Origin of the sequence: Achromobacter mucicolens, assembly GCF_902859725.1 — a bacterium.
GTDB lineage: Bacteria > Pseudomonadota > Gammaproteobacteria > Burkholderiales > Burkholderiaceae_B > Achromobacter > Achromobacter mucicolens.
In genome coordinates this window covers 282,999-340,092 of the sequence record NZ_CADIJP010000005.1, presented here as the reverse complement: position 1 = coordinate 340,092, position 57,094 = coordinate 282,999, and the positions used below count along the sequence as shown (strand labels likewise).

The window sequence follows — 57,094 nt, the reverse complement described above, 5'->3', positions numbered from 1 at the left end:
GAACAAGACGGTCGTGGTCTTCTCGCTTCCCGGCGCGTTCACGCCGACCTGCTCGTCCACCCACCTGCCGCGGTACAACGAACTGGCCCCCGCGTTCTTTGCCGCTGGCGTGGACAGCATCGTCTGCGTGTCGGTCAACGACACCTTCGTCATGAACGAATGGGCCAAGGATCAGGAATCGGCCAACATCACGCTGCTGCCCGACGGCAACGGCGCCTTCACCGAAGGCATGGGCATGCTGGTCGACAAGAGCGACCTGGGCTTTGGCAAGCGCAGCTGGCGCTATTCCATGCTGGTCAAGGACGGTGTCGTCGAAAAGATGTTCATCGAGCCGGAAAAGGAAGGCGACCCGTTTGAAGTCTCGGACGCCGACACGATGCTGGCTCACGTCGCGCCGTCGGCCAAGAAGCCGGACCAGGTGGTCGTGTTCTCCAAGCCGGGCTGCCCGTTCTGCGTCGAAGCCAAGGCGCTGCTGGACAGCAAGGGCTACGCCCCGATCGAGATCCCCCTCGAAAACAAGGTCCGCGGCCGTGTGATCGGCGCAGTGTCGGGCAAGGGCACGGCGCCCCAGGTGTTCATCAACGGCGCCCTCATCGGCGGCCTGGAAGACCTGAAGGCGCACTTCGCCTGATCACCTGGCGATGGGGCCGGGCAGGGGGCGTGCCCCCCTCCCGCCGCAAAGCGCGGCGCACGTCGCCGCGCTTTGCTCGATACTGAAAAACTTGCATCACAGGGGGTTCCGAATCATGAAGACGCTGCACACCGACATTGCCGTCATCGGCGCCGGCACCGCAGGCCTGGCTGCCTATCGCGCCGCCAAGGCAGCGGGCAAGCGCGCGCTGCTCATCGAAGGCGGCCCTTACGGCACGACCTGCGCCCGCGTTGGCTGCATGCCGTCCAAGCTCTTGATCGCCGCCGCCGAGGCTGCGCATGCGGCGGCGCACACGGAAGCTTTCGGTGTGCATGTCGGCGGAGAGATCACGGTTCACGGCGCCGAGGTCATGGACCGCGTCAAGCGCGAGCGCGACCGTTTCGTGGGCTTCGTGGTCGATGGCGTCGAGAACATTCCCGCCGAGGACAAGGTTCGCGGCTACGCGAAGTTCGTGTCCGACACGGTGCTGCGTGTGGACGACCATACCGAAATCCAGGCCTCGCGCGTGGTGATCGCCACCGGCTCGCGCCCGTCGGTGCCGCCGCCGTTTCGCGCACTGGGTGACCGGCTCGTCGTCAACGATGACGTGTTTGCGTGGGACGATCTGCCGAACCGCGTCGCGGTCTTCGGGCCCGGCGTGATCGGGCTGGAACTGGGGCAGGCGCTCGCCCGTCTTGGGGTGGAAGTTCGGGTCTTCGGCATGAGCGGCAGCCTGGGCGGCATCAGCGATCCGCAGGTGCGCCAGACCGCGCGCAAGATCTTCCAACGCGAGTTCTACCTGGATACGGACGCCCGCGTCCTGGAAACGACCCGCGTCGGCGACGAGGTCGAAGTGCGTTACGTGGCGCTGGACAACAGCGAGCGCACCGAGCGCTTCGACTACGCGCTGGTCGCCACGGGCCGCCGTCCCAACGTCGACGGCTTGGGACTGGAGAACACGTCGCTGGCGCTGAATGCGCAGGGCGTGCCGCAGTTCGACCGGTTGACGATGCAGGCCGGTAGCTCGCCGATCTTCATCGCGGGCGACGCCAACGCCGACGCGCCGTTGCTGCACGAGGCCGCCGACGAGGGCCGCATCGCCGGCGAAAACGCGGCGCGCTTTCCCGACGTGCGCCAGGGCCTGCGGCGTGCGCCGCTGGGCGTGGTGTTCTCGGATCCGCAGATCGCGCTGGTCGGTGCGGGCCATGCGAAGCTGGTGCCGGGCACGTTCGTCATCGGCGCGGTCGATTTCAGCGACCAGGGCCGTTCGCGCGTGATGCTCAAGAACCGCGGCATGCTGCACGTGTATGCCGACATCGAAACGGGCCGCTTCCTGGGCGCCGAAATGATCGGCCCCAGCGCGGAACACATCGGCCACCTGCTTGCGTGGGCCGTGCAGCAAGAGCTCACGGTGGCGCGCATGCTGGAAATGCCGTTCTACCATCCCGTGATCGAGGAAGGCCTTCGCACCGCGCTGCGCGATGCGGCCTCGAAGCTGGCGCTGGCGCAGGAAGCCTTGCGCGATGCCGACGTCGAAACGGTCTGAGCCGCCGCAAGCCCGCAAGTACAAAGGGCCGCGCCATGAAGGCGCGGCCCTTTTGCCGTCTGCGCGATCGCACCGCCGCAAGCGGACGGCGCGTCAGTCGTCCGATTGCTTCTTGGGAACGGGGAACGGGTTCTCGCGGTATTGCAACGTGAAGCCAGCCCGCTCGTCCTGCGCCAGTTCGCGCGCCAGGTACGGCATGGCCTGTTTCAGCGCGTCGTGCAGCGTCCAGGGCGGATTGATGAGGAACATGCCGCTGCCGTGCAGGCCATAGCCGTCGATGGTCGCCTTCTTGACCGTCAGCGTGGCGTGCAGCCAGCTCTTGACCTTCAGGTTCTCGAAGTGGCGCGCCATTTCGCTGGCCTCGCGCCGTTGCACCAGCGGATACCAGATGGCATACGTGCCCGTGGCAAAGCGCTTGATGCACTCCTTGACCGTGACGAGCGTGCGGCGGTAGTCGTGCTTGTCCTCATACGAGGGATCGATCAGCACCATGCCGCGCCGGGTGGGCGGGGGCAGCAGCGCCTTGACGCCTTCGAAGCCATCGTCGCCATAGATGGTGGTCTGGCGCTGCGCTGCACGGCCCTGATGCTCCAGGTTGCCGACCAGCGTGTCGATTTCGGTGGGGTGCATCTCGAACAGGCGCAGTCGGTCGGACGGACGCAGCGCGTCCAGCGCCAGCCAGGGCGAGCCCGGGTAACGGCGCAGCCGGCCGTTGGTGTTGTAGTCGCGGATGCGCGCGACGTAATCGGCCAGCAGCGGCGGCAGGTCCTGGGCTTCCCACAGGCGGCCGATGCCGTCCGCAAACTCGGACGTCTTGGCGGCCCAGTCGCTGTCCAGGCTGTAAAGGCCGGCGCCGGCGTGGGTGTCGATGACCCAATACGGAGCGTCTTTCTTGTTGAAGTAGTCCAGGGTGTGGACCAGGATGGCGTGCTTGAGCACGTCGGCGTGGTTGCCGGCGTGAAAGGCGTGGCGGTAGCTGAACACGGGGCTGTCTGCCTCAGGCGGCGGGCCGGATGGCGGCCAGCTCGTCGGTGAAAATGCCGTCGATGCCCCAGTCGAGCAGCAGGCGCGCGCGCTCGGGGTCATTGACGGTCCAGGCCGCGATGCGGTAGCCGGCGGCGTGCACGGCGTCGATCAGTTCGCGGGTGGCGTCCTTCTGGTTGATGTTCAGGGCGACGCACTGGTACTTGGCAAGCCGTTCACGCCAGTCGGCCGGCACCTTTTCCACCAGCAGCGCGCGCGGCAGTTCGGGCGCGGCCTCAAGGGCGGCTTGCAAGGCTTCCTCGGCGAACGAGGACAGCAGCGGCGCCGTATCGGCGCCTTGCCACCATTGGCGGGCCGCCAGGGCGACGGCGCGGCCGGTCTCGGCCTCGCGGCCCGGGCAGGGCTTGATCTCGACGTTGCTGGCAATGCCATTGGCCAGCGTGTAGCGCGCGACGGCGGCAAAGGTGGGCAGCGGTTCGCCCGCGTAGGCGGGCGAATGCCAGCTGCCGAAGTCCAGCTGGGCCAGCTCGGCGAACGTCTTGGCGGCCGCGGGGCCGGTGCCGTTGGAGGTGCGGTCGACGTCGTCGTCGTGCATCAGCACCGGGACGTTGTCACTGCTGAGCTTCACGTCGTATTCGAACATGGTGAAGCCGTTTTCGGCGCCCACGCGCATGGCGGCCAGCGTGTTCTCCGGAGCCAGGCGGCCGCCGCCGCGGTGCGCGATGTAACGGGAGTAGGGCCAGGAGGGAAGGGTTGCGGTCATTTCGGTGCTGCTTCGGGGTTCTTTTGGGACAGGTTGCAAGGATACCTTGTCTTGGCCCGCACCTACTTCAGCGGCGCCTTGTCCTCGGATACGTCCATGATCATGCGCGTGGCCAGATACAGGCGCGGCACGATGCTGCCGATCAGGACATATTCGGCGTCATTCGAATGCGCGCCGAAGCCGCTCAGCCCCATCCCCTCGATGACGGGGCCGCGGGCCTTGAGCGCCGCAAAGGCGGCGTCCGTGCCGCCGCCGCTGGCCCGGTCCACCACTTTCAGCGGCAGGTCCAGCTCCTGGTAGATCTTCACACCGTGCTGGGCAAGCGCGCGCGATGCGGCCGTCGCTTCCAGCGGCGGCCGGCGGACTTCGAATTTGACGCTGACCTTGGACTCGGGCAGCAGCTTTTTCTGGATCCGTTCCTCCAGCGTGCGCGCCAGCGCGTCGAAATCCGACACGCGCAGGGCGCGGGCGTCGCCCTGCGCGGTGGCCAGACCGGGAATGACGTTGCGGTTGGTGCCAGCCTGGGCGACCGTCCAGTTCAGTTTCAGTCCCTCGTCCGGCTTGGACAGGTCGTCCAGCTGCAGCAGCTGATGGGATAGCTCATAGAGCGCATTGACGCCGCCTTCTGGCCGCGCGCCCGCATGCGAGGTCTTGCCTTGCACCTTCAGGTACGCCGCCCCGATGCCGCTGGTGGCCAGCGTCAGGCGCGGCTCCATGCCGCCTCCCTCGAACGAAAAGACGGCATCCTGATCGGCGCCCAGACGGGTGATGGTGCTGCGAGCCCCCGGCGAGCTGATCTCCTCGTCCCCGTTGATCAGCACGGTCAGGGTGCCGTAGTCGGAAAATTTCAATGTCTTGAGCAGGGCGATGGTGTGCAGGATGGCCGCCACGCCGTGCTTGTCGTCGGCGATGCCCAGGCCGTAGGCCTTGTCGCCATCGATCCGGAAGGGCTGATCCTTCAGCATTCCGTTGCGGTACACGGTATCCATATGGGCGATCAGCATGATCTTCTTGCTGCCGCTGCCCTTGAACTGGGCGTGGACCATCGGACCGACTTTGTCAGGCGTGTCGTCCAGCCGGAAGACATCCGTCGGCGCGACGATCTCCACGGTGCCGCCCAGCGCCTGGAGCCGGTCACGGATCAGTCCGGCGATGCGTTCGACGCCCTCGACGTCCTTGCTGCCCGACTCGATGTTCACCAGTTCGCGCATCGTGTCGAGCACCGCCTGCTGCTGGCCCTTGGCCGCGTCCAGTATCTCGGCGACCGGAGCGGCCTGCGCGGCCTGGGCGCAGCCCAGGAACGCCAGGGCGACGCAGGATTTCAGAAAAGGCAGGCGGGAAGGCATGAACGGCATCGTGAGTGACCCTTTTAGCGCGCGGGTGGGAGACCGGCCTTGCTCCGGCCTGGCAGATGGGTGCCCGACTGGCGGGACAGCCCCAGCCCACGATACGAGCGCCGGGCGGGGCAGGTAATGGGGGTTTCCCGGGTTGACGGGGGCGAGATGGGCGGGGACGGAACAGCCGCTGGCATGGCCGTCGCGGGGCGGGAGAACCGCGGGCCTCCTTAATGAATGAGAAATGGTAAAATCCGCCCGCTGATCCCGGTAATAACCGGTATGGGAATAGGGGCGAATCCACTTCGCCTTTTTTTATGCGTTTTCGTGCGGCCCCGGGCATCCATCCCGGAGCGCGGCAACAGGGATTCCATGTTCGAATTTATTCGCAGCCATCGGCGCTGGATGCAGTTCATCCTGCTGATCTTGATCGTGCCTTCCTTCTTCCTGGTCGGGATTCAAGGCTATGACAGCTTCATGAACCGGGAGCCCGAGCTCGCGACGGTGGCTGGCCAGCCGATTTCCCGCGCCGAGTTCGACCAGGCGCACCGCAACCAGCTCGACCAGTTCCGCCAGCGTCTGGGCACGCAGTTCGACCCGGCCGTGATCGACACGCCCGCGTTGCGTGAAGGCCTGCTGAACCAGCTCATCAACCAGCGCCTGCTTGCCAATGTGGCCGCCGACAACCGTTTCTCGGTGTCCGACGAGACCCTGCGCAACACGATCGCCGCCATCCCCGAAGTCCAGGACAACGGCCGTTTCTCGCCCGAGCGCTATCGCCAGGTGCTGGCCGCGCAGGGCATGTCGCCGACCTCGTTCGAAGCCGGCCTGCGCCGTGACCTGGCCATCGCCCGGGTGCTCGAGCCCGTGGGCCAATCGGCCCGCGCGCCGGCCGAAGTGGTGGCCGCGCTCGAATCGGCGCTGACGCAGACGCGCACGGTGCAGTTGCGCAATTTCTCGGCAGCCGACTTCCGTTCGCAGGTCACCGTCACCCCGGCCGACATCCAGGCCTGGTACGACGCCAACAAGCAGCAGCTGCAGGTGCCGGAACAGGTGCAGGTCCAATACCTGGTGCTGGACGAAGCGGCCGCCACGCAAGGCGTGCAGGTCAAGGACGAAGACCTGGCTGCTTATTACGAACAGAACAAGAACCGCTTTGGCCAGCCCGAGCGCCGCCGCGCCAGCCACATCTTCATCGAATTGCCGTCCGGCGGCTCCGAAGATGCCCGCAAGGCCGCGCGCGCCAAGGCCGAAGACATCGCCAAGCAAGCTGCCGCCGACCCCAGCAAGTTCGCTGAGCTGGCCGCCAAGAATTCGCAGGATTCGGGCTCGGCCGCCAAGGGCGGCGACCTGGGTTGGATCGCGCCGGGTTCGCAGGCGGGCCCGTTGGACAAGGCCATCTTCGGCCTTGCCGCCAATCAGGTCTCCGGCGTGGTCGAAAGCCCGTTTGGCCTGCACATCCTTAAGGTCACGGAAATCAGCCCGGCTGCCATCAAGCCGCTGGCCGAGGTCAAGGACCAGATCACCGCCGAAGTCCGCAAGCAGATCGCCGCGCAACGCTTCTCGGAAATGGCCAGCCAGTTGAACAAGCAGGTCTACGACCAGCGCGACAGCCTGCAACCGGCTGCCGACGCCGTGGGTCTCAAGCTGCGCACCGCCTCCGGCGTGACCCGCGAAGGCCTGCTGCCCGCCGCGAAGGCCGGCCCGGGTTCCGCCGCCGACAGCCCGGACGCCGCGCTGCTGGACAACCCGCGCGTGCGCCAGGTGCTGTTCTCGCCCGACGTGCTGCGTGAAAAGCAGAACTCCGGCGTGATCGAGCTTGCGCCCGACACGATGCTGGCCGTGCGTGTCGCCGCTGTCGAGCCGGCACACGTGCCGCCGCTGGACAAGGTCAGCGACGTCATCCGCGCCAAGCTGCTGGACGAGCGCTCGGCCGAAGCCGCCAAGAAGGCAGGCGAGGCTGCCCTGGCCGCCAACAAGGCCAATCCTGCCGCGGCGCCGGAAGGCTTTGGTCCCGCCGTCACGGTGTCGCGCCAGAATCCGCAGGATCTGTCGCGCCCGGTGCTGGATGCCGTGATGCGCCTGCCGTCGGCCGCGCTGCCGGCCTTCACGGGCGTGCAGTCCGGCGTGGACTACACGCTGGTGCGTCTGGAAAAGGTGGAAGCGGGCCAGACCGAAGCCGCCGACAAGGAGCGCCTGGCGCAGCAGTTGTCGGGCGCCTGGGGCCAGGCCGAAAACGAAGCCATGATCCGCATGCTGCGCGAGCAGTACAAGGTGAATGTGCTGCCGGCCGCCGCCGACGTCATTCGCGGCGATCAGGCCCAGGCCGCGGGCTGATCGCGGCAGGCAACGCTCAGTTCAACAGGGGCCGCAGCGTCGGCCACACGTTGTCCAGCAATTGAGGCTGGGCATCCTCGTTCGGATGGATGCCGTCAGCCTGGAACATCGCCCGGTTCGTTGCGATACCTTCCATCAGGAAGGGCACGAGCCGGGCGTTTTCGTCTTTGGCGACCTTGCTGAATACCGCGGCAAAGCGTTGCGCGTAATCCCGGCCATAGTTCGGCGGGATCTGCATCCCGACGATCAGCACGTCGGCATCGGCCTTGCGGGCCGCCTGAGCCATCGTTCGCAGGTTCTGCTCGGTCATGTTCAGGGGCAGGCCGCGCAGCGCGTCATTGGCGCCCAGTTCCAGCACGACGACGGCGGGGGCGTGCTGGCGCAGCAGCGCGGGCAGGCGGGCAACGCCGCCGCTGGTCGTGTCGCCACTGATGCTGGCATTGACGACCTTGAACTTCGGGTATTGTTCGGAAACCCTTTCGGACAGCAGGGGCACCCAGCCGGTGCCGCGCTTGATGCCATACTCGGCGGACAGGCTGTCGCCCACCACCAGTACGGTGCGCGGCGAGGAACCCTGGGCCGCGGCGGCGGTCTGAGCGTGGGCGGGCGCCGCCGCGGCGGTCGCAAAGGCAGTCACGAGAAGCAGACGGGAAAATAGGCGCATGGATAGCAATAACTCAATCGTGGTGAAAGGGCTGGGCAAGCGGGTGGCCGATGCCGGCGGGTCGCTTTCTATCCTGGAAGGAATCGATTTTACGGTCGCCGCGGGCAGTGCCGTGGCCATCACCGGCAGTTCCGGTTCGGGCAAGTCGACTCTGCTGGGACTGCTGGCCGGCCTGGATGTTCCCAGTGCGGGCAGCGTACACCTTGCGGGGCAGGACCTGTTTGCCTTGGACGAGGACGGCCGCGCGCGCCTGCGGGCCAATCATGTGGGCTTCGTGTTCCAGTCGTTCCAGCTGCTGCCCAATCTGACCGCCCTGGAAAACGTGATGCTGCCGCTTGAACTGGCGGGCCAATCGGCGCGCGAGGCCGCGCAGGCCATGCTGGAGCGCGTCGGGCTGGGCGCGCGCCTGCACCACTACCCGCGCACGCTGTCGGGCGGCGAGCAGCAACGGGTGTCGCTGGCCCGGGCCTTCGTGGTGCAGCCAGACCTGCTGTTTGCCGACGAACCCACCGGCAGCCTGGATGCCGCCACTGGCGTGACGGTCATCGACCTGATGTTCGACCTGCACCGCGAACAAGGCACGACGCTCGTGCTGGTCACGCATGACCCGCAACTGGCGGCGCGCTGCGGGCGGCAACTGGTGCTGGCGGCCGGCCGCATGGTGCCGGCCGATTAAGGCGCTAGGCTAGTTCGCGGATCGGCACCACCGGATCGACATCCGCGTCGTAGTCCACGCCGTCGATCTCAAAGCCGAACAGCCGCAGGAAGTCGCGCTTGTAGCCGGCAAAATCGGTCAGCGTATAGAGGCTGGCCGTGTCGACCTGATCCCACAGCGCCTGCACTCGCGCCTGCACCTTCGGATCCAGTTCCTTGTAGTCGGCGCGCAACCGGCCCTCGTCGTCCAGGATGGGGGAAGCGCCGCACAGGCTGTCGCGATACAGTCCATACACCTGTTCGATGCAGCCTTCGTGCGTGCCGTCTTCCTTCATGACCTTAAAGAGCAGCGACAGGTACAGCGGCATCATCGGGATCGCCGAACTGGCCTGCGTCACCACGGCCTTGAGCACCGACACGCGGGCATCGCCGCCGCGCGCGGCCAGCTTGGCGCGGATGTCCAGCACGCGCTGGTCCAGGTCTTTCTTGGCCGCGCCGATGGACCCGTTCCAATAGACGTCGTGCGTGATCTTTTCGCCAAGATAGGTAAAGGCGGTGGTGGTGGCGCCTTCGGCCAGCACACCGGCTTGCAGCAGCGCATCGATCCACATCTGCCAGTCTTCCCCGCCCATCACGGCGACGGTGGCGTCGATCTCGTCTTGCGAGGCCGGCTCCAGCACGCCGTCCTTGATGAGTTCCTTGTCGGTGTCCAGGCCGCGCAAGGTCACGGATTTGCCGATGGGCTTGAGCGTGGAGGTGTGGACCTGACCCGTCTTCGGGTGCGTGCGGCGCGGCGCGGCCAGGCTGTAGATGACCTGGTCGACCTGGCCCATGTCCGCCTTGATGGCGTCGATGGTGCGCTGCTTGATCTCATCGGAAAACGCGTCGCCGTTGATGCTCTTGGCGTACAGCCCCTCGGCCTGCGCGAACTTGTGGAACGCGGCGCTGTTGTACCAGCCTGGCGTGCCTGCCTTGCCGGCGTCGCCCGGTCGCTCAAAAAATACGCCCAGCGTCTGCGCACCACAGGCGAAAGCCGCGCTGATGCGCGCGGCCAGGCCGTATCCCGTCGACGCGCCCAGGACCAGCACGCGCTTCGGTCCCCCGGGCACCGGTCCTTGCGCCTTCACGTAGTCGATCTGTTGCTTCACGTTGGCTTCGCAGCCGGCAGGATGGGTGGTGACGCAGATGAAACCGCGCACGCGGGGCTTGATGATCATGGGAGCCTCTTGTTGGGGATACGCCAGGGGCAGATGCCGGATCGGGCATCAGGCGAAGCGCATTGTACGGGAGGCGGCCGGCCGGTGATGGGTGGGCGCCGCTCGCTCAGCGCCGGGCCGTCGTGCCGGCGGCCGCCTGGGCCAGCGCGGCGCCCAGCGCGCGGCTGCGCCGCCATTCGATCATGCCGATGCCCATGCCGCTGGCGCAGATGATCGCAATGCCCAGCCAGGTGAGCGGGTCGGGAAAATGCCCCCACACCAGCCAGCCGACCGACGTGGCGCTGATGATCTGCAGGTAGATGAACGGCGCCAGCGTGGAGGCCGGGGCGCGGCGGTAAGCGGCAATCTGGAAAAGGTGGCCCACGCAGCCGGTGACGCCCGTCGAGATCAGCACCATCCAGTCGAACGCCGACAAGGCCTGGAGCACGGGCAGGGCGGGCGGAAGGATGAAGGGCAGGGCGAGCGTCAGGCAGATCGTGCCCACGGCGCCGCTCCAGATCAGCGAGGTGAACGGATCGTCGCCGGCCACGCGGCGCGTGGCGATGAATTGCGCGGTGAAGCAACAGGCGGTCAGCAGGCCGAAGATCGTGCCGACCGGGTGCAGGCCGCCGCCTGGGCGGATGACGATCAGGACGCCGACGAAGGCGATGCCAGCGGCGACGAAGCGCGACATGCGCGCCGGTTCCTTCAGGATCCAGGGCGCCAGCGACAGCACGAGCAGCGGCGCCAGGAAATTGATCGAGGTGGCTTCGGCCTGGGGGATGTAGCTGAGTGTCGTGAAGAACATCAGCGTGGCCAGGAACATCGAGCCGCCGCGGATGAGCTGTTCGCGCGGTTTGGTGCTGCGCAGCACCCGCACGCCGCGCGCGGGCAGCACCAGCGCCAGGACGAGCACCAGATGGATGGCGTAACGGACCCACGACAGCACCAGCAAGGGCACGCCCGCGTTCATGACCCATTTTCCGCTCGCGTCCAGGCACGACAGGGTCCACATCGACAGCACGAGCAGCAGCACGCCGATCATCGGGCCGCGCGCGGTGGACGCGCCGGAGCGCGGGCGACCGTTATCGGCCGGGGACATGGCGGGTACTCCTTTCAGCGTACACAGGGCATGGCGCCTTTGGGGCGATGAGCGGCTGACATGATACGCTCATCCCGCCGGGGGAAAAGGCCAATGATAGAACTACGCAACGTCGAAACTTTTTTTTGGGTCGCCACACTGGGCAGCTTTCGGGCCGCATCGGACAAGCTCAACACCACGCAGCCCGCCGTCTCGCAGCGCATTGCTTCGCTCGAGGCGGATCTAGGCGTCAAGCTGTTCGAGCGCGACGCGCGCGGGGTCAAACTGACCGCCAAGGGGCACGAACTCCTGTCGCATGCCGAACGCATGCTGCAGGTGCGGCGCGACATGTTCGAGGCTGCGCGCGAGCAGAACGTCATGTCCGGCACGGTGCGCATCGGTGTCGCCGAGACCATTGTGCAGACCTGGCTGCCCGCGCTCATCGAACTGATCCATGCGACCTATCCGGCGCTCGTGCTGGAGATCGAAGTGGACACCACGCACGTGCTGCGTTCGCACCTGATGTCGCGCCAGATCGATCTGGCCTTTTTGATGGGGCCGGTGCTGGAAGCGCGCGTGGAGAACCTGCCGCTCTGCACGTATCCGCTGGCGTGGGTGGCCAGCCCGCTGCTTGATCTGGGGCCGGAGCCCCTGACGCTGGCCACGATCGGCAAGCTGCCGATCATCACGTATCCCTCCAACAGCTCGCCTTACCGCGTGGTACGCGACATGCTGACCCGGGCGGGCGTGACCGCACCGCGCATGTACGGCAGCGCTTCAATGTCCATGGTGGTCCGCATGACGCAGGACGCGATCGGCACCAGCGTCATCGCGCCTGTGTTCCTGGGCAAGGAACTGGCCCGCGGCGAGTTGCGGATTCTGCAGGTGCAGGCCGACCCGCTGCCTGAACTGAGCTTTACCGCCACATGGGTGCAGGGCCCGGACAGCCATGCGGTGCGCGTCATCGCGCAGATGGCGCAAAAGGTCGCCGCGCAGGCCTGAGCGGGCAAAACAGCCGTAGGTGTTTTCCCGAGCCAGCGGCGTTGCGGGCTGCCCCGGGACGTGCCCGCCAGGCACTGTTCCACACCTGCTTGATGGCCGCAAAGCCGCGCCAATACGTCGTTTGCGGCGAATGGCGTTGCCCGGCATCGCGAGACCCAAGAAAAATTTATACCCCCACATCGGAACATACGATTGGACGCTTGCCGCCCCTGGCGATGCAATGGCGCTCATAACGACGTAGGGCCTGGATATCCCCATCCTTGACCACCGATTCCTACCGGCGCGCGACCAGGACAACGGGATCCCGCGCGCGACAGACGATCCCGCCAGCCAGGAGTTTTTCCATGAAGAAGTCTCTTGTTTTTGCCGCCGTCGCCGCCAGCTTGCTGGCCGGCGCCGTCCAGGCCCAGGACCTGCCCAAGACCCATCTGAAGATCGTGGGTGGCCTGTCGAACCTCACCGCCTACAACGACTACGAAAAGCCGTTCTGGACCAAGACCATTCCCGAGCAGTCCAAGGGGCAGGTCACGGCGGAGATCAAGGGCTTCAATGAAATGGGCTTGAAGGGGCCCGAGCTGCTGCGCCTGATGTCGCAGGGCGTGATCGAATTCGGCACCGCCACGCTGTCGTATTTCGCCAGCGACAATCCGATCAACGAGGCCATCGACCTGGCTGGCCTGGCGCCTGACGTCAAGACCGCTCGCGCCGTCACCCAGGCTTTCGAACCCGTCTACGCCAAGCTCTACGGCGAAGGCAACAACGTCAAGCTGCTGGGCATTTCCACCTATCCGGCGCAAGTGCTGTTCTGCAATGCCGAGATCAAGGGCCTGGCGGACATCAAGGGCAAGAAGGTCCGCACCAGCAGCCGCACCACGGCCGAGTTCGTCGAGGCGCTGGGCGGCTCGAGCGTGACGATGGCCTTCGGCGAAGTCGTCCCCGCGCTGCAGAACAAGGTTGTCGATTGCGCCATCACGGGTTCGCTGTCGGGTTACTCGGCCAAGTGGTACGAAGTGTCCACGCACCTGGTTGCGCTGCCGATCAACTGGAACCAGCAGATTCACGCCGTCAACCAGAAGGCCTGGGACAAGCTGGATCCGAAGGTGCGCACGTTCCTGCAAGCCCAGATCACGACGTTGGTCGACAACATCTGGGATGCCGCCGCCCGCCAGACGCAGGAAGGCTATGACTGCAACACCGGTGCGGCCGCATGCCCGTTCCCGGTCAAGGGCAAGATGGTCCTGGTGCAGCCGTCCGAGGCCGATCAGGCGCTGCTCAAGAAGGTGGCGCAAGAGGCCGTCCTGCCCAAGTGGGCCGCCCGCTGCTCGGCGCAGTGCGTGAAGGACTGGAACGCCACCGTCGGCAAGACGCTGAACCTGACCGCAAGCAAGTAAGCGCCAGAAGGCGCCGGCCCCTGGGGCCGGCGCCAATTCCGGCCTGTGCGGCGCGCGGCAACCGTGACCCGGCATTCGGGTCGGCGGTGGCCGCCCGCGACGCCGGGTCGAGCCACCAGAGGTTCCTTTCATGACACAAACCGAACACTTCCGCCTGCTCGGCGGCCTGTTGCGGCGCGCCGAGAGCTTTTCCCGCGCAGCCGTCTGGGCCGGCGGCGCCCTGACGGTGGCTAGCGTGCTGCTGATCTCCTTCGACGTGCTGGCCCGCAAATTCCTGGGCTTCACGACCGGGGGCGCCGACGAATTGTCCAGCTACGCTTTTGCCATCAGCACATCGTGGGCTCTGGCCTTTGCCACGCTGCAACGCGCGAACGTGCGCGTCGACGTGCTTTACCAATTTTTGCCGGTACGCCTGTCGGCGGTGCTGGACTGGATCTCCATGGTGGCGCTGGCCGTCTTCATGGTGTTCCTCACTTATTACGCCTACGACGTGGTGGTGACCTCGTGGACCCAGAAGTCGGCAGCCAACACGCCGCTCGCCACGCCGCTTTGGATACCGCAAGGCCTGTGGTTGCTGGGCCTGGGCTGGATGTGCATCACGGTCGCGCTGATGCTGGCGCGCGCGTCGGCCGCGCTGGTCACGGGCGACATCGAACTGGTCAAGCAGATCTGCGGCGTGCGTTCCGCCCAGGAAGAGGCTGACGAAGAAGCCGCCGCTGGCGAGCGCATGGTGAAGGGAGAAGCCGCATGATTGCCACCGCCTTGACACTGCTGCTGGTCCTGATCGGCCTGTCGATCCCCGTGGGCGCAGCCCTGGGGGTGCTGGGCCTGATCCTGGACCCGATGTTCTCGATGCTGCCGCTGACGCGGGCCATCGGCGAGATTTCGTGGAGTTCGAACAACGAGTTCCTGCTGGTCGCGATTCCGCTTTTCATCATGCTGGGCGAGGTGCTGCTGCGCGCGGGCTTTGCCGAACGCATGTACAGCGCGATGAGCCTGTGGCTGTCGTGGCTGCCGGGCGGGTTGATGCACGCCAACATTGGCGCCTCGACGCTGTTCTCGGCGACCTCCGGCTCCAGCGTGGCAACGGCCGCCACCGTGGGCACCGTTGCCATTCCGCAGATCCGCAAGTACGGCTACAACGAACCGCTGTTCCTGGGCAGCCTTGCCGCGGGCGGCACCCTGGGCATCCTGATCCCGCCGTCGATCAACCTGGTCATTTATGGCGTGCTGACCAATTCGTCGGTGCCCAAGCTGTACCTGGCCGGCATCATTCCGGGCTTCGCCATGGCGGCGCTCTTCATGCTGACGGTCGTGATCGCCTGCGTGGCCAAGCCCTCGTGGGGCGGCAAGAAAATCCGCGCGACCTGGGGCGAGCGTATCGCCAGCCTGGTGCACCTGGCCCCGCCGCTTGGCATCTTCTTCCTGGTGGTCGGATCGATCTACGCCGGCCTGGCGACGCCAACCGAGGCGGCCGCGCTGGGCGTGCTGGGCGCATTCATCCTGGCGGCGTGGTACCGGCGTCTGACGTGGTCGATGCTGCGCGAGGTGCTGGAGGGCACGATGCGGTCCACGGCCATGATCATGCTGATCGTCATCGCCGCTAGCTTCCTGAACTTCATCATGTCCGCCACGGGTTTGACCGACGCGCTGACCAAGTCCATCACCGGACTGGGCCTGTCGCCGGGCTGGATGCTGCTGATCGTGGTGATCTTCTACCTGGTGCTGGGCTGCTTCATGGAAACGCTGTCCATGATGATCACGACCATCCCCATCGTGGCGCCCATCATGATCGGCCTGGGCTATGACCCGATCTGGCTCGGCATCGTCATCATCGTGCTGGTGGAAGCGGCGCTCATCACGCCGCCCGTCGGGTTGAACCTGTTCGTGGTGCAAAGCCTGCGCAAGAGCGGCTCCATGAGCGCGGTCATTGTCGGCAGCCTGCCGTTCGTGGGCGCCATGTTCGTGATGTTGGCGCTGCTGGCCTTCTGGCCGGACATCGCCCTGTGGCTGCCGCGCGCCTTCGGTTGATGCGCCCTTGATACCGGCGCGGCCCCGCGGCCGCGCCATTCCCCATCCCCCTTATTCGCAGGACTGATATGAAAGCCGTATTCCAGATCGACGACGCCAATCCCCGCCAGGTGGAAGTGACCTTCAACAGCGTGATCGTGGCCGGTTGGGCCGGGCGAGACATGGCCGCCATCGAGCATCACATCGAAGAGCTGGCCGCCATCGGCGTGCCGCGGCCCAGCAGCGTCCCGCTGTACTACCGCATCGCGGAGAACCAACTCACGCAGGCATCGAACGTGCAGGCGCTGGGCGAGGAATCGTCGGGCGAAGTCGAGACCTTTGTGTTCGCCGTCGATGGCGAAATGTACGTCAGCATCGCGTCCGACCACACCGACCGCAAGCTGGAGACCGTCAGCGTGGCGATGTCCAAGCAGGTCTGCGTCAAGCCTGTGGGCGCGCAAGCGTGGCGGCTGGCGGACGTGGCAGGGCACTGGGACGAACTCATCATCCGTGCCTACATCGTGGAAAACGGCGAGCAGGTGCTGTACCAGGAAGGCCCGCTGTCCACGCTGCGCACGCCCCAGGATCTGATTGCCGGCTACACGGGCGGCGGCGCCGTCCTGCCGGAAGGCGCGGGCATGACCTGCGGCACCGTGGCCGCCATTGGCGGCATCCGCCCGGCCGCCGACTTCACGATGGAGCTGCACGATCCGCGCCTGAACCGCACGCTGCGCCACCGCTATCATGTCGAGTCGCTGCCCGTGGTGGCCTGACCGCCAGCTTGCCGGGCATTGAACCCGGGCGCATTCCCTGCGAAGGCGCCCGTCCGAACACTTACGCCGCCAGGCGGCATTAGGACAATGATGGTTTCGACCTTGAATGATCTGACCACGGCCCTGCGCGAGGGCCGCAGCACCTCCGTCGCGTTGACCGAAGCCGCACTGGCGCGCGCGCAGGATCCGGCGGGCGAGGGCGCCCGCGCGTTCACCAAGCTTTATGCCGAGTCCGCGCTGGCGCAGGCGCGCGCGTCCGACACGCTGCGCGCGGCCGGCATCGTGCGGTCCGCAATCGAGGGGCTGCCCATCAGCATCAAGGACCTGTTCGACGTCCAGGGCGAAACCACGATGGCCGGTTCCGTGGCGCGCGAAGGGGAGCCCGCCGCCGAAGAGAGCGCCGAGGTCGTGCAGCGCCTGATCGCAGCCGGCGCCGTCATCATTGGCCGCACCAACATGACCGAGTTCGCGTACTCGGGCCTGGGTATCAATCCGCACTACGGCACGCCGCTCAATCCGTATGACCGCGCCACCGGCCGCATTCCGGGCGGCTCCTCGTCCGGGGCTGCCGTGTCGGTTGCCGACGGCATGGCCGTTGCCGGGATCGGATCGGACACGGGCGGTTCCGTGCGCATCCCCGCCGCGCTGTGCGGCCTGACCGGCTTCAAGCCCAGCGCGTGGCGCGTGTCCATGCAAGGCGTGCTGCCGTTGTCGGCAAACCTGGACTCCATCGGTCCCATCGCCGCCAGCGTCCGTTGCTGCGCTGAGCTGGACGCCATTTTGTCGGGCGATGCGGGGCCGTTGCCGCAGGCGTTGCCGGTGCGCGGCCTGCGCCTGGCCATCCCGACGACGTTGGCGCTGGATGCCATGGACAAGCACGTGTCGGACACCTTTGCGACGGCCGTGCAACGCCTGGAAGCGGCCGGGGCGCTGATCGACCGGATCGAGATTCCGGAGTTCGCCGCGCTGGCTTCCATCAACAGCAAGGGCGGCTTCACTGCCGCCGAGGCCTGGGCCTGGCACCAGGACCTGATCGCGCGTGCGGGCAAGCGTTACGATCCGCGCGTGGTGTCGCGGATCATGCGCGGGCAGGACATGTCCGCGGCCGATTACATCGCGCTGCTTGATGCGCGCGAGGCCTGGGTCGCGGCGGTGGACCACCGCATCGCCGGCTACGACGCGCTCATCATGCCCACGACGCCCATCGTGGCGCCGCCGGTGGCGGACCTGCAGGCCTCCGACGAGGCCTATTACGCTGCCAATGGTCTCATCCTGCGCAATCCCACCCTCATCAACTTCCTGGATGGCTGCGCGCTGTCCCTGCCGTGCCACGCACCGGGCACCGCGCCCGTGGGCCTGATGATCGCGGCCAGCAATGGCGCGGACCGCCGTGTGCTGGGCATCGGCTTGTCCGTGGAAGACCTGTTCGCCGGCCGCTGACCGGCAATCTTTTCGCAACGAGAGAATGCATGCCTGACGTAGATAACGTTAGAACCAGCCTGGCGCTTGCCCGCCAGGCGCGGCTGGATGCCCGCAGCGGACGCCTGACGGGCCCCACGGCGAATCTGGCGCCCGGACACGTGCAGGCCAACCTGGCGATCCTGCCGCGCGCCCTGGCGGCGGACTTTCTGCATTTTTGCCAGCGCAACCCCAAGCCGTGCCCCTTGCTGGCCATGTCCGAGCCCGGCGACCCGGCGTTGCCGGAGCTGGGCGCGGACATCGACATCCGCACCGATATTCCGCGATACCGGGTCTGGAAGGACGGCGAGCTGGTGGCCGAGCCGACGGACGTGCGCGACCTGTGGCGCGACGATCTCGTGTCATTTCTCATCGGCTGCTCGTTCTCGTTCGAAGAGGCGATGCTGGACAACGGCTTGCCTGTGCGCCACATCGAACAGGGCAGCAATGTGCCCATGTACCGCACCAACATCGCGACGCAGCCCGCAGGCGTATTCGGCGGTCCGCTGGTGGTGTCGATGCGGCCCTTGAAGGCCGCCGACGCCATTCGCGCCATTCAGGTCACGTCGCGGTTTCCGTCGGTGCATGGCGCGCCCGTGCACATCGGCGACCCGGCGCTGATCGGCATCGCGGATATCGGCAGCCCCGATTACGGCGATCCCGTCGAGATCCGGCCGGGCGAGATGCCGGTCTTTTGGGCCTGCGGCGTGACGCCGCAGTCCGTGGTGGCGGCGGTGCGCCCCGAGTTCTGCATCACGCATGCGCCCGGGCACATGCTGGTCACCGACCTGATCAACAGCCGCATGGCGGTGTTCTGATCCGAGCCGGTCGCAGGCGTCTGCGACCGGCCGTCCGCCACCGGCCGTCCCCCCTCAGCGCGTGAGCATCAAGGCTTTGACGCGCTGGTCGTAATCGGGCGGAAACGTCCAGAACCGCATTCCTTGCTGCGTATAGCCCTCTTGCAGGCCGCGTTCGGCCGGGGCCTTGTGCCACAGAAACTGCATCAGGACGTCGCTGCTGACCCAGGCGTTGCCGAACCAGAAACTGTGCTCACGCCGGTTCAGGTCCGGAATGGCCCGGGGATCCACCCAGATCATGTCGAAGTTCAACTGCTGCGAGGCGGCGTTGATGAACTGGACCTGCTCCTCGGTCAGGTCGTCGGCGCTGGGCCGGCCTGCGCGGGACGCGCGCTGGTGGCGCGCCGCAAAGCGCAGGGCGCGGTCGTCCAGGTTGGCGCCCAGGCTGACGCGTTCGGTCAGGTCGATGTATTGGCGCAGGTCGGTGACGAAGCGGTACGTGTCTTCATCCGGGGCCGCGAAATAGATCTGTCCCAGTCGCAAGCGTGCCCGCAGCGCCTCGCGGGTCTCGCCGTTCTTCGGCTGGGCCAGCGTCGCGAGTCCTTCACTGGCAATGCGCGCACCGGCGCTGAAGGCAAGCACGTTGATGTGCTCGGCGTTCGTGTTGCGCGCAAGCAGCTCGATCAGACGGGCAAACGCGGGCACGGACTGCCGCGCCGCGCGCACGTCGGTGGCATAGGCAAGCAGGCTGGCCGCCGAAGGCCACAGAAACACCAGCACCACGGCCTGCCGCCCCGTGAAGTGATGGAACTGGGCGGCCTGCGCGGTGCCGCGCCATACGGCGTTGTTGAAGCCATGCACGTAGATGATCAGGTCGCGGTGCCGGCTGACCGCCAAGGCGTCGTTGATGAGCGCGAAATAAGCCTGCGCCTCGGGCGAGCTTTCCGCGTCGCTTTGCGGGCCTAGCGCAACCAGCTCTTCCATGCGCTCCAGGCTGAGCACGGGCCGGCCGCGCTGGCTGCCCGACGTGGACAACTGGCGCAACTGATCCCAGTCCAATGTGCCGTCGCCGATCTGCACCTTGGCCACGCCCAGGCGCAGCGTGTCGCTGGGAAAGATCGAATAAAAGGGTTGGCGCGATTCGAGAAAAACGGCGCGGTTGGTGGCGTACAGCAGGGGAATGGCGGTGGTGTCGGCCGCGGCCTTGTGCGCGAACGGATCGACCTGACCGGTCGTGAATTTGACCGGCGTGGGCATCAGCTGCACCGGCGATGAACAGGCCGCCAGCAGCACGCTGACCGTCACCGCCATGGCCGTCCATGCCGTCCGCCGCAGGCGGTCAAGCGGGACAAGCGCGCAGGCATCGAGAAGACTCATACGGCGGGCCCGGTTCATGGTGAGGAAGCGGCGCCGCGGAGTATGGCGATGAACGCGCGGGGCCGGGGACATTCCACGGAAAACGGCAAGGCACGCGTGGGATTGTCGCCGTGGTCCAGGCGGCGATCAAGGGGGAGGGGGGTGTCTGACAACCTTGGGCGCCATCTTGGACGGAAGACGGCGTTACATGGGTATCAGACACCCGGGGTTTAGAAAATGTGCCTGAACCCCACCGCTGCGCCAAGCTGGTTGCTCTTGCCTGCGATTTCGCCGCTGGCGGCGTCGCTGACCTTGTTCCAGTCGACGGTGCCGTACAGTTGGGACCGCTTGGACAGCGAGTATTCAGCCACGGCGACCAGCGCGTAGCGTTTGCCCTTGTCGCCTTCCACGACCACGTTCTCGCTGCGGTCGTAGTAGGCCGCGCCCGTGATGGCCCAGCGCGGGGTGGCTTGCCAGGTCACGCCGGCGAAGTAGCCGTTGTCCTTGCGGTCCAGGCTGGCGGTGGTGGTGCCGCCCATGACGCCATTGACCCAACCGGTTTCGTCACGGCCGTTGAAGTAACCCGCGAAGACCTTGGCCGATTCGAATTGGTAGGACGCGTTCAGGTTCCAGGCGCGCTGGCGTTCGTCGGAATCGGTGGCGGCGTAGGTTTGCTGCCAGGCCGCGCCCAGGCCGAGCTGGCCGATCGTGTAGCGCAGGCTGGCGCCGTACTGCTGGCCGGCCTTGCGGTCGTCCCAGTCTTCGCCGTTGGCCCACGACGCCACGACGGACAGGTTGCCGAACGTGTTGGCGTACTTGGTCATGTTGTTGGTGCGCACGCGCGACATGGCGGCGGGCAGCCAGGCGTTCTGCTCGTAGTTGCCGACGGTCAGCGGGTCGAAGTAGTCGGCAAGCAGGTCGAACATGGGCGTGTTCTGCAGGCCCAGCGTCAGCGTGCCGATGCTGCCGCCGTCCAGGCCAACGTACGCCAGGCGGCTGAACGCCTTGGACGGATCGGAACCATTGCCGTTCTGCAGATTGATGCCGTTCTCCAGGCGGAAGAAGGCGCGGTTGCCATTGCCCAGGTCTTCCGAGCCGCGCAGGCCCCAACGGCTGTTGGAGATGGCGCCGTTTTCCATGCTGATGCGGCTGCCGTCTTGCCCAACGGAGCCGGAGCTGGTGCTCAGGTAGCGGATGCTGACGTCGGCGATGCCGTACAGGGTGACGCTGGTTTCAGCGTTGGCCGCGCCGGTGGCCAGGCCGAGGCCGGCTGCCGCCAGCGAGAGGGTGATGCGTTTCATGTTGGACTCCTCCAGGTGTAGCTGATTTATGGTTGCGCCGCGCTTGTGGCGTGGCTTGCCGCGCCCGGCGATTTTCCGGACGCCTGGCCGCTGCACCGACGCCGTGAATGGGCGCGGGTCCGGAGCAGCAGCCAGCTTTGCAGGGTTGCGTCCTGCCGGTGCCGCACAGGAACGCCTGGGGATTCTAAGAAAGTTGACGTGCGCGGAATATCGAAAAGATTCGGCGTTTTCCCGGGTTTACAGGCCGGCAAGCGCGCACCGCCTGAATAACGGACGGACGGAAAAGAAAAACCCCGTTCACGGAACGGGGTTTTTGTGGCGTTGGCGCGACGTTACAGCGTCATGTGCAGCGGCAACCAGGTGGCGATGCCAGGGGCCACATAAAGCAGCAGCACGGCCACGATCATCAGGATGAACATCGGCAGCGAGGCGCGCGCGATGTAGGGCAGTTCACGCCCGCTCATGCCGGACAGCACGAACAGGTTGAACCCCACTGGCGGCGTGATCTGCGCCATTTCCACCACGAACACGATGAAAATGCCGAACCAGATCAGGTCGATGCCGGCGGCTTGCACCGTCGGCAGCAGCACGCCCATGGTCAGCACCACGATCGAGATGCCGTCCAGGAAGCAACCCAGGATGATGAAGAACACCATCAGCGCCATGATGAGGCCGAACTGCGACAGACCAAGTCCGCCAATCCATTCCGCCAACGCGCGCGGCAGGCCGATGTAGCCCATCGCCAGCGTGAGGAACTGGGCGCCCGCCAGGATCAGCGCGATCATGCAATACAGGCGGGTGGCGCCCAGGAGCGACTGCTTGAACGTGGAGCCGTTAAGCGATCCCTGCAGCGCCGACAGGATCAGCGCGCCCACCACACCCACTGCCGCCGCTTCCGTGGCCGTCGCGATGCCGGTGTAGATCGAGCCCAGCACCGCGCCGATCAGCAGCAGCACCGGAATCAGATGGCGCGAGCGTGACAGCTTCTGCATGAACGTCAGGCCCGGATCCGCCGCCGGCACTTCGCCGGGATTGCGGATCGCCCACCAGGCGATGTAGCCGCTGAACAGCAGCGCGAGCAGGATGCCCGGAATGATGCCGGCGATGAACAGCTTGGCGATGGACACGTCCGCCGCCACGCCGTACACGATCATGATGATCGAGGGCGGGATCAGCAGACCGAGCGTGCCGGCGCCTGACAGCGTGCCGAGAATCTTATCCTCGGGGTAGCCGCGGCGGGTCAGCTCGGGGATGGTCATCTTGCCCACCGTCGCGCACGTGGCGGCCGACGAGCCCGACACGGCCGCGAAAATCGCGCAGCCGATCACGTTCGTGTGCAAGAGGCGCCCCGGCAACCGGTTCAGCCAGGGCGCAAGCCCCTTGAACAGGTCTTCGGAAAGCCGTGTGCGAAACAGGATTTCACCCATCCACAGAAAGAGCGGCAGGGCGGTCAACGTCCAGCTGGACGAGGCGCCCCAGATCGTGACGGCCATGGCGTCGCCGGCCGGGCGGCTGGAGAAGATCTCCATGCCGATCCAGGCGGTGCCCGCCAGGGTCAGGCCGACCCAGACCCCGCATCCAAGCAGGACGAAGATCGAGACGACCAATAAGGTGATGACGAGAAGTTCATTCATGGGTTTGCTGCGAGGTTGCGGCGGCGACGCCGCGCGAACGGCGGACCAGTTCGTCGACGAGTGCGATGAAGAACAGGATCGTGCCCACGGCCATGGTCGTTTGCGGGATCCAGAGCGGCGTGGCGTCGTTCGACGTGGAAATGTCGTTGAACAGCCAGGAGTCGTAGGTGAGCTTGACGCTGAAGAAGGCGAAGGCGGCGGCCAGCAGGCAACCCACGGCCAAGGCGAAGATGTCCAGCCGGCGGCTGCCAGCGGGATTCAGCGAATTGAGCAGCAGCGTCACACGGATGTGCTCGCCGTGCTTGAACGTGCTGGCCAGCGCAAGAAAGCCCGCGGCGGCCATGAAATAGCCGGCATAGGCGTCAGTGCCGGGAATGTTGAAGCTGAGCTGGCGGGCGATGATCGCCGCCAGCACCGAGACGAGTACACCTATCGTGCACAGGCCGGCCAGAAGGCCGGCCGCGCCGTACAGGTTATCTAGAAAACGGCGCATGGCGATATCACTGCTTCTTGTAGGCGTCGATCATGGCCTGGCCGTCCGCGCCAGCCTTCTTGAGCCAGTCGTCCAGCATGCGCTTGCCGATCACGCTCAGGCCTTCCTTGAGCTCAACCGTGGGCTGGATGGTTTCCATGCCGTTCTTGGCCAGTTCGGCCTGATACCACTTGTTCTTTTCCTGCGACAGCTTCCAGCCGCGCTCTTCGGCTTGCGCGGCAGCCTTCTTGAGCGCTTCCTGCGTGGCGGGGTCCAACGCGTCAAACGCCTTCTTGTTGACGATGATGGCGTTCTTGGGCAACCAGGCCTGCGTGTCGTAGAACTTCTTGATGTACTCGTACGTCTTGGTGTCGTAGCCGGTGGACGCCGACGACATGTACGAATCGATCACGCCCGTGGCCAGTGCCTGCGCCAGTTCGGCCTGCTGCACGGTGACGGGCTGCGCGCCGACCAGTTCGGCGATCTTGGCCGTGACCGGGCTGTAGGCGCGCCACTTCAGGCCCTTCATGTCGCTGATTTGCTTGATGTCCTTGTTGGCGAAGATGCCTTGGGGCGGCCATGCCACGGCGTACAGCAAGGTCATGCCTTGCGAGGCCAGCTTCTTTTCCAGGAACGGCTTCTGGGCCTGGTACAGCTTGAAGGATGCGTCGTAGCCGGTGGCCAGGAAGGGCAGGCCGTCCAGTTCGTAGATCGGGTCTTCGTTGGCGAAGTTGGTCAGCAGGATTTCGCCGATCTGGGCCTGGTTGCCTTGCACCGCGCGCTTGATTTCCGGCGCCTTGTACAGCGAGGCATTGTTGTGCAGCGTGATCTTGAGCTTGCCTTGCGACAGCGAGTCGACGTCCTTGATGAAGGTCGTCAGGTTCTCGACGTGGAAGTTGCTCGCCGGGTAGGCGCTGGGGAGGTCCCACTTGGTCTGGGCCTGTGCGCCCGCGCTGAATGCCAGGACGATGCTGCCGGTGAGCAGCGAGATTTTCTTGTACATGGTGGTCCTTCTTTGCGAATGGTGAAGTCGGGTCTGACCCGATAGGCATTGCGAAAAAAAGCATGCGCGGCGCGGCATCGCGCCGCCCGAGCGCCGTGCCATTCTATGTTGCTGTGCGGTAACAAAGCGCGGTAAATCGGCGTTTTACGGGTAATTCCTAGGAAGGGAATGTTGTTCATTGGTTGAAGGTTCAATGACGCCGCGAGGTCCACGCCTGGTGCGGCGCGCAGACCGGCTGTCAGCGCGTTTTTCTTCTAAGATTGCGGGATCGATGACGCGCCGAAGAGGGTCGTGTGAATTTCGTTTTTCGCCGTGATGAATTGCTGGTCGAGGTGTCGTCCAGCGTGTTGCCGGATTCGGCGTTGTGTGAACGCATCGGGCTTGGCGCCTCGGCCTTGCAGCCGGTCTGGATGCAGGCGGGGTCGCCGTATCGCACGGTCTGTGTTGACCCCGGCCTCGAAGCGCCCGAGGGTTACGCCTTCAAGAAACTGCGCTCGCTGTTCGGCGTGTTCGACGACGAAGGCATGGCGCTGGCCGGCCGCGCCTATCAAATCGCCGAATGGGCGAGAACCCACCGGTTCTGTGGCGCTTGCGGCACGCCTGCCGAACGTGTTGCGCACGAATTCTGCCTGCGCTGCCCGGCGTGCGGCCTGTCCGCATACCCGCGCATCTCGCCGGCGATGATGGTGCTGATCCGCAAAGGCGACAGCATTCTGCTGGCGCGTCACGCCAACGCGCCGACTGCCCGCTACACCGCGCTGGCCGGCTTCGTCGAGCCCGGCGAAAGCATCGAGCAGACTGTCCATCGCGAGGTCTTCGAAGAGGTCGGGCTGAAAGTCGGCAACCTGCAGTACTTCGGCAGCCAGCCGTGGCCGTTTCCGCATTCGCTGATGGTCGCGTTCACCGCGGACTACGTCTCTGGCGACATCCGGGTCCAGGAAGACGAAATTGCAGACGCGCGCTGGTTCGGGCCGGGCGACGCCATGCCCGAGATCGCGGCGCGCATTTCGATTGCCGGCTGGATGATCCGGGCCAATCTGCCCATGGGGTGGAACGCGCCCTGACGGCTTTACCGCGGCCTTAATCGCTAGGGGTATTCCCTCGAAACGAGGGATTTTTTGCCGTCCGCTGCCATTTTTTATTGATGAAATATAGATAAATTATTAGTATTTCATCCAATTAATCTTCGCTTGCGCCCTTATGAGCCCCACCTTGATAGCGTCGTCGGCACATCTTGCCGGCGGCAGCGCGCCCGACCTGTCCGAAGTGGAATTCGGGCTCATGATTGCCAGCCACGCCTTCGACCGCTGGACGGTGCGATGCATGGCTGCGGCGGGTCTGCCCGACCTGACGCCCACCGACGTGATGGTGTTCCACCATGTCTACCATCGTGAGCGTCCGAAGAAGCTGGCCGATATCTGCTTCACGCTCAATGTCGAAGACACCCATATCGTCAGCTATGCGCTCAAAAAGCTGGAACGTCTTGGCGTGGTGCGCGGCGAGCGCAGCAGCAAGGAAGTCTTCTACAGCGTCACCCCCGACGGCGCGGCGATCCTGAAGCGCTACGGCGAAATCCGCGAGCAATGCCTGACCGCCGGCCTGGACGGCCCGGGCGGGGGCGGTCTTGAATTCAGCCGGCAACTGGCGCACACGCTGCGCGCGCTTTCCGGCCTGTATGACCAGGCGGCCAGGGCCGCGACCTCTCTCTGAATCCAACATCCGGGGCAGGGCCCCGATCCATCCGCAACCCGACCGCGGCCGAACGCGCTGCGGCGGTCTCTTGTTTTCGAGGATACCTATGAAGTGGCAATTCTGGATTGACCGTGGGGGCACCTTCACCGACATCGTGGCGCGACGCCCCGATGGCACGACCACCACGGCGAAGATGCTGTCGGAAAACCCCGAGCAATACCGCGATGCGGCCGTTGCCGGCATCCGCAAGCTGCTGGGCATCGCACCCGGACAGCCCGTACCCACCGATCAGGTCGAGTGCGTGAAGATGGGCACCACGGTGGCCACCAATGCGCTGCTCGAGCGCAAGGGCGAGCGCACCTTGCTCGTCACGACGCGTGGATTCCGCGATGCCTTGCGCATCGCCTACCAGAACCGCCCGCGGCTCTTTGACCGCAACGTGCTGCTGCCCGAGATGCTGTACGAATCGGTCGTCGAGGCGGACGAGCGCGTGGCGGCCGACGGCGAGGTGATTCGTCCGCTGGACGAAGCCAGCCTGCGCCAGGACATGCAGGCTGCGTACGACAGCGGCATCCGCGCCGTCGCCATTGTGTTCATGCACGCTTGGCACGCCACCGCCCACGAGCAGCAGGCCGCGCGCATCGCCGCCGAGATCGGCTTCACGCAGGTGTCCGTATCGCACGAGGTCAGCCCGCTGATCAAGTTCGTCTCGCGCGGCGACACGACCGTGGTGGACGCGTATCTGTCGCCCATCCTGAAGCGCTACGTGGACCAGGTGGCCGGCGAACTGCCCGGCATCCGCCTCATGTTCATGCAGTCCAGCGGCGGCCTGACCGATGCCCACCGTTTCCGCGGCAAGGACGCGATCTTGTCCGGTCCGGCCGGCGGCATCGTGGGCATGGTTCGGACCAGCGAAATCGCTGGCTTTCCGAAGGTGATCGGCTTTGACATGGGCGGCACGTCCACCGATGTGTCGCACTACGCAGGCGAGTTCGAACGCGAGTTCGAAACCCAGGTGGCCGGCGTGCGCATGCGCGCGCCCATGATGAGCATTCACACGGTCGCGGCCGGCGGCGGCTCCATCCTGCATTTTGACGGCGCGCGACTGCGCGTCGGGCCCGATTCCGCGGGCGCCAATCCTGGCCCGGCGTGCTATCGCCGCGGCGGCCCGCTGGCCGTCACGGACTGCAACGTGCTGCTGGGCAAGATTCAACCCGAATTCTTCCCGAACGTGTTTGGCCCCGAGGCAAACGAGCCTCTGGATCGCGACGCCGTGGTCGAACGCTTTTCCGCCATGGCCGCTGAAGTGCTTGCGGCCACCGGCCGCGAGATGTCGCCGGAGCAGCTGGCCGAGGGCTTTTTGCAGATCGCGGTGGGCAACATGGCCGAAGCCATCAAGCGCATCTCGGTGCAGCGCGGCCACGACGTGACCGAATACGCGCTGACCGTGTTTGGCGGCGCGGGCGGGCAGCATGCCTGCCTGGTGGCGGACGCGCTGGGCATGACGACCGTCTTTGCCCACCCGCTGGGCGGCGTGCTGTCGGCCTATGGCATGGGCTTGGCGGATCAGACGGACATGCGCCAGAAGACCGTCGAAAAGGTGCTGGACGCGTCCCTGATGGGCGAGCTGAAAGCGGAACTGGATGTCCTGGCCGACCAGGCGGTTGGCGAACTGCGCCGCCAGCATGTGGCCGAGGCTGACATCTCCGTGCAGCGCCGCCTGCACCTGAAGTATCGCGGCACCGACACCGCGCTGGAAGTGGCGTTCTCGGATCTGGCGCAGGCGCGCAGCGACTTCGAGGCGGCCTATCGCCAGCGCTATTCGTTCCTGATGCCCAACCGCGAGCTGGTGGTCGAGACCATTTCGGTCGAGGCCACGGGCGGCGGCGAGCGCGTGGGCGAAGCGGCCACGTCGCGCACCCGCATGGGCGCGCTGGCGGCTCGCCGCGTGGTCAGCATGTACAGCGCGGGCGCCTGGCGCGATACGCCGCTGTACGTGCGTGAAGACATGGCTGGTGGCGACGTGGTCGCGGGACCGGCCATCATTTCCGAGCCCAACCAGACCACGATCGTGGAACCGGGCTGGCAGGCGGAGCTGACGTCGCAGGACCACTTCGTGATCCGCCGCGTCGAGGCGCGTCCCGAGCAGCGCAAGGTCGGCACGCAAGCCGACCCCGTCATGCTTGAAGTGTTCAACAACCTGTTCATGTCGATCGCCGAACAGATGGGCTACCGCCTGCAGAACACGGCGTACTCGGTCAACATCAAGGAGCGTCTGGACTTCTCCTGCGCCATCTTCGACGCGCAGGCGCGCTTGATCGCCAACGCGCCGCACATGCCCGTGCATCTGGGTTCCATGGGCGAATCGGTGCGCACGGTCATGAACGCCAACGCCGGCAAGATGCAGCCGGGCGACGCGTACGTGGTGAACGACCCGTACCACGGCGGCACGCACCTGCCTGATGTCACGGTGATCACGCCGGTGTTCGACAAGGCGGGGCGCGAGATCCTGTTCTATGTGGGATCGCGCGGCCACCATGCCGATATCGGCGGGACCACGCCGGGCTCCATGCCGCCGGACTCCAAGACGGTCGAAGACGAAGGCGTGCTGTTCACGAACTTCCAGCTCGTCAAGAACGGCGAGTTCCGCGAAGAGGCCGCGCGCGAGATCCTGGGGTCGGGCCGCTGGCCGGCGCGCAATCCGGACCAGAACATCGCCGACATGCACGCGCAGATCGCCGCCAACGAAAAGGGCGTGCAAGAGCTGCTGCGCATGTGCGACCACTTCGGCCTGGAGGTTGTTCGCGCCTACATGGGCCACGTGCAGGACAACGCCGAAGAGGCGGTGCGTCGCGTGATCTCGGTGCTCAAGGACGGCAGCTACGAGTACCCGCTGGACAACGGCGCGGTCATCCGCGTGGCGGTGCGTGTGGATACCGAGGCGCGCAGCGCCGTGGTGGATTTCACGGGCACGTCGCCGCAGTTGGACAACAACTTCAACGCGCCCGGTGCGATTGCCGTGGCCGCGGTGCTGTATGTGTTCCGCACGATGGTCAATGACGACATCCCGCTGAACGACGGCTGCCTCGTGCCGCTGACCATCATCCTGCCCGAAGGGTCGATGCTGCGCCCGAACCCGCCCGCTTCGGTGGTCGCGGGCAATGTGGAGACCTCCATGTGCATCGTCAACGCACTGTACGGGGCGTTGGGGGTGCTGGCCGCCAGCCAGGGCACGATGAACAACTTCACGTTCGGCAATGCGCGTCATCAGTACTACGAGACCATTTCGGGCGGCACTGGCGCCGGTCCGGTCCGTATCGACGCGGCCGGTCCGCACGACGAGGGCTTTGCTGGTACATCGGTGGTGCAGGCGCACATGACCAACTCGCGCCTGACCGATCCGGAAGTGCTGGAGTTCCGATTCCCGGTGCGTCTGGAGTCCTACGAGATCCGCAAGGGCTCGGGCGGCGCGGGCCGGTATCCGGGCGGTGACGGCGGCGTGCGCCGCATCCGCTTCCTGGAAGACATGACCGCGGCCATCCTGTCGAACAACCGGCGTTACGCGCCGTTCGGCCTGGCTGGCGGCCAGCCGGGCGCCATGGGCCGCAATACGGTTGAACGCGCGGACGGCACCATCGAGGAACTCGGTCCCCAGGACAGCGCGCAGCTGCGGCCGGGCGATGTGTTCGTCGTGGAAACGCCGGGAGGCGGCGGCTACGGCGCGCAGTAATGCCCGCCGCGATGTCCGGTCCCGTTCATTCGGGATCGGACATCACGTCCAGCGCGATATCCGCGCGCGCATGGCGGTCGTAAACACGCAGGACGACGGCCTCATCGGTGATTTCGAACATCGCCGTGGCCAGCGTGTTCTCATCGTCGGGGTCGTCCTTTGCCGTGCGCAGGATCGGCAGCTGGCCCTGGGTATCGAGCAGGGCGGCAAGCATGTCGGCGTGGGTCGATTCCGGCAACCACCCATCCACCAGGCCTTCGATCCGGTTCTGCCGCGCCCGCGACGAGTCGGTGACGAGCTGCGCCTGGCCTCGCGTGGCGGCGTGCACCATGTGATTGGCATGGCCGTAGCGCCGGCCGACTTCCTGGATGGACACCGATCCCGGCGTCACCTCGGCGCTGAGCATACGCGCATCGCCGGCCGCGCCCAACAGATGATGAAATCCGCCAGCATGGGGCTGCTCGCGCAATAGCGTGACGGCCTCGTCGACCGTCGTGCAGTCCAGCACGGCCCGCGCCAGGAACATTCGGGGTACGCCCGCATGCCGCTGCCGGGTACGCAGGTTGTTGATGGTTTGCACGAGGCCCGCGCGGTTGGCGGCAAACGTGTGACCGGGCAGCGAGCCCGGGTAATAGAAGCTCAGATAGCCGGGCGCATCGTCCAGCGCGACATCCACCAGATGGCAGCGGCCATACAGAAACGGATCGCCGTCCTCGTTGTGGCCGATCCAGCGCGATCCGTCTGCCGCCCGCATGGCGACCGACGTGCACCCATCCGTGGTGCTGTGCAGCAGATCGCCCCGGCAATGCCATAGCAGCACGTCGCTGACCGGCATGCGCAAGCCTTCAGCCAGACCTTCAAGTTCTTCCCATAGCTGCGGCAGGGCAGCCTGCGCCTGTTGGGCCAGATCATCGACGAAGGGGTGGCCGCGCCACGGGCGCAGGGCGCTCCAGGTGCCGCTCTGGTCCAGATAGGTCCCCATGATGGGGCGGGCCAGCTTGCCAAGCGCCAGGCCGACCTGGCGGCGGTTTCCAGCGATGCGCACATATTTGTAGGCCATCGAAAACCTCCGGATGTCTCGCGGATTGTAAGGGGTCCGCCACCCGCCGGGGCGTGGATTGTTGCGTTAAGATCGTCGGTAAGTTGCGTTGGCGATCCCGGCGCGACCCAGGAATCATGCCCTTACAACAAGCCCGGGGTGCCCTGCGCTCCCCAAGAGGAGAGTTTCATGATCAAACGTAAAGTCGCCGCCGCAATGGTGGGCCTGTCGCTGACCCTGTTCGGCGCCGCTTCCGCCGTGCAGGCCCAGGGCAAGGAATTGGTGGTGGCCACCGATACCGCTTTCGTGCCGTTCGAATTCAAGCAGGGCAACACTTACGTCGGGTTCGACGTGGACCTGTGGGCGGCCATCGCGAAGGAACTCAACCTCAAGTACAAGCTGCAGCCGATGGACTTCGCCGGCATCATTCCCGGCTTGCAAACGAAGAACATCGATGCCGCGCTGGCCGGTATCACGATACGCGACGATCGCAAGAAGGTCATCGATTTCTCGGATCCCTACTACGAAAGCGGCCTGGCCATCCTGGTCGGCGAAAAGAACACCGACATCAAGGACGCCAAGTCCCTGGCCGGCAAGACCGTTGCGGTCAAGACCGGCACGGCGACGGTGGACTTCCTGAAGGCGCAGGTGCCCGACGCCAAGCTCAAGCTGTTCCCGAACATCGACAACGCCTATCTCGAACTGGCAACCGGCCGCGTCGACGCCGCCGTGCACGATACGCCCAACGTCCAGTACTACGCCAATACCGCGGGCAAGGGCCGCGTGAAGGTGGTCGGCTCGGTCAAGAGCGGCGACTTCTACGGCATTGCGTTCCCCAAGGGCAGCGAATTGGTGCCCGAGGTCAACAAGGCGCTCGCCACGCTGAAGGCCAACGGCGAGTACGACAAGATCTACACCAAGTGGTTCGGCAAGAAGCCCTGACCGGCTGGGCAAGCGGCATTTTCTAAGGACGCGCCGCCTGAACCGCGGTCAAGGGCGCGGCGACAGCCGCCACCCTTGCCGCGGGCGCGTCCGCCATGATGTGGGCGCGCCCGCGCGCGCCATTGGGGGAAGATCGTGGAGTTTGACTGGGCTGTCATCGAGGACGCGTTACCCAATCTGCTGACGGGTACGCTCATGACCATCAAGATCACCTTCTGGGGCCTGGCGGGCGGTTTCCTGCTCGGCGCGCTTTCGGGCGTGACGCGGGCCTACGGGAACGCGGTGCTCTCGGGCATCACGCAGGTGTATGTCGCGGTCATCCGCGGCACGCCGATCGTGGTGCAGGTCATGTTCATCTACTTTGCGCTGCCGCTGTTGGCGGACATCCGGGTAGACGCCGAATTCGCGGCGATCGCCACCCTCATCATCAACTCGGGGGCGTACATCTCGGAAATCGTGCGCGGATCGCTGCTGTCGGTCCACAAGGGGCTGAAGGAAGCAGGGCAGGCAATGGGCCTGCCCTTTTACAAGATCCTGCTGCACATCATCGGGCCGGTCGCCTTTCGGCGCATGATTCCGCCGCTGGGCAACCAGTGCATCATCAGCCTGAAGGATTCCTCGCTGTTCATCGTGATCGGCGTGGCGGAGCTGACCCGGCAAGGGCAGGAAATCATGGCCAGCAACTTTCGGGCGGTCGAAATCTGGTCCGCGGTGGCGATCATCTACCTGATCCTCACGGGCCTGATGGCGTTGACCCTGCATCTGGTCGAAAAGAGGATGCGCATCATATGAGCATGGTTGAATTTCATAACGTCACCAAGCGCTTTGGCGACTCGACGGTGCTGAACGACATCTCGCTCAACATCGATGCCGGGGAGGTCGTGGTGGTGGTCGGGCCGTCCGGGTCGGGCAAGTCCACTTTCCTGCGCTGCATCAATGTGCTGGAGACGATCAACGACGGCGATCTGCTGGTGGACGGTCTGAGCGTCAAGGGCGATGCGGCGACGGTGCGCGAGATCCGGCGCGAAGCCGGCATGGTGTTCCAGCAGTTCAATCTGTTCCCGCAGATGACGGCGCTGGAAAACGTCATGTTCGGACCGGTCCACACCCGCGGCCAAAGCCGGGCCGAGGCGCGCGAGCTGGCCGAGAGCCTGCTGGCCAAGGTGGGCCTGGCCGAACGCATGAAGCACTATCCAGCCGAACTATCGGGCGGGCAGCAGCAGCGCGTGGCCATCGCCCGCGCGCTGGCCATCATGCCCAAGCTGATGCTGTTCGATGAGCCCACGTCCGCGCTCGACCCCGAGCTGCGCCACGAGGTGCTCAAGGTCATGCGCGATCTGGCCGAGGAGGGCATGACGATGGTGGTCGTGACGCACGAGATGGAATTCGCGCGCAAGGTCGGCAGCCGGCTGATCTTCATCGATGCGGGCAAAATCGCCCATGACGGGCCGCCGGAAGAACTGCTGAGCAATCCGCCCAGCCAGCGTCTGAAGGACTTCCTGCAGCACGTGACCTGAAAAGAAAAAAGCGTCCGGTTTATAGCCGGACGCTTTTTGCTTGGGGCCTCGCCTCAACCCTTCACGCGGACGATCTTCTGCACTTGCGGCACGTGCCGGATGGCGCGAATGACCTGCGCCAGGTGCTTGCGGCTGTCGACCTGGATGGTCAGGTGCAGCGACACGGTGGCGACGGCGTCGTCGTGCATCGTGACATGCACGATGTTGGCATCGGCCGCGGTGACTTCCGCCGCCAGCCGGCCCAGCACGCCGCGTTCGTTGCGGGTGACGATGTCCAGGCGCGTGGCCAGGTGCTTGGCCGTTTGCGCATCCCAACCCACGTTGATCCAGCGCTCGGGTTCGCGCAGGCGCTGGCGCAACGCGACGGGGCAATCTGCCGTGTGCACCACCAGCCCATGACCCATGCGCATCCCGGCCACGATCGGGTCGCCGGGCAGCGGGCCGCAGCAAGGCGCAAGTTGCACCGCCTGGCCTTCGTTGCCCTGGATCAGGATGGGGGCGCTGCGCGCCGAGGTCAGTTCGTCCACCGCCGCCGCCGTGGTGGCGACCAGTTGATGTTCCGGCGCGAAACGGCGGGCAACCACCGCGGCCAGCCGCTTGCCCAGGCCGATGTCGGCCAGGATTTCCTCGCGCGAGCTGGCGCCGGTGCTGCGCGCCAGCTTTTGCCAGCCGGGGTCGTCGGTGGCGGGCAGCGGCATGTGCAGTTCCTGCATGGCCTGGGCCAGCAACCGCTCGCCGAAGGCCACGGACTCTTCGTACTTGACCGTGCGCAGGTAGTGGCGGATTTCCGAGCGTGCGCGGCCCGTGCGCACATAGTTCAGCCATTGCGCATTGGGACGCGAGGCCGGCGACGTGACGATCTCGACGGTGTCGCCGCTGCTTAGTTCAGTGCGCAGCGGAACGAATTCGCCGTTGACCTTGGCCGCCACGGCTTGGTTGCCGATGTCGGTGTGGATGGCGTAGGCAAAGTCGACGGGCGTGGCGCCGCGGGGCAGGGAAATGATCTTGCCGCGGGGCGTGAACACGTACACCGCGTCCGGGAACAGGTCGACCTTGACGTGCTCGAGGAATTCGCCGGAATCGCCGGTCTGGCTCTGGATGTCCAGCAGCGACTGCAGCCACTGGTGCGTGCGCTTTTGCAGGTCATTGAGCGTCAGGTCCGCGCCCTTGTACAGCCAGTGGGACGCCACGCCTTCCTCGGCGACATGGTGCATGTCGCGCGTGCGGAACTGGAATTCCACCGGGGTGCCGTAGGGGCCTACCAGCGTGGTGTGCAGGGACTGGTAGCCGTTCACCTTGGGGATGGCGATGTAGTCCTTGAACTTGCCGGGCACCGGGCGGAACAGCTGATGCAGCGTGCCCAGCGCCAGGTAGCACTCGGGCAGCGTATGGACCACGATGCGGAACCCGTAGATGTCCAGCACGTCCGAGAAAGACTTCTTCTGGTCGACCATCTTGCGGTAGATGCCGAACAGGGTTTTTTCGCGGCCGCTGACCTCGGCTTCGATGCCGGCGGCGGGCAGGGCGGCGCGCACGGAATCGGCGATCTTGGTGATGACCTCGCGGCGATTGCCGCGCGCCGCCAGGACCGCCTTGTACAGGACCTGGTAGCGATTCGGGTACATCGCGGCAAAGCACAGGTCCTGCAGCTCGCGGAACAGCAGGTTCAGGCCAAGGCGATGCGCGATGGGCGCATAGATATCCAGCGTTTCGCGCGCGATGCGGCGGCGCTTTTCGGGATTGACCGCGTCCAGCGTGCGCATGTTGTGCAGGCGGTCGGCCAGTTTGATGAGGATGACGCGCACGTCGCGCGCCATCGCCAACAGCATTTTCCGGAAGCTCTCGGCCTGTTGCTCGGCCTTGGTGGCGAAATCCAGGCGATCAAGCTTGGACAGGCCATCGACCAGTTCGGCGACTTCCGGCCCGAATTTCTCGGCAAGCTCGTGCTTGGCGATGCCCTGGTCTTCCATTACGTCATGCAGCAGGGCGGCAGACAGCGCGTTGACGTCGAGCTTCCAGCCTGCGCAGATTTCGGTGACGGCGATGGGATGAGAGATGTAGGGCGAACCGCTGGCGCGGAATTGCCCAAGATGCGCCTGGTCCGCGAAGCGATAAGCTTCGCGCACGCGCTCAACATCGTTCTTGTCGAGATAGCTGCCGATGATTTCGGTCAGCGGCGCCAGCGAGGCGACCGGAGATCCGGTCACGTCCGCCGCTTCTTGCGCGGCGACGGACTGTGGCGTAGGGGAATTCTTGTCTTTCTTGCCCGTGCGGCGCCCAAGACGGGAGCCGGCACGCAGTGCGGCAAGCAGACCAGATGAAGCGTACTTCAGCCCGGGAAAAGCCATGCTTGCAGCCCCCCGGAGAGTGTCAGGTGGGAACTTTACGCAGCATTTCAACGCCGGTGAGGCCGCCAGCGATTTCGCGCAAGGCAGTGACCGTGGGCTTGTCTTTGCTGTCCAGGCGCGGGGCGTGGCCTTGCGCCAATTCACGGGCGCGGTACGTCGCGGCCAGCGTGAGCTTGAAACGGTTGGGGATTTGATTCAGACAGTCTTCGACAGTGATGCGAGCCATTAGGACACCTGGTGCTGATGGATGATGGAGAGAATGCGTTCGGCTCAGTGTTCGGCCGGGATGCCAAGTTGCGCAAACAACTGAGCGTGGCGGGCGGCCTGAGACGAAAAGCGCAGCCGTGCGGCGCTGACGATTTGGGTCAGCTCCGACAGGGCTACGCTAAATTCTTGATTAATAATAACATATTCGCATTCAGGCGCGTGGGCGATTTCGCCGCCCGCCGCCATGAGCCGGCGGGCGATCACGTGCGGCTCATCCTGGCCGCGCGCCTTCAGGCGGCTTTCGAGCTCGTCGATGGACGGCGGCAGCACGAAAATGCCGATCGCGCGGGGAAAACGCTGCTTTACCTGGCGCGCGCCTTGCCAGTCGATTTCCAGAAGCACGTCGCGTCCCTGGGCGGTGGCCTCGTCGATGCGGTCGCGCGGCGTGCCGTAGAAATTGCCGTGGACCTCTGCCCATTCCAGCAGGTTCTGGCCTTCACGCATGCGCTTGAAATCGTCCAGCGACACAAACCGGTATTCGCGGCCGTCTTCCTCGCCGGGGCGGGGAGCGCGCGTGGTGCAGGAGATGGAGAGCAGGATGGAGGGGTCTTGGGCAAGCAGGGCCTTTACGAGGCTGGATTTGCCGGCGCCGCTGGGCGCGACGACCATGAAGACGTTTCCGGGAGTGGCGTGCATGAATGAATGTGACCGGCGTGTGATGCTGAGACTCGAAGAATAGCAAATCGCGCGGGTGGCCGCGCGCGCCGGAATGTTGAAAGTGTGTTGCGCTTGGAACCTTCGCTTGCAGCATCCGTAAAGCGATTCGGGTAGGATTTCGCGCATTCATAAGACGGAGAATCCGATGAACACGAACGAGATCGATCCGCCCCGCGTCGCCCTGGTCACGGGCGCCGGTACCGGCATAGGCCGCGCAGTCGCGCTGGAATTCCTGGCGCAGGGTTACCGGGTCGTGCTGGCTGGCCGCCGGCGCGAGCCGCTGGAGGCCACCCGCACGGCGGCGGGCGAGGACGGGCTGCGGGCGCTGGTCGTGCCCACGGACGTGTCCGACGAGCAGGCGGTCCGCGATCTCTTCGACACCGCCCAGCGCGAATACGGCCGCCTGGACGTGCTGTTCAATAACGCGGGGCGGGGCGCTCCGGCCGTGCCGATCGAGGAATTGCCGGTTGCCGTGTGGCGCGAGGTCGTGGACACCAACCTGACCGGCATGTTCCTGTGCGCGCAGGCGGCAATCCGCATCATGAAGGCGCAGCATCCGCGCGGCGGTCGCATCATCAATAACGGATCGATTTCGTCGCATGCGCCCCGGCCGTTCTCCATCGCCTATACCGCGACCAAGCATGCGGTGACGGGGCTGACCAAGTCGATTTCCCTGGATTGCCGCCCGTACAACATCGCGTGCGGCCAGATCGACATCGGCAACGCCGCCACTGAAATGACCGAGCGCATGGCCGCCGGCATCCTGCAGGCGGACGGCAGCACCAAGGTGGAACCGCGCATGGACGTCGCTCACGTGGCGCAGGCGGTCGCCGCGATGGCCCGTCTGCCGCTGGATGCCAATGTGCAGTTCATGACGCTCATGGCCACCAACATGCCCTTCGTGGGCCGGGGCTGAACCGGCTGGGCGGCACGCTTGGCCAGGACGGCCAGCCACGAGAACGCCGGCATGCGCATGCCGGCGTTTTTTTTGATCTCCCCCGGCGCCGGTCAGACGCCGTCCAACGGCCCCGCGCTTAGCGCGACGCTTGGGCCAGCAACTGCTTGGGCGGGGTATCCAGGTAGGCGCGGGCGCCCAGGTAGCGCTTGGACCAGTAGGCGGTCTTCATGTCGTCGACCCGGACTTTCGTGCCGCGGCGCGGCGCGTGGACGAACTTGTTCTGGCCAATATAGATGCCGACGTGGGACGTCACGCCGCGTCCGCGGGTGGCAAAGAACACCAGGTCGCCGGGGCGCAATTCCTTCTTGGCCGAGACGGTCTTGCCTTCGCTGCGCTGGGCGCGCGCGGTGCGGGGCAGCTCCAGGCCGGCGATTTCACGGAAAACGTACAGGACGAGTCCGCTGCAATCGAAGCCGTCGGCATCATCGCCGCCCCAGCTGTAGGGCGTGCCGATCGCCTCCAGGCCGGCCTGCACGACGCGTTCGCGCAGCGTCAGGACCGTGGGCTCTTGCGCCAAGCGCAGGCCGCTGAGGGTGGGGCGGGCTTGTTCGGCGGCCAGCGAGGCGTGGGCGGCGCCGGGAATCCAGGACAGCGTCAGGGCCAGGAGGGGCGCTGACAGAAAAGCGGGAGTGCGGAATTGGGTAAAGCGAAACTTTCGCGTGGGCGGCGTCATTACGTCACTTCAAAAAATCGGAGTGGGCGGCATGGCTTTGCCTTGATAGGCAAGCCGGCGGAAAGGGGAGCGGTTTACAGGCGGAACGCAAGAAACGCCTCATGATTATAGTGTAATAATGTTTCATTACATTTGTAGTGCAATGCAGCATAATCCGCCGCCCGCTGTTACCGCACGCCCACCGCGCGACGTAACAGCGCCGTTAGTTCCGGCTCGTGCGCGGCTGCGCGGCGACGATGCGGCCGCCAATAACGCCGCATGACATTTCAATGTCCATCGCCTCGGGCATAATCGACCGCATCGGCCCGCCGGCGTTGCCGCCGCGCGCGGCCGAGGATGCAGGCAAGACAAATAAGAAGGCGGAGTAAAGCTCAATGATGAACGCAGTGCACCCTTTGTCCTCCATGAACCGGCCCGAGGCCTTGCCCTTCGAACCCTTCCAGGACGCCGTGTCCGCCGTCGACCGGCTGGTTGAAATCTATGCGCGCAATACCGCATTCCTGCGTACCGCGTTCCGCGAGGTCCTGAAGGGCACCGGCAACGGCAGCGCGCGGTTCCGCGCCTACTATCCGGCCATCCGCATCGTGGTGGAAACCTACGATCCCATCGATACCCGGCTTTCATATGGCCACGTGGCCGAACCGGGTTATTACCAGACCACTGTCACCCAGCCGGCGCTATTTCGTGATTACCTGATCGAGCAGGTCGGCCAGTTGTTGCAGAATCATCGGGTCGCGGTCGAAGTGGGCGAGTCCGATTCGCCGATTCCGCTGCATTTCGCCTTTCCCGAGGGCGCCTACGTAGAGGGCGAGCACCTCGAGGCGCTCAAGCGTCCGCTGCGCGACGTGTTCGACGTGCCGGACCTGGCGGTCACGGACGATGCCATCGTCAACGGCTCGTGGCGCGGCAAGGACGGCGAGCCCAAGCCGCTCGCGCCTTTCACCGCGCAGCGCGTGGACTATTCGCTGCACCGGTTGCAGCACTACACCTCCACCGCGCCGACGCATTTCCAGAATTTCGTGCTGTTCACCAACTACCAGTTCTACGTGGATGAGTTCTGCGCCCGGGCACGCGCCCTGATGGCCAGCGGCAACGAAGACTATGAAATGCTGGTCGAGCCCGGCAACCGCATCACGCGGCGCGGCGAAAGCGGTCCTGGCGACGAAGTCCAGCCGGTGCGCCTGCCGCAGATGCCCGCCTATCACCTGGTGCGCGGCGATCATTCCGGCATCACGCTGGTCAATATCGGTGTGGGGCCGTCCAACGCCAAGACGATCACCGACCACATCGCCGTGCTGCGCCCGCACGCCTGGCTGATGCTGGGCCATTGTGCGGGCCTGCGGGATTCCCAGCGGTTGGGCGACTATGTTCTGGCGCACGGCTACGTCCGGGAAGACCATGTCCTGGACGACGATCTGCCCACCTGGGTGCCGGTCCCGGCGCTGGCGGAGGTGCAGGTGGCGCTGGAGCAGGCGGTGGAAGAGGTGGCCGGGCTGTCCGGGTGGGACTTGAAGCGCATCATGCGCACGGGCACCGTCGCCACAATCGACAACCGCAACTGGGAGTTGCGCGACCACGTCGATCTGGTGGAACGCTTTGCGCAGTCGCGCGCGATTGCGCTGGACATGGAATCGGCCACCATCGCGGCCAACGGCTTTCGTTTCCGGGTGCCTTACGGCACCTTGCTGTGCGTGTCCGACAAGCCTTTGCACGGCGAACTGAAATTGCCGGGCATGGCCAGCGCCTTCTACCGGCGTCAGGTCAACCAGCATCTGGAGATTGGCATCCGGGCGCTGGAGCGCCTGCGCGACATGCCGCCCGAACGGCTGCATTCGCGCAAGTTGCGCACGTTCATGGAAACAGCGTTTCAATGAAGGGGCCGCTGCCGCAAGGCTGAACGGCTGATCCGTCCCCCGCAGCCCGCGATTTTTCATGTCGGGGCCGATTGCGCTATTCTCGCGCGTTGCCCGGTAATCCCAGGGCGTTCGCGCGGCGTTGCGCGAGCGCCATCCAGACGTGAAGGAACGCATTTTGGCTCCATCGGAACACGATGACCGCCGCTCCGGCGGCACGCGCAACGCGCAGGCGGGCAGGCCGTCCGAATTGCGGCGCACGCTGTCCGCGCGCCACCTGACCATGATCGCGGTGGGCGGGTCGATCGGCACCGGCCTGTTCGTCGCGTCGGGTGCGACCATCGCCAAGGCCGGGCCCGGCGGCGCGCTGCTGGGCTACGTGCTGATCGGCATCATGGTGTATTTCCTGATGACCAGCCTGGGCGAACTGGCGGCCGCCATGCCCGTGTCGGGCTCGTTTTCAACCTACGGCGCGCGCTATGTCGAGGATGGGTTTGGCTTCGCGTTGGGGTGGAACTATTGGTACAACTGGGCGGTGACCGTCGCGGTCGACCTGGTGGCGGCGCAGCTCGTCATGGCGTACTGGTTTCCCGACGTGCCCGGCTTTTACTGGAGCGCGTTGTTCCTGGCGATCACATTCGGACTGAACGCCATGTCCGCCCGCGGCTTTGGCGAAGCGGAATTCTGGTTCGCGCTCATCAAGGTGATCGCCGTGCTGGCCTTTGTCACGATGGGCGTGATGATGCTGCTGGGCATCATCCGTGGCGGCGAGATGGGCGGCCTGGCCAATTGGACGGTGGGTGACGCGCCGTTCGCCGGCGGCTTCGCCGCGCTGATCGGCGTGGCCATGGTGGTGGGGTTTTCCTTCCAGGGCACCGAACTGATCGGCATCGCCGCGGGCGAATCGAAGGATCCGGCGCGCAATCTGCCGCGCGCGGTGCGCCAGGTGTTCTGGCGCATTTTGCTGTTCTACGTGGCGGCCATCCTGGTCATCGGCCTGCTGATTCCCTATACCGATCCGCACCTGCTGCGCAACGACGTCGAGGACATCAGCGTCAGCCCGTTCGCGCTGATCTTCGAGCGCGCCGGCTTGTTGGGGGCCGCGTCCGTCATGAACGCCGTGGTGCTGACCTCGGTGCTGTCCGCGGGCAATTCCGGCATGTACGCGGCCACGCGCATGCTCTACAGCCTGGCCCGGGAAGGCAAGGCGCCGCGCATCTTTGGCCGCATTTCGCGCAGCGGCGTGCCGCTGTGGGCGCTGCTGGCCACCACCGTCGTGGCGGCGCTGTGCTTTTTCACCTTCATCTTCAGCCCCAACGCCGTCTATATCTGGCTGCTCAATACCTCGGGGATGACGGGATTCATCGCGTGGCTGGGCATCGCCATCAGCCACTACCGTTTCCGCCGCGGCTACGTGAAGCAGGGCAACAGCCTCGCGGATCTGCCTTATGTGTCCCCGTTCTTTCCCTTCGGACCGATTTTCGCGTTCGTGCTGTGCCTGATCATCACGCTGGGGCAGAACTACCAGGCGTTCCTGCAGGACAGGATCGATTGGGGCGGCGTCGTCGCCACCTACATCGGCATTCCGCTTTTCCTGCTGATCTGGGCCGGCTACCGGCTGACGCGCGGTTCGCGGTTCGTCAATTACCGCGACATGCGCTTTCCGGACGCTCGCGCCCGCAGCCAATACCTGGATTCGGCGCTGCGGGGCGAACCGGCGATCGGCGAGAGCCGGTAAAGCGGGGGGGCGGGGCGCCCCTTACTCGATATTCTGCGCCTGCTCGCGCATCTGCTCGATCAGCAGCTTCAGGTCCATGGCGGCGCGGGTGACTTCCATGCTGCCTGCCTTGGAGCCCAGCGTATTGGCCTCGCGGTTCATTTCCTGGAACAGGAAGTCCAGGCGCTTGCCCGCGCTGCCGGCGCTCTTCTTGCCGGCCGCCGCCTTGCCGCCGCCGTCCGAGAGCAGATGACGCAGTTCTTCCAGGTGCGAACGCAGGCGTGACAGTTCCTCGGCCACGTCGATGCGCAGGGCAAAGAGGTTGGCCTCCTGGGACAGGCGCTCAGACAGTTCGGCGCCGGAAATATGCGTGAATCCGCCGGGGAACGCGGATTCCACGCTTTCACGCAATTTGGCGGCCTGCCGGTCGCGGTGGTCGGCCAGCAGTTGCGGCAGATGCGCCTGCACGATGTCCACCACGCGCGCGACGCCGTCGGCGCATTCGCGCATCATGCCGGCCAGGCGCTCACCCTCGCGCTCGCGGCCTTCCTGAAGCTGGGTCAGCGCTTGCTGGGCGGCCTGCAAGCAGGCGGCGCCCCAGATCTGCGGATCCAGCGCATCGTTGCCGCGCTGGCCAGGCCAGTTGAAGAGTTCGGCAAGCCGGGGAGAGGCGATGTCCGGGATGATGCGGCGGGCGGCCTGCAGCTGTTCGGCCAGGCTGTCGAGCCAGGCGGGATCCAGCTTGGACAGATCGGTATTGGCGGCACGGGTAAAGGACACGCGAATTTCGACCTTGCCGCGCGCAAGATTGGCCGTCAGCAGCTCGCGCAGCGGCGTTTCCACGTGGCGCAGCTCGTCGGGCAGGCGGAAATACAGGTCGAGAAAACGGCTGTTCACGCTGCGCAGTTCTATGGCGAGAGTGCCTTGTTCTAAGTCTGCTCGGGCGTTGCCGAAGGCGGTCATGCTGCGGATCATGGTGTGCGAGTCCTGGTAATTCCTGGAGTGGGAGCCGGTTGCGCCGGGGCCCGCGGCGCCCAGGGTCTGAGCTGCGGGTCTGTGTTTTCAACCGGATACATCGCGGCAGGATACTCCAAGCGCGATTGTCCCGGCGCGCCTGCCCGTACAATGCCGCGAATCGAAGCCAAGTCTGGAGCCCGTTGTGACCACCATCCCCACCATTGCCCGGCCGTCGGGCCGCGCCGCCGACCAACTGCGTCCGTTCAGCCTGGAGCGCGGGTTCACGCGTTACGCCGAAGGCTCCGTGCTGGTGAAGGCGGGCGACACCCACGTGCTGTGTACGGCAAGCGTCCTGGACAAGGTACCGCCTTTTCTGAAGGGCAAGGGCGAAGGCTGGGTAACGGCTGAATACGGCATGTTGCCGCGGGCCACGCACACGCGCGGCGACCGCGAGGCCGCGCGCGGCAAGCAAAGCGGCCGCACGCAGGAGATCCAGCGCCTCATCGGACGCAGTCTGCGTGCCGTGTTCGACATGAAGGCGCTGGGCGAACGCACCCTGCACCTGGACTGCGATGTGCTGCAGGCCGACGGCGGCACGCGCTGCGCCAGCATTACCGGGGCCTGGGTGGCGGCCGCCGACGCGGTGGCGCTGCTGATGAAGCGCGGCGACCTGGCCGCCAGCCCGATCCGCGACGCGGTGGCCGCGGTGTCCGTGGGCCTGGTGCGCGGGCAGGTGGTGCTGGACCTGGACTACCTGGAAGACTCGGCTTGCGACGCTGACGTCAACGTCATCATGACGGGCAGCGGAGCCTTCGTGGAAGTGCAGGGCACCGGTGAAGGCGCGACGTTCACGCGCGCGGAGCTGGACACGATGCTGGTGCTGGCGGAAAACGGCATCGCCAATCTGGTGAAGGCGCAGCGCGCCGCGCTGGCGTAAGCCACGCGCCTTGTGCGCCGTGCGAACACGGTGTCGCATGCGAACACGGTGTCTGACACCCTTGTGAGACAGCCGGCAATTGACGGTTGTGCCCGCAGGGTGTCAGACACCTTGCAGCGCCTCCCACAACGCAAAAAGCCGCAGATGCGGCTTTTTTGCATTTGTGTTCGCGAGCGGTCGCGAATTACCGCGGCAGCAGCGTCTCAACCTTGCCCAGCTTCTCCAGCCCCCAGATCGTCGCGATCAGGCCGCGCAGTTCCTGCTCTGTCGCCGCGTCGGCGTAGCGGCCCAGGCTGAGCGTCTTGTCCTCGATTTCGGGGCGGCTCAGCGTGTTGCCGGGATCGCCCTTCGGTTCGTCCACGCGGCCATGCAGCACGCGGCCGTCGCGGGTGTAGACCGTGACCTTGCCGATCCAACGTTGCGGGTAGGCGCCGTCGACTTCCGGGTCGAGGGCCATTTCGACCTTGCCGCGGAAGGCGGCCACGCCGGGGTCGTCGAGGGCCGCGTCGAACTCCGCGAGCCCGGCGCGGCCCTGGCGCGCGATCAGCGCCAGCACCGTGCCCATCGAAAACTTGGACTGGTGCACCGTCTGCGGATTGACGACGGGGCCCAGCACGTCGATGGCGCCCTGGTGGACATGCGCCACGACGCGCTCGACGTCGGCCTCGGTGAGGTGGTTGTCGCGCAGCGCCTGTTGCAGCGCGTCCGCCGCCGGATGGGTATGCCGGCACGAGGCATGGAACTTGAATGAGGTCTCGGCCAGCGCCCAGCGCTGTCCCAGACGGTCGCACAGGCGGCTGGGATCGGCGTCCGTGGACATGCCGGCCGCCATGCCCTGCGGGCCTTCCAGGATGTGGCGGGCGCCCGTGAAGCCTTCGCGCGCCAGGTAGGCCGCGGTGATGCCGTCGGCGGCGGCCTTGGCGGTGTGCAACTGCTTGGAGTCGGCGGCGTCGCGTAGGAATTCCCACAGGCCCGCGGCTTGCGTGCCCGCCGAGCCCAGCGCGTGCAGCATCTGTTCGGGGGACAGGCCCAGCAGCCGGCCCGTGGTGACGGCGGCAGCCAGGGTGCCCGCCGTGCCGGTGGTGTGGAAGATCTTGTAGTGCGAGCGCCCGAGGAACTCGCCCACGCGAATGCCGACCTCATAGCCGGCGACGGCGGCGGTAAGCAGATCGCGCCCCGACGACCCCAGCGCCTGCGCGACGGCCAGCGCGGGAGGGAACACCACGGCGGCGGGGTGAAAGACCGAGCCGTTGTGCACGTCGTCCTGTTCGACCACATGCGCGGCCGCCGCGTTGACCATGGCGGCAAATAGCGGCGTGGTACGCCGGCGGGTGATCAGGACTTCGCTGGGGCCATCGGCCGGACCCATTGCGGCGGCATAGCGGTCGATCGCCTGGACCGCACGGGCCGACGCGCCGGCAAGGATCGACGCCAGGCAATCAAGGAGCAGGTCTTCGGCGCGGCGCAGCACCGGGGCAGGGATGTCTTCGTAGCGCAGGTTGGCGGCAAAGGCGGCGAGTTCGGCGCTCAGGTGCGGGGTGTCTTTGTCTGCGGTCATGTCGGAAGTTGGCATGTCAGAAGGAGCGGGGCAGGCCCAGGATGTGTTCGGCGACGTACGACAGGATCAGGTTGGTCGAAATGGGGGCCACCTGATAGAGGCGCGTCTCGCGGAACTTGCGCTCGACGTCGTATTCGGTGGCAAAGCCAAAGCCGCCGTGGAACTGCAGGCAGGCGTTGGCCGCTTCCCAGGACGCGTCGGCGGCCAGCAGCTTGGCCATGTTGGCCTGGGCGCCGCAGGGTTCGTGGGCGTCGAACAGCCGGCAGGCTTCATAGCGCATCAGGCTGGCTGCTTCGACGTTGATGTGCGCCCGCGCGATGGGGAACTGCACGCCCTGGTTCTGGCCGATCGGGCGGCCGAAAACCATGCGTTCCTTGGCGTACGCGGTGACCTTGTCGACGAACCAGTAGCCGTCGCCGATGCATTCGGCGGCGATCAGGGTGCGTTCGGCGTTCAGGCCGTCCAGGATGTACTTGAAGCCCTTGCCCTCTTCGCCGATCAGGTTTTCTTCCGGGATTTCCAGGTTGTCGAAGAAGAGCTCGTTGGTCTCGTGGTTGACCATGTTGGGGATCGGGCGGATCGACATGCCGTGCTTGACCGCATGGTGCAGGTCAACGAGGAAGATCGACATGCCCTCGGACTTGCGCGTGACCTGATCGAGCGGCGTGGTGCGCGCCAGGAGGATCATCAGGTCCGAGTGCTGCACGCGAGAGATCCAGACCTTCTGGCCATTGATGACATAGCGGTCGCCGCGCTTGACGGCGGTGGTCTTGATCTTGGTGGTGTCGGTGCCGGTGGTGGGCTCGGTGACGCCCATCGACTGCAGCCGCAGTTCGCCGGCGGCGATGCGGGGCAGGTATTCGCGCTTCTGGGCCTCGGATCCGTGGCGCAGAAGCGTGCCCATGTTGTACATCTGGCCGTGGCACGCGCCGGAGTTGCCGCCGCTTCGGTTGATCTCTTCCATGATGACCGAGGCTTCGGTCAGGCCCAGCCCGGAGCCGCCGTATTCCTGGGGGATCAGGGCGGCCAGCCAGCCGGCTTCGGTGAGGGCGCGCACGAAGTCCTCGGGGTAGCCGCGTTCTTCGTCGACCTTGCGGAAATACTCGGAGGGAAACTGCGCGCAGAGGTCGCGGACGGCTTCGCGGATGTCCTGGTAGGCGTGGGAGGCTTGGAGCATGTGACTGGCTTTTCTGATTGAAGGAATGGTTCGGGACAGGATCGAATGTGCCGCAAGGCCGCGCATGTGCCAATTCACAAATCATTAATACAGGGTTCCTGATCGCAAAAGCGCCGCTTCATGACGGCAGTGCGACACGCCCCATCCAAGGTTGTGTCAAGAAATTGCCAAACTGGGTGTCCATAATCCGTTGCACTGCCGCACGGGCGGCCACGCAACACACGGATGGATATGCGAAAAAATCTGCGGGTAACGACGGCGCTGTCGGCCATTCTTGCCTTGTTCGTTGTGCTGTTCGCGCTTGCCGCGGCAGCGGGCATCACGGTCCTGCGCGACAATCGCGCGGATATCGAGGCCCTGGGGCGGGGCAGCATCGAAAGGGCGAGCGATCTGGCCGACATGACCAGCCGTCTGTTCCAGGCGCGCGCGGCGCTCACGGACGCCAAGACGGCGATGGAAGGCGGGCTGGAAGATGCCCGCAACGCGTCGCTGGCCCAGGCCGATGGACTGCTGAAGCAGGCCGCTGCCAGTCTGGCGCGCCTGCGCGCCAACCCGGACGACAGCGCTCAGGGCGCGCCGCTGTTTGCCCAGGTGCTGACGGCGTATGCAGCCTTTGCCGACCAGACGCTCTTGCCGATGCGCACCGCGATCCAGGGGTGGAACGGCATCGAGGTCAATCGCCTGACGGACAAGGCGCTGCCGGCCAGCGGGGCTGCGTATGTGAAGCAAGCCGAGGCCTACCAGGCCTACGCCCGCGAACAGGGGCAGGAGGCGGTGGCCGGCGCAAGCCGCACGCTTGAACGGGTGATCGTGGTGGCGGCGGTCGTGCTGGGTTTCGTCCTGGTGCTGGCAGTGCTGATCCGGCTGGGATTCCGACGCAGCATCGTGCGGCCGCTGAACGAGGCGGGGGCGCACTTTGACCGCATCGCGGACGGCGACCTGACGGGCGTGATCACGCAACGCGGCGACAACGAAATCGGGGTCCTGTATTCGGCCATGCGCCGCATGCAGACGGGGCTGTCGGCCGCCGTGGCGTCGGTCCGCCTGGGCGTGGAAGAGATCCACACCGGCTCGGGCGAGATCGCGGCGGGCGGCGCCGATATGTCGGACCGCGCGGCGCGCCAGGCTGGCTCGCTGCAGGAAGCGGCGGCCAACATGACCCAGCTGGCCCATACCGTTCAGATGACCGCCGGCAACGCGGACCTGGCGAGCCGCCAGGCGGCAAGCGCCACGCAACTGGCGCAGCGCGGCGGCCAGGCCGTCGATGAAGTGGTGCACAGCATGCAGGGCATCGCCGATAGCGCGCGGCGCATCGGGGAGATCGTGGGCGTGGTGGACAGCATTGCGTTCCAGACGAATATCCTTGCGCTCAACGCGGCCGTGGAAGCGGCGCGCGCGGGCGAGCAGGGCAAGGGGTTTGCCGTGGTGGCGGGCGAAGTGCGGTCGCTGGCCCAACGCAGCGCTCAGGCGGCGCGCGAGATCAAGGGCCTGATCGAGGACTCGGCCGCGCGCGTGGATGCAGGCGTGCGTCATGTGAATCTGGCGGGCGACACCATGCGCGACATGGTGTCCTCGGTCGATCGTGTGACGCAGATCGTGACCGAGATCTCCAACGCCACCGCCGAACAGGCAGCCGGCATTGCGTCGGTCAACCACGCCGTGGCCGATATCGAGCGTGCCACGCAGGAAACGGCCGCCATGGTCGAGCAGACGGCGGCTGCCGCGGCGGCGCTGGAATCCCAGGCGCAAGGACTGCGCCGGGCCGTGGCCAAATTCCAGATCGCGCAGGGCGCGCAGGCCGCGGCGCGCGAGGCCTCAGCCGGTGAGTTGCGGCAGGGCGGCGCCGGTGTAGCGCTCGGCCACGAGCGACAGATTCCCGTGCTTGACCTTGTGCTTGACATGGGCGGCCGCCGAGGCGATGTCCTCAGGGCGGATGCGCTCGCATAACGAGGGCGTGACGGTCAGGGCGCCCACGCCCAGCGTCACGAACGGAAAGAAGCGCGGCACGCCGTAACGGTCTTCGGCCTCGATGCCGCCGTTGCGGCGGCCCTGTTCGTCATACAGGGCCACGGCCTCCTCGTTGAATTCGGCAATGATGCGCTCGATGCGCGCCATCCAGTCGGGGCTGCGCAGCAGCACCACGAAGTCGTCGCCGCCCACGTGTCCCACGAAATCGCGCTGCGGATCGCAGTGCCGCTTGATGACGTCGGCGGTCAGCATGATCATGTCGTCGCCGCGCCAATAGCCGTAGACGTCGTTGAAGGGCTTGAAGTTGTTCAGGTCGCCGTAGCAGATGGTGAAGTCGGCGGCGTCTTCGAGCAGCGTGGCGATGTGCCGGCTGATGGGGATGTTGCCGGGCAGGGACGTCAGCGGATTGGCGTAGCGCGCCGCCTCGATCCGCATCTCGGTCACCGAGCGCACCAGCGTTTCGCCGGTGGCCAGGCCGTCGTAGCGGCCGTCGCGCGTGATGATGAGCCCGTCCATCAGGTAGCGCTGGTCTTCGGAAATCAACACGTGGCTCAGTTGGTCGATGGACACGTTTACATCCACCAGCACCGGCTCGGCATTCATGAAGGTCGAGCAGGCGTCGCGGCCGAAGAGCTCGCGCGTGTAGCGCTGGGCGTAGTGTTCCGAGAAGTCGCGCCGGTTGATGATGCCGACCGGCCGGTTGTCGGCGTCGATCACGGCCACGGCGTGCAGATTCTTGTGTTCGATGAAAAGACGATGCACGTCATCGTTGGTGTGCTTGGTCAGCAGCGCGGCTGGCGCTTCGACGCGCAGGCTGACGGCGGTGCCGCCGGCGGCGCGTTGCGACACGGGCGCCGAGGTGCGCGAACGCAGCGAATCCCGCAGCGGCGGCGTCAGTTCGGTCAGCAGGATTTCCTCGGGCATGCCCAGGAACCAGCCCTGCGCGTAGCGGATATCCAGCTCACGCACGACGGCCAGGTCTTCGGCGGTTTCGATGCCTTCGGCGATGACCGACGTGCCAAGATGCTGGGCCACCTTCAGGATGGCACGCACCATGTTCTGCTTGCGCTCGTCGTGGCCGATGCCGTCAAAGAAGTAACGGTCGATCTTGACCAGCTCGGGCTGGGTTTCCGCCCAGAGCTGCAGGTTGGAATTGCCGACGCCGTAATCGTCCAGCGCGATGCGCATGCCGGCTTCGCGCAGGCACGCAAACGCGTTGTGCAGGTCGGCCATGCGGTCGGACAGGGGATCCTGTTCGGTAAGTTCGACAACGATACTGGCGGGCTCGAGCGCGCAATCCTTGAGCAGCCGGCCGGGCATGTCGTGGCCCCAGAGGGTCCAGTAATGGAGCAGGGCGGAGCCGGACAGGTTCAGGAACAGCTTGCCGGCGGCGTCGTTCTGTTCGAACCCCCGCGCGCCCGCGCGAAAACTGGCCAGCTCAAGTTGCGGGTGCAAGCCTTGACGGCGCGCCTCGGCGAACAGGGCATCGGGATAGTGCAGGGGCGTGTCGGCGGGACCGCGGATCAGGCTCTCGTGCCCATAGATCCGGCTGTGGGACAGGTCGATCACCGGCTGGAAGCGCGGACGCAACAATCTTTCGCGCAGGATGCCAGCCAGGCTGGCGTGGGCGGGCGCGCCGCCGGAAGTCCGATGGTGAGCGCGGGGCGCCGCAGGCCGTGGCAAAGCGTGAATGGAGTTCATCGCCGGGGCATTGAGAAACGATCAGTGACAAGATGGGTCATATTGACAACAAAATATGTCTGCGTTGTTGCGCCGAATCGTTGACGTGCCATCTTCGGGCGCTGTTACAGAAGTGTCAACAAGCAATGCACCCGGGCGTGGTACCCGCGCCATCATCGTGGAATGCACGCCCGCCGCAGGCCCGCCCCTATACAATCCGCCCTATGACATCCCCCAAGATTCCCGACTCCCTGCGCCGCGTCGTCCTGGCGTCCAACAATGCCGGCAAGCTGCGCGAGTTCTCCGCCTTGTTCGCGCCGCTGGGCATTGAGCTGGTGCCCCAGGGCGAACTGGGCGTGCCGGAAGCCGAAGAGCCGCACGTCACCTTCGTCGAAAACGCGCTGGCCAAGGCGCGCCACGCCAGCCGCTTGACCGGGCTGCCCGCGCTGGCGGACGACTCGGGTCTGTGCGTGGCCTCGCTGGATGGCGCTCCCGGTGTGTATTCGGCCCGCTATGCCAAGATGCACGGCGGCGAAAAGTCCGATGCGGCCAACAATGCGTTGCTGGTGCGCAACCTGGCATCGGTCGAGGACCGCAGCGCCTGGTACGTGGCGGTCCTGGCGCTGGTGCGTTCCGAGAACGATCCCCGCCCGCTCATCGGCGAGGGCCTGTGGCATGGCGAGATCATCGATGTGCCCGAAGGCGCCAACGGTTTCGGCTACGATCCGCACTTCTACCTGCCCGACATGGCGCTGACCGCCGCGTCGCTGGATCCCGACGAGAAGAACCGGGTCAGCCACCGCGCCCGGGCGCTGCGCGAGCTGCTCAGCAAGCTGGGCAACGCTTGAACACGGCGCCGGCAAGGCGCCAGGAATTTTTCGCATGTCCATCACCATTCCCATCCGCAACGACATGGGCGCGCCTAAGTCGCGCCTCGTCGTGCCCGCCGGCGCCACCCTGACCAGCCTGCCGCCGCTGTCCGTATACGTCCACGTGCCCTGGTGCGTGCGCAAATGCCCTTACTGTGATTTCAACTCGCATGCCGCGCCTGGCGAAATTCCCGAGCGCGCCTATCTGGACGCGCTGCGCAGCGACCTGGAGCAGTCGTTGCCGTCCATCTGGGGCCGGCAGGTGATTTCCGTCTTCATCGGCGGCGGCACGCCCAGTCTGCTGTCGGCCGCTGGTCTGGACGAGCTGCTGGCGATGTTGCGGGCGTACCTGAACCTGTGGCCCGACGCCGAGATCACGATGGAGGCCAATCCGGGCACGGCCGAGGCCGGCCGTTTCCGGGACTACGCGGCCAGCGGGGTCACACGCTTTTCGTTGGGCATTCAGAGCTTTGACGACGCCCAGTTGAAAAAGCTGGGCCGCATCCACGATGCCGCGCAGGCCCGCGCGGCGATCGACATGGCGCAGCGGGCGGCGCCCCGCGTCAACCTGGACGTGATGTTTGCCTTGCCCGGCCAGACGCTAGAGGCCTGTACGGCCGATCTGCGCGAGGCCATATCGTTCGGCACCGAGCATTTGTCGCTGTACCACCTGACAATGGAACCGAATACGGTCTTCGCGAAGTTTCCGCCCGAGGACCTGCCCGACGATGACACCAGCGCCGCCATGCAGGAGGCGGTGGAGGCCGAGCTGGCCGCGGCGGGGCTGGCGCGCTACGAGGTCTCGGCTTACGCCAAGCCCGGCGCCCGGAGCCGCCACAACATGAATTACTGGGAGTTCGGCGACTACCTGGGCATCGGCCCGGGCGCGCACGGCAAGCTGTCGTTCCATGACCGCATCGTGCGCGAGGCGCGTCTGAAGAACCCCGATTCCTGGATGCAGGCCGCGATGGCCCGCGATGGCAGCCACCTGGCCGAAAGCCGCCAGGTCGGTCCGGACGAGCTGCCGTTCGAGTTCATGCTCAATGCCTTGCGCCTGAAAGACGGCGTGGCGGCGACGGCGTTCAACGAACGCACCGGTTTGTCGCTGGCCGTCATTGCGCACCAATTGGAGGCAGCCTCGAAACGGGGCTTGCTGGACGCCGATCCAACCCGCCTGCGGGCAACCCCGCTGGGCTGGCGCTTCCTCAATGACCTTCAGGAAATGTTCCTGTAAGGTGCAAGCACCAAGATGGGGCGATCATGCCCCACCTTTTGCACCATAGTGGTGCTACATTTCCTCAAGTCCAGCCTGCCTCCCCCCGGGAATACCGGGGTTAAACCTGGCACGCTTATTGCTTCCCTCTTTTATGCCAGTCGACGGGCAAAGCCCTCGACCCTTTTATCTAATGGAGATGACATGGCAAGCCCGAAAGACGTCCTGAAACAGATCGCCGATAACGAAGTGAAATTCGTGGATTTCCGCTTTACCGATACGGTTGGCCGTGAGCACCACGTTTCCGTGCCCACCACTGCTATCGATGAAGACAAGCTGGAAAGCGGGCAGGCTTTCGACGGTTCGTCGATTCCGGGCTGGAAGGGCATCGAAGCCTCCGACATGCTCCTCATCCCCGACTGCTCCACCGCCAACCTGGATCCGTTCCGCGAAGAGCCGACCCTGATCCTGTCGTGCGACGTGGTCGAACCGTCGGACCTGAAGGGCTATGACCGTGACCCGCGCTCGCTGGCCAAGCGCGCTGAAGCCTACCTGAAGTCCTCCGGCCTGGGCGACACCGCCTACTTCGGTCCGGAACCCGAATTCTTCGTGTTCGACGGCGTGACCTGGAACACCGACATGTCGGGCACGTTCGTCAAGATCAAGTCCGAAGAAGCGCCGTGGTCCACCGGCCTGGAATTCGAAGGCGGCAACACCGGCCACCGTCCGGGCGTGAAGGGCGGCTACTTCCCCGTTCCGCCGGTCGATTCGTTCCAGGACATGCGTTCGGAAATGTGCCTGCTGATGGAACAGATGGGTGTGCCGGTCGAAGTGCACCACCATGAAGTGGCGGCGCCCGGCCAGCTCGAAATCGGCACCAAGTTCAGCACGCTGGTCCAGCGCGCCGACTGGACGCAGATCGTCAAGTACATCGTGCACAACGTGGCCCACGCCTACGGCAAGACCGCCACGTTCATGCCCAAGCCCATCGTTGGCGACAACGGCTCCGGCATGCACGTCCACCAGTCCATCTGGAAGGACGGCCAGAACCTGTTCGCGGGCAACGGCTACGCCGGCCTGTCCGAATTCGCCCTGTACTACATCGGCGGCATCATCAAGCACGCCCGTGCCCTGAACGCCATCACCAACCCCGGCACGAACTCGTACAAGCGTCTGGTCCCGCACTTCGAAGCGCCCGTGAAGCTGGCTTACTCGGCCCGCAACCGCTCGGCTTCGATCCGCATTCCGTACGTTGGCAACCCGAAGGGCCGCCGCATCGAAACGCGCTTCCCGGATCCCCTGGCCAACCCGTACCTGGCTTTCTCGGCCCTGATGATGGCCGGCCTGGACGGCGTCCAGAACAAGATCCACCCGGGCGATCCGGCCGACAAGAACCTGTACGACCTGCCGCCGGAGGAAGACGCGAAGATCCCGACCGTCTGCGCCTCGCTGGAAGAAGCGCTGGAAGCCCTGGACAAGGATCGCGAGTTCCTGACCCGTGGCGGCGTGTTCAGCAATGACATGCTCAACGCCTACATCGACCTGAAGATGGCCGATGTGACGCGCCTGCGCATGACGACGCACCCGGTCGAATTCGACATGTACTACAGCCTCTGATGTCTTGAGGCCGTGGCTGGGGGGAGCGCGATGATGTAGGCAGAAACCAGGGCCCACACCACGCGCACCACCAGGTAGCCGCCCGATGAATTGCCCGCCCGGCGCCGCGCCGGCGGGCAGGGCGTCGGGCCGGCTCGCCCGTCGCGGACGCGTTCCGCTTTCCCCTGTCCATTCGGGTACGTTGAAAATGAATGTTGAAGCTCTCGATCTGCTAGCCACGTCAGTTTTCCTGGTCAACGAGCGCGGCCACATCGAATACGCCAACGCAGCCGCCGAGGATCTTTTCGGCCGTTCGCGCAAGCAACTTGGCGGGCACTCAGCCGCCACCCTGTACGACAACCCTGAGAACATCCAGTCATCGATCGACCGCGCCGCGGGCGGCAGGTACGCCGACGTGAGGCAGCTGGCCTCGTTGCGCCGCGCCACCGAATCCGTGGAAGTCTCGGTGACCACCGTGGGACTGACCGGCCAGCGCTGGCCGGTACTGATCGAAACGCGCGAAATCGAGCAACGCGTGCTGGCCGACCGCAACCACCGGCTGGTTGACGAGATCGAAGCCCACCGCGAATTGCTGCGCAACCTGGCGCATGAAGTCAAGAATCCCCTGGGCGGACTGCGCGGCGCCGCGCAGTTGCTGGAGGCCGAGCTGCCCAGCGCGGCCCTGGCCGAGTACACCCAGGTCATCATTTCCGAAGCCGACCGCCTGCAGGCGCTGGTGGACCGCCTGAGCGGTCCGCAACGTGTGCCGCTCAATGCGCGCCCGGTGAACATCCATGAAATCTGCGAGCGTGTCTGCGCGCTGATCCAGGCCGAGTTCCGCAACGACGTCACGATCCAGCGCGACTACGACGCCTCGGTGCCGGACCTGAAGGGCGACGCCGCCCGCCTGATGCAGGCCGTGCTCAACGTTGCGCGCAATGCGGCGCAGGAACTTGTGGCGCGTCCGCAAGGTCCGCAGACCGAACCCGGCGTGGTGACGCTGCGCACGCGTGTCGCGCGGCAAGTCATGCTGGCGCACCGTCAGCACCGCCTGGCGCTGGTGCTGTCCATCATCGACAACGGTCCTGGCGTGCCGGAACACATCCGCGACCGCATCTTCCACCCGCTGGTCACGGCCAGGGCGGGCGGCACCGGCCTGGGCCTGAGCCTGGCGCAGGACTTCGTGCAACAGCACGGCGGCATCATCGAATTTGAATCCCGACCGGGGCGCACCGAGTTTCGCCTGGTCCTCCCGATGGAGCCCGCAAACTGATGAAACCCGTATGGATCGTCGACGACGACCAGGCCATCCGCTGGGTCCTCGAAAAGGCCCTGGCCCGCGCTGGCGTCCCCACCCGCAGTTTTTCCCAATCGGCCGACGTGCTGGAGGCGCTTTCGCATGAAACGCCCGTGGCGCTCGTGTCAGACATCCGCATGCCCGGCGGCAACGGCCTGGAGCTGTTGCGCCAACTGAAAGAGCGCCATCCCGGCCTGCCGGTCATCGTGATGACGGCGTTCGCCGACCTGGACAGCACCGTGTCCGCGTTCCAGGGCGGCGCGTTCGATTACCTGGCCAAGCCGTTCGACGTGAACGAGGCCGTCGCGCTGATCCAGCGCGCCATGCAGGAATCGGCGCAGCCCGAAAGCCCCGAGGGGCAGGGCGAGGCGTCGCAGAACAACGAACGCTGGATGATGACGCAATCGTCGTCCACCGCCATGCAGGAAGTCTTTCGTGCGATCGGCCGGCTGGCCCAATCCAAGGTCACGGTCCTGATCACCGGCGAGTCCGGCACGGGCAAGGAACTGGTGGCCCGGGCGCTGCACGGTCACGGCGTGCGTGCCAGCGGACCGTTCGTGGCGCTGAACGCCGCGGCCATCCCGCGCGACCTGCTGGAAGCCGAACTCTTCGGCCACGAGCGCGGCGCCTTCACCGGCGCCAACAATCTGCGGCGCGGCCGCTTCGAAGAGGCGCACGGCGGCACCCTGTTCCTGGACGAAATCGGCGACATGCCGATCGAACTGCAGACGCGCCTGTTGCGTGTGCTGGCCGAGGGCAGCTTCTATCGCGTCGGCGGGGCGCAACCCGTGCGCGTGGACGTGCGCATCGTGGCCGCCACGCACCAGCCGCTGGAGCAGCGGGTCGAGCAGGGGTTGTTCCGCGAAGACCTGTTTCACCGCCTGAACGTGATCCGGCTGCGGCTGCCGCCGCTACGCGAGCGCGTCGAGGACATTCCCGCGCTGGCCCAGCACTTCCTGACCGCCAGCGCGCGCACGCTGGGCGTGCCCGTCAAGCGGTTGACGCCCGAGGCGCTGGCCGTGCTGACCAAGTTCGACTTTCCCGGCAACGTGCGCCAATTGGAGAACTTCTGCCATTGGCTGACGGTGATGGCGCCGGGTCAGACGGTGGACCGTGTCGACCTGCCGCCCGAGATCCGGGCCATGGAACACCAGCCGCCGCCGGGCGTGGCGCCCTTGCGGGCCGCGCCGCCCGTCGCGGGGGTGGGCACCGTGGTGCAAGCCGGCGCGCACGCCGAGCAAGCCGCAGGCGACGCCGCGCCGCGCAATTGGCAGGATTCGCTGCTGCGCGACGCACAGTACCGGCTGGAGCGCGGCGAACCGGCCGTCATGGCGACGCTGACCCGCCAGTTCGAGAAGATCCTCTTGCAAAGCGCGCTGGACGCCAGCCGCGGGCGTCGGGTGGAAGCCGCCTCCCGTCTGGGGATCGGCCGCAACACCATCACGCGCAAGCTGCGCGAGTTGGGTATCGAAGACGAATAGGCGTGCGATGGGCCGGTCCGGTGGATCGGTCTATAGCCCGAGCAGGCTCTCGCACAGACGCGGGGACTTCAGCTTCTGCAGCCACCACTTCATGGCTTCGCCCGGCGGCTCCGCCCGCCAGGCGTAAGCCACGTGTTCCGTCAGGGACATGCCTTCATCCGTCTCACACACCACCAGCAGACCCTGCGCCAGGTAGGGCGCGGCCAGCGTCAGCGGCAGATAGCCGCAGCCCAGGCCGCGCACCTGCGCCTCGATCTTGGCCTGCATCGACGGCATCACCAGCGTCGGCTGATCCGACAGAATGCCGCGCGACTGCACGGGCAGGTTGCGTGAGGTGTCGGCAATAACGACCGCGCAGTAGCGCGTGATGTCGGCGCGGCTAAGCGGCTGGGGCAGGGCGGCCAGCGGATGGTTCGCCGCCACGCAGAATCCGAATTGCATCACGCCTATCGCCTGCGAGCGATAGGGACCCGTCGGCTCGCCCGCCGCGCCCGCACCGATCACCAGGTCCGCGCGCCCTGAGGTCAGCGCGTCCCAGTTGCCGCTCAAGACTTCGGTAGAGAAGCGCAGCGTCGTGGCGC

Annotated in this window: 47 protein-coding genes and 1 pseudogene (2 of these 48 only partly in view); 27 read left to right on the top strand and 21 right to left on the bottom strand. The window is 65.9% G+C overall.

Annotated features, from left to right (window positions below):
• Both HV786_RS08620 and HV786_RS08615 read left to right on the top strand, forming a co-directional pair.
• Window positions 1-631, top strand: partial view of a glutathione peroxidase gene (locus tag HV786_RS08620; RefSeq protein WP_128829433.1) — the 3' portion only. The gene continues 98 nt to the left of window position 1, outside the view; the window shows 631 of its 729 coding nt (coding positions 99-729); the start codon falls outside the window, past its left edge; the stop codon is at window positions 629-631.
• A gap of 115 nt (window positions 632-746) precedes the next feature.
• Entirely contained in the window at window positions 747-2,177 is a 1,431-nt protein-coding gene (locus HV786_RS08615) for a dihydrolipoyl dehydrogenase (RefSeq protein ID WP_062841172.1), read from the top strand.
• Between the two features lie 93 nt (window positions 2,178-2,270).
• Here HV786_RS08615 and HV786_RS08610 read toward each other — a convergent pair whose 3' ends face one another.
• From HV786_RS08610 to HV786_RS08600, 3 genes are all read right to left on the bottom strand, one after another.
• The gene (locus HV786_RS08610; RefSeq protein ID WP_128829432.1) at window positions 2,271-3,161 is read right to left on the bottom strand and encodes a 23S rRNA (adenine(2030)-N(6))-methyltransferase RlmJ; all 891 of its coding nucleotides are present in this window, start codon (window positions 3,159-3,161) and stop codon (window positions 2,271-2,273) included.
• A gap of 13 nt (window positions 3,162-3,174) precedes the next feature.
• Window positions 3,175-3,924 carry a glycerophosphodiester phosphodiesterase gene (gene ugpQ / locus HV786_RS08605; protein ID WP_175210533.1) on the bottom strand — a complete coding sequence of 250 codons (750 nt, stop codon included), beginning with the start codon at window positions 3,922-3,924 and terminating at the stop codon, window positions 3,175-3,177.
• Between the two features lie 62 nt (window positions 3,925-3,986).
• Window positions 3,987-5,279, bottom strand: a complete 1,293-nt coding sequence (locus tag HV786_RS08600) for a M20/M25/M40 family metallo-hydrolase (protein WP_128829511.1) — start codon at window positions 5,277-5,279, stop codon at window positions 3,987-3,989.
• 351 nt (window positions 5,280-5,630) lie between these two features.
• On the opposite strand from HV786_RS08600, the gene HV786_RS08595 reads away from it, so the two are divergent.
• Complete coding sequence (locus tag HV786_RS08595) at window positions 5,631-7,595, top strand: SurA N-terminal domain-containing protein (protein WP_056317398.1); 1,965 nt, start codon at window positions 5,631-5,633, stop codon at window positions 7,593-7,595.
• Window positions 7,596-7,611: 16 nt separating this feature from the next.
• Here the strand turns inward: HV786_RS08595 and HV786_RS08590 are convergent, their stop codons facing one another.
• Window positions 7,612-8,259: an arylesterase gene (locus HV786_RS08590; protein WP_056317400.1), complete on the bottom strand. Its 648-nt coding sequence runs from the start codon at window positions 8,257-8,259 to the stop codon at window positions 7,612-7,614.
• Between HV786_RS08590 and HV786_RS08585 the strand changes: the two genes are divergently transcribed.
• Window positions 8,258-8,935 carry an ABC transporter ATP-binding protein gene (locus HV786_RS08585; protein ID WP_056317404.1) on the top strand — a complete coding sequence of 226 codons (678 nt, stop codon included), beginning with the start codon at window positions 8,258-8,260 and terminating at the stop codon, window positions 8,933-8,935. The genes HV786_RS08590 and HV786_RS08585 overlap by 2 nt on opposite strands.
• Window positions 8,936-8,939: 4 nt before the next feature.
• Here HV786_RS08585 and fabV read toward each other — a convergent pair whose 3' ends face one another.
• Both fabV and HV786_RS08575 read right to left on the bottom strand, forming a co-directional pair.
• A complete protein-coding gene (fabV, locus tag HV786_RS08580; RefSeq protein WP_128829431.1) occupies window positions 8,940-10,130 on the bottom strand; it encodes an enoyl-ACP reductase FabV in 1,191 nt (396 codons plus the stop codon).
• 106 nt (window positions 10,131-10,236) lie between these two features.
• On the bottom strand, window positions 10,237-11,211 hold the full coding sequence (locus HV786_RS08575; protein ID WP_175210531.1) for a DMT family transporter: 975 nt from the start codon (window positions 11,209-11,211) through the stop codon (window positions 10,237-10,239).
• Window positions 11,212-11,304: 93 nt separating this feature from the next.
• Between HV786_RS08575 and HV786_RS08570 the strand changes: the two genes are divergently transcribed.
• The 7 genes from HV786_RS08570 (at window position 11,305) to HV786_RS08540 (ending at window position 18,642) form a co-directional block, all read left to right on the top strand.
• Window positions 11,305-12,192, top strand: a complete 888-nt coding sequence (locus HV786_RS08570; protein WP_128829429.1) for a LysR family transcriptional regulator — start codon at window positions 11,305-11,307, stop codon at window positions 12,190-12,192.
• 344 nt (window positions 12,193-12,536) lie between these two features.
• Complete coding sequence (locus tag HV786_RS08565; RefSeq protein WP_056317414.1) at window positions 12,537-13,583, top strand: TRAP transporter substrate-binding protein; 1,047 nt, start codon at window positions 12,537-12,539, stop codon at window positions 13,581-13,583.
• Window positions 13,584-13,713: 130 nt separating this feature from the next.
• A complete protein-coding gene (locus HV786_RS08560; protein WP_056317417.1) occupies window positions 13,714-14,334 on the top strand; it encodes a TRAP transporter small permease subunit in 621 nt (206 codons plus the stop codon).
• Window positions 14,331-15,614: a TRAP transporter large permease gene (locus HV786_RS08555; protein WP_128829428.1), complete on the top strand. Its 1,284-nt coding sequence runs from the start codon at window positions 14,331-14,333 to the stop codon at window positions 15,612-15,614. Before HV786_RS08560 ends, HV786_RS08555 begins: the two co-directional genes overlap by 4 nt.
• Before the next feature lie 68 nt (window positions 15,615-15,682).
• Window positions 15,683-16,366, top strand: coding sequence for a DUF2848 domain-containing protein (locus HV786_RS08550; RefSeq protein WP_056317422.1), 684 nt, complete (start codon window positions 15,683-15,685; stop codon window positions 16,364-16,366).
• Window positions 16,367-16,456: 90 nt separating this feature from the next.
• Window positions 16,457-17,806: an amidase gene (locus HV786_RS08545; RefSeq protein WP_128829494.1), complete on the top strand. Its 1,350-nt coding sequence runs from the start codon at window positions 16,457-16,459 to the stop codon at window positions 17,804-17,806.
• A gap of 29 nt (window positions 17,807-17,835) precedes the next feature.
• Entirely contained in the window at window positions 17,836-18,642 is an 807-nt protein-coding gene (locus HV786_RS08540; RefSeq protein ID WP_056317425.1) for a putative hydro-lyase, read from the top strand.
• A 54-nt stretch (window positions 18,643-18,696) separates the two neighbouring features.
• Here the strand turns inward: HV786_RS08540 and HV786_RS08535 are convergent, their stop codons facing one another.
• The 5 genes from HV786_RS08535 to HV786_RS08515 form a co-directional block, all read right to left on the bottom strand.
• Window positions 18,697-19,998 carry an alpha/beta hydrolase gene (locus HV786_RS08535; RefSeq protein WP_158216732.1) on the bottom strand — a complete coding sequence of 434 codons (1,302 nt, stop codon included), beginning with the start codon at window positions 19,996-19,998 and terminating at the stop codon, window positions 18,697-18,699.
• 209 nt (window positions 19,999-20,207) lie between these two features.
• Window positions 20,208-21,278, bottom strand: a complete 1,071-nt coding sequence (locus tag HV786_RS08530; protein WP_128829426.1) for a porin — start codon at window positions 21,276-21,278, stop codon at window positions 20,208-20,210.
• 332 nt (window positions 21,279-21,610) lie between these two features.
• Window positions 21,611-22,912: a TRAP transporter large permease gene (locus HV786_RS08525; RefSeq protein WP_128829425.1), complete on the bottom strand. Its 1,302-nt coding sequence runs from the start codon at window positions 22,910-22,912 to the stop codon at window positions 21,611-21,613.
• Entirely contained in the window at window positions 22,905-23,405 is a 501-nt protein-coding gene (locus HV786_RS08520) for a TRAP transporter small permease (protein ID WP_056317434.1), read from the bottom strand. Before HV786_RS08520 ends, HV786_RS08525 begins: the two co-directional genes overlap by 8 nt.
• 7 nt (window positions 23,406-23,412) lie before the next feature.
• Window positions 23,413-24,387: a TRAP transporter substrate-binding protein gene (locus tag HV786_RS08515; RefSeq protein ID WP_056317437.1), complete on the bottom strand. Its 975-nt coding sequence runs from the start codon at window positions 24,385-24,387 to the stop codon at window positions 23,413-23,415.
• A gap of 293 nt (window positions 24,388-24,680) precedes the next feature.
• Between HV786_RS08515 and nudC the strand changes: the two genes are divergently transcribed.
• The 3 genes from nudC to HV786_RS08500 all read left to right on the top strand — a co-directional run bounded on the left by nudC (window position 24,681) and on the right by HV786_RS08500 (window position 29,809).
• Window positions 24,681-25,451, top strand: coding sequence for an NAD(+) diphosphatase (nudC, locus tag HV786_RS08510; RefSeq protein WP_128829424.1), 771 nt, complete (start codon window positions 24,681-24,683; stop codon window positions 25,449-25,451).
• 136 nt (window positions 25,452-25,587) lie between these two features.
• The gene (locus HV786_RS08505) at window positions 25,588-26,097 is read left to right on the top strand and encodes a winged helix DNA-binding protein (RefSeq protein ID WP_128829423.1); all 510 of its coding nucleotides are present in this window, start codon (window positions 25,588-25,590) and stop codon (window positions 26,095-26,097) included.
• Between the two features lie 88 nt (window positions 26,098-26,185).
• On the top strand, window positions 26,186-29,809 hold the full coding sequence (locus HV786_RS08500) for a hydantoinase B/oxoprolinase family protein (RefSeq protein WP_128829422.1): 3,624 nt from the start codon (window positions 26,186-26,188) through the stop codon (window positions 29,807-29,809).
• A gap of 25 nt (window positions 29,810-29,834) precedes the next feature.
• On the opposite strand, the gene HV786_RS08495 is transcribed toward HV786_RS08500, so the two are convergent.
• Complete coding sequence (locus tag HV786_RS08495) at window positions 29,835-30,869, bottom strand: C45 family autoproteolytic acyltransferase/hydrolase (RefSeq protein WP_128829421.1); 1,035 nt, start codon at window positions 30,867-30,869, stop codon at window positions 29,835-29,837.
• Window positions 30,870-31,037: 168 nt separating this feature from the next.
• Between HV786_RS08495 and glnH the strand changes: the two genes are divergently transcribed.
• From glnH to glnQ, 3 genes are all read left to right on the top strand, one after another.
• Entirely contained in the window at window positions 31,038-31,790 is a 753-nt protein-coding gene (gene glnH / locus HV786_RS08490) for a glutamine ABC transporter substrate-binding protein GlnH (protein ID WP_128829420.1), read from the top strand.
• A 135-nt stretch (window positions 31,791-31,925) separates the two neighbouring features.
• Window positions 31,926-32,582: a glutamine ABC transporter permease GlnP gene (gene glnP, locus HV786_RS08485; RefSeq protein ID WP_056317451.1), complete on the top strand. Its 657-nt coding sequence runs from the start codon at window positions 31,926-31,928 to the stop codon at window positions 32,580-32,582.
• The gene (glnQ, locus tag HV786_RS08480; protein ID WP_128829419.1) at window positions 32,579-33,307 is read left to right on the top strand and encodes a glutamine ABC transporter ATP-binding protein GlnQ; all 729 of its coding nucleotides are present in this window, start codon (window positions 32,579-32,581) and stop codon (window positions 33,305-33,307) included. Before glnP ends, glnQ begins: the two co-directional genes overlap by 4 nt.
• 53 nt (window positions 33,308-33,360) lie before the next feature.
• On the opposite strand, the gene HV786_RS08475 is transcribed toward glnQ, so the two are convergent.
• Genes HV786_RS08475 through gmk form a run of 3 tightly spaced genes read right to left on the bottom strand, consistent with a single transcriptional unit; the run spans window position 33,361 to window position 36,558 of the window.
• On the bottom strand, window positions 33,361-35,655 hold the full coding sequence (locus HV786_RS08475; RefSeq protein ID WP_128829418.1) for a RelA/SpoT family protein: 2,295 nt from the start codon (window positions 35,653-35,655) through the stop codon (window positions 33,361-33,363).
• Between the two features lie 22 nt (window positions 35,656-35,677).
• On the bottom strand, window positions 35,678-35,881 hold the full coding sequence (rpoZ, locus tag HV786_RS08470; RefSeq protein WP_006219679.1) for a DNA-directed RNA polymerase subunit omega: 204 nt from the start codon (window positions 35,879-35,881) through the stop codon (window positions 35,678-35,680).
• Between the two features lie 44 nt (window positions 35,882-35,925).
• Window positions 35,926-36,558: a guanylate kinase gene (gene gmk, locus HV786_RS08465; RefSeq protein ID WP_128829417.1), complete on the bottom strand. Its 633-nt coding sequence runs from the start codon at window positions 36,556-36,558 to the stop codon at window positions 35,926-35,928.
• 166 nt (window positions 36,559-36,724) lie between these two features.
• Here gmk and HV786_RS08460 point away from each other — a divergent pair, with 166 nt between their 5' ends.
• Window positions 36,725-37,495: an SDR family oxidoreductase gene (locus HV786_RS08460; protein WP_056317463.1), complete on the top strand. Its 771-nt coding sequence runs from the start codon at window positions 36,725-36,727 to the stop codon at window positions 37,493-37,495.
• A 118-nt stretch (window positions 37,496-37,613) separates the two neighbouring features.
• Here HV786_RS08460 and HV786_RS08455 read toward each other — a convergent pair whose 3' ends face one another.
• Entirely contained in the window at window positions 37,614-38,210 is a 597-nt protein-coding gene (locus tag HV786_RS08455; protein WP_056317465.1) for a C40 family peptidase, read from the bottom strand.
• 374 nt (window positions 38,211-38,584) lie between these two features.
• Between HV786_RS08455 and HV786_RS08450 the strand changes: the two genes are divergently transcribed.
• Window positions 38,585-40,084, top strand: coding sequence for an AMP nucleosidase (locus tag HV786_RS08450; RefSeq protein ID WP_420809632.1), 1,500 nt, complete (start codon window positions 38,585-38,587; stop codon window positions 40,082-40,084).
• A gap of 157 nt (window positions 40,085-40,241) precedes the next feature.
• Window positions 40,242-41,801, top strand: a complete 1,560-nt coding sequence (locus HV786_RS08445) for an amino acid permease (protein WP_128829416.1) — start codon at window positions 40,242-40,244, stop codon at window positions 41,799-41,801.
• A gap of 21 nt (window positions 41,802-41,822) precedes the next feature.
• Here HV786_RS08445 and HV786_RS08440 read toward each other — a convergent pair whose 3' ends face one another.
• On the bottom strand, window positions 41,823-42,755 hold the full coding sequence (locus tag HV786_RS08440; protein WP_056317471.1) for a YicC/YloC family endoribonuclease: 933 nt from the start codon (window positions 42,753-42,755) through the stop codon (window positions 41,823-41,825).
• A 184-nt stretch (window positions 42,756-42,939) separates the two neighbouring features.
• On the opposite strand from HV786_RS08440, the gene rph reads away from it, so the two are divergent.
• Entirely contained in the window at window positions 42,940-43,674 is a 735-nt protein-coding gene (rph, locus tag HV786_RS08435) for a ribonuclease PH (protein WP_276529698.1), read from the top strand.
• A gap of 184 nt (window positions 43,675-43,858) precedes the next feature.
• Here rph and HV786_RS08430 read toward each other — a convergent pair whose 3' ends face one another.
• Together HV786_RS08430 and HV786_RS08425 are read right to left on the bottom strand one after the other, a co-directional pair.
• Complete coding sequence (locus HV786_RS08430; protein WP_128829415.1) at window positions 43,859-45,232, bottom strand: MmgE/PrpD family protein; 1,374 nt, start codon at window positions 45,230-45,232, stop codon at window positions 43,859-43,861.
• A 16-nt stretch (window positions 45,233-45,248) separates the two neighbouring features.
• Window positions 45,249-46,409 (bottom strand): acyl-CoA dehydrogenase family protein, encoded by a 1,161-nt coding sequence (locus HV786_RS08425; protein ID WP_056317477.1) that lies wholly within the window; start codon window positions 46,407-46,409, stop codon window positions 45,249-45,251.
• A gap of 225 nt (window positions 46,410-46,634) precedes the next feature.
• Between HV786_RS08425 and HV786_RS08420 the strand changes: the two are divergent.
• Window positions 46,635-48,074 (top strand): annotated as a pseudogene (locus tag HV786_RS08420) (methyl-accepting chemotaxis protein); the annotation flags it as partial.
• Window positions 48,075-48,224: 150 nt separating this feature from the next.
• Here HV786_RS08420 and HV786_RS08415 read toward each other — a convergent pair.
• Window positions 48,225-50,078 (bottom strand): EAL domain-containing protein, encoded by a 1,854-nt coding sequence (locus HV786_RS08415; RefSeq protein WP_254599464.1) that lies wholly within the window; start codon window positions 50,076-50,078, stop codon window positions 48,225-48,227.
• Between the two features lie 203 nt (window positions 50,079-50,281).
• Here HV786_RS08415 and rdgB point away from each other — a divergent pair, with 203 nt between their 5' ends.
• The 5 genes from rdgB (at window position 50,282) to ntrC (ending at window position 56,513) form a co-directional block, all read left to right on the top strand.
• Complete coding sequence (rdgB, locus tag HV786_RS08410) at window positions 50,282-50,905, top strand: RdgB/HAM1 family non-canonical purine NTP pyrophosphatase (RefSeq protein ID WP_056317482.1); 624 nt, start codon at window positions 50,282-50,284, stop codon at window positions 50,903-50,905.
• A 34-nt stretch (window positions 50,906-50,939) separates the two neighbouring features.
• The gene (gene hemW, locus HV786_RS08405) at window positions 50,940-52,160 is read left to right on the top strand and encodes a radical SAM family heme chaperone HemW (protein WP_128829414.1); all 1,221 of its coding nucleotides are present in this window, start codon (window positions 50,940-50,942) and stop codon (window positions 52,158-52,160) included.
• A gap of 183 nt (window positions 52,161-52,343) precedes the next feature.
• Complete coding sequence (gene glnA, locus HV786_RS08400) at window positions 52,344-53,756, top strand: type I glutamate--ammonia ligase (RefSeq protein WP_056317488.1); 1,413 nt, start codon at window positions 52,344-52,346, stop codon at window positions 53,754-53,756.
• A 187-nt stretch (window positions 53,757-53,943) separates the two neighbouring features.
• Window positions 53,944-55,008: a nitrogen regulation protein NR(II) gene (gene glnL, locus HV786_RS08395; protein ID WP_056317491.1), complete on the top strand. Its 1,065-nt coding sequence runs from the start codon at window positions 53,944-53,946 to the stop codon at window positions 55,006-55,008.
• Window positions 55,008-56,513, top strand: coding sequence for a nitrogen regulation protein NR(I) (gene ntrC, locus HV786_RS08390; RefSeq protein WP_175210529.1), 1,506 nt, complete (start codon window positions 55,008-55,010; stop codon window positions 56,511-56,513). The genes glnL and ntrC overlap by 1 nt, the downstream gene beginning before the upstream one ends.
• Before the next feature lie 30 nt (window positions 56,514-56,543).
• Here ntrC and HV786_RS08385 read toward each other — a convergent pair whose 3' ends face one another.
• Window positions 56,544-57,094 carry the 3' portion of a LysR family transcriptional regulator gene (locus HV786_RS08385; protein ID WP_056317499.1) on the bottom strand. Its footprint extends 361 nt past the window's final position, so 551 of the gene's 912 nt are visible here — the last part of the coding sequence; its start codon lies off the right edge, out of view; the stop codon is at window positions 56,544-56,546.

Excerpts from the sequence above, each read along its gene's own strand:
- HV786_RS08615 (WP_062841172.1), top strand. The coding sequence starts at position 747 with ATGAAGACGCTGCACACCGACATTGCCGTCATCGGCGCCGGCACCGCA.
- ugpQ (WP_175210533.1), bottom strand. The coding sequence starts at position 3,924 with ATGACCGCAACCCTTCCCTCCTGGCCCTACTCCCGTTACATCGCGCAC.
- HV786_RS08600 (WP_128829511.1), bottom strand. The coding sequence starts at position 5,279 with ATGCCGTTCATGCCTTCCCGCCTGCCTTTTCTGAAATCCTGCGTCGCC.
- HV786_RS08595 (WP_056317398.1), top strand. The coding sequence starts at position 5,631 with ATGTTCGAATTTATTCGCAGCCATCGGCGCTGGATGCAGTTCATCCTG.
- HV786_RS08585 (WP_056317404.1), top strand. The coding sequence starts at position 8,258 with ATGGATAGCAATAACTCAATCGTGGTGAAAGGGCTGGGCAAGCGGGTG.
- HV786_RS08590 (WP_056317400.1), bottom strand. The coding sequence starts at position 8,259 with ATGCGCCTATTTTCCCGTCTGCTTCTCGTGACTGCCTTTGCGACCGCC.
- fabV (WP_128829431.1), bottom strand. The coding sequence starts at position 10,130 with ATGATCATCAAGCCCCGCGTGCGCGGTTTCATCTGCGTCACCACCCAT.
- HV786_RS08575 (WP_175210531.1), bottom strand. The coding sequence starts at position 11,211 with ATGTCCCCGGCCGATAACGGTCGCCCGCGCTCCGGCGCGTCCACCGCG.
- HV786_RS08570 (WP_128829429.1), top strand. The coding sequence starts at position 11,305 with ATGATAGAACTACGCAACGTCGAAACTTTTTTTTGGGTCGCCACACTG.
- HV786_RS08565 (WP_056317414.1), top strand. The coding sequence starts at position 12,537 with ATGAAGAAGTCTCTTGTTTTTGCCGCCGTCGCCGCCAGCTTGCTGGCC.
- HV786_RS08560 (WP_056317417.1), top strand. The coding sequence starts at position 13,714 with ATGACACAAACCGAACACTTCCGCCTGCTCGGCGGCCTGTTGCGGCGC.
- HV786_RS08555 (WP_128829428.1), top strand. The coding sequence starts at position 14,331 with ATGATTGCCACCGCCTTGACACTGCTGCTGGTCCTGATCGGCCTGTCG.
- HV786_RS08550 (WP_056317422.1), top strand. The coding sequence starts at position 15,683 with ATGAAAGCCGTATTCCAGATCGACGACGCCAATCCCCGCCAGGTGGAA.
- HV786_RS08545 (WP_128829494.1), top strand. The coding sequence starts at position 16,457 with ATGGTTTCGACCTTGAATGATCTGACCACGGCCCTGCGCGAGGGCCGC.
- HV786_RS08540 (WP_056317425.1), top strand. The coding sequence starts at position 17,836 with ATGCCTGACGTAGATAACGTTAGAACCAGCCTGGCGCTTGCCCGCCAG.
- HV786_RS08535 (WP_158216732.1), bottom strand. The coding sequence starts at position 19,998 with ATGAGTCTTCTCGATGCCTGCGCGCTTGTCCCGCTTGACCGCCTGCGG.
- HV786_RS08530 (WP_128829426.1), bottom strand. The coding sequence starts at position 21,278 with ATGAAACGCATCACCCTCTCGCTGGCGGCAGCCGGCCTCGGCCTGGCC.
- HV786_RS08525 (WP_128829425.1), bottom strand. The coding sequence starts at position 22,912 with ATGAATGAACTTCTCGTCATCACCTTATTGGTCGTCTCGATCTTCGTC.
- HV786_RS08520 (WP_056317434.1), bottom strand. The coding sequence starts at position 23,405 with ATGCGCCGTTTTCTAGATAACCTGTACGGCGCGGCCGGCCTTCTGGCC.
- HV786_RS08515 (WP_056317437.1), bottom strand. The coding sequence starts at position 24,387 with ATGTACAAGAAAATCTCGCTGCTCACCGGCAGCATCGTCCTGGCATTC.
- HV786_RS08505 (WP_128829423.1), top strand. The coding sequence starts at position 25,588 with ATGAGCCCCACCTTGATAGCGTCGTCGGCACATCTTGCCGGCGGCAGC.
- HV786_RS08500 (WP_128829422.1), top strand. The coding sequence starts at position 26,186 with ATGAAGTGGCAATTCTGGATTGACCGTGGGGGCACCTTCACCGACATC.
- HV786_RS08495 (WP_128829421.1), bottom strand. The coding sequence starts at position 30,869 with ATGGCCTACAAATATGTGCGCATCGCTGGAAACCGCCGCCAGGTCGGC.
- glnH (WP_128829420.1), top strand. The coding sequence starts at position 31,038 with ATGATCAAACGTAAAGTCGCCGCCGCAATGGTGGGCCTGTCGCTGACC.
- glnQ (WP_128829419.1), top strand. The coding sequence starts at position 32,579 with ATGAGCATGGTTGAATTTCATAACGTCACCAAGCGCTTTGGCGACTCG.
- HV786_RS08475 (WP_128829418.1), bottom strand. The coding sequence starts at position 35,655 with ATGGCTTTTCCCGGGCTGAAGTACGCTTCATCTGGTCTGCTTGCCGCA.
- rpoZ (WP_006219679.1), bottom strand. The coding sequence starts at position 35,881 with ATGGCTCGCATCACTGTCGAAGACTGTCTGAATCAAATCCCCAACCGT.
- gmk (WP_128829417.1), bottom strand. The coding sequence starts at position 36,558 with ATGCACGCCACTCCCGGAAACGTCTTCATGGTCGTCGCGCCCAGCGGC.
- HV786_RS08460 (WP_056317463.1), top strand. The coding sequence starts at position 36,725 with ATGAACACGAACGAGATCGATCCGCCCCGCGTCGCCCTGGTCACGGGC.
- HV786_RS08455 (WP_056317465.1), bottom strand. The coding sequence starts at position 38,210 with ATGACGCCGCCCACGCGAAAGTTTCGCTTTACCCAATTCCGCACTCCC.
- HV786_RS08450 (WP_420809632.1), top strand. The coding sequence starts at position 38,585 with ATGATGAACGCAGTGCACCCTTTGTCCTCCATGAACCGGCCCGAGGCC.
- HV786_RS08440 (WP_056317471.1), bottom strand. The coding sequence starts at position 42,755 with ATGATCCGCAGCATGACCGCCTTCGGCAACGCCCGAGCAGACTTAGAA.
- HV786_RS08430 (WP_128829415.1), bottom strand. The coding sequence starts at position 45,232 with ATGACCGCAGACAAAGACACCCCGCACCTGAGCGCCGAACTCGCCGCC.
- HV786_RS08425 (WP_056317477.1), bottom strand. The coding sequence starts at position 46,409 with ATGCTCCAAGCCTCCCACGCCTACCAGGACATCCGCGAAGCCGTCCGC.
- HV786_RS08415 (WP_254599464.1), bottom strand. The coding sequence starts at position 50,078 with ATGAACTCCATTCACGCTTTGCCACGGCCTGCGGCGCCCCGCGCTCAC.
- rdgB (WP_056317482.1), top strand. The coding sequence starts at position 50,282 with ATGACATCCCCCAAGATTCCCGACTCCCTGCGCCGCGTCGTCCTGGCG.
- hemW (WP_128829414.1), top strand. The coding sequence starts at position 50,940 with ATGTCCATCACCATTCCCATCCGCAACGACATGGGCGCGCCTAAGTCG.
- glnA (WP_056317488.1), top strand. The coding sequence starts at position 52,344 with ATGGCAAGCCCGAAAGACGTCCTGAAACAGATCGCCGATAACGAAGTG.
- glnL (WP_056317491.1), top strand. The coding sequence starts at position 53,944 with ATGAATGTTGAAGCTCTCGATCTGCTAGCCACGTCAGTTTTCCTGGTC.
- ntrC (WP_175210529.1), top strand. The coding sequence starts at position 55,008 with ATGAAACCCGTATGGATCGTCGACGACGACCAGGCCATCCGCTGGGTC.